Origin of the sequence: Pseudomonas sp. PDM02 (genome assembly GCF_014852285.1) — a bacterium.
GTDB lineage: Bacteria > Pseudomonadota > Gammaproteobacteria > Pseudomonadales > Pseudomonadaceae > Aquipseudomonas > Aquipseudomonas migulae.
In genome coordinates this window covers 57,672-114,586 of sequence record NZ_JACVBL010000014.1, presented here as the reverse complement: position 1 = coordinate 114,586, position 56,915 = coordinate 57,672, and the positions used below count along the sequence as shown (strand labels likewise).

At 57.8% G+C, this 56,915-nt stretch carries 55 protein-coding genes (1 of these 55 only partly in view); 35 read left to right on the top strand and 20 right to left on the bottom strand.

Annotation, left to right across the window (positions count from 1 at the left end):
- Positions 1-162: 162 nt before the first annotated feature.
- Positions 163-582, top strand: a complete 420-nt coding sequence (locus IB245_RS23295) for an organic hydroperoxide resistance protein (protein WP_008033339.1) — start codon at positions 163-165, stop codon at positions 580-582.
- A gap of 51 nt (positions 583-633) precedes the next feature.
- Here the strand turns inward: IB245_RS23295 and IB245_RS23290 are convergent, their stop codons facing one another.
- Both IB245_RS23290 and solA read right to left on the bottom strand, forming a co-directional pair.
- Positions 634-969: a hypothetical protein gene (locus IB245_RS23290; protein ID WP_008033343.1), complete on the bottom strand. Its 336-nt coding sequence runs from the start codon at positions 967-969 to the stop codon at positions 634-636.
- Between the two features lie 944 nt (positions 970-1,913).
- A complete protein-coding gene (gene solA / locus IB245_RS23285; RefSeq protein ID WP_192228778.1) occupies positions 1,914-3,074 on the bottom strand; it encodes an N-methyl-L-tryptophan oxidase in 1,161 nt (386 codons plus the stop codon).
- A 295-nt stretch (positions 3,075-3,369) separates the two neighbouring features.
- Between solA and IB245_RS23280 the strand changes: the two genes are divergently transcribed.
- The gene (locus IB245_RS23280; protein ID WP_192228777.1) at positions 3,370-3,642 is read left to right on the top strand and encodes a DUF2790 domain-containing protein; all 273 of its coding nucleotides are present in this window, start codon (positions 3,370-3,372) and stop codon (positions 3,640-3,642) included.
- A gap of 48 nt (positions 3,643-3,690) precedes the next feature.
- Here IB245_RS23280 and IB245_RS23275 read toward each other — a convergent pair whose 3' ends face one another.
- The 5 genes from IB245_RS23275 to IB245_RS23255 form a co-directional block, all read right to left on the bottom strand.
- Positions 3,691-4,629, bottom strand: coding sequence for a LysR family transcriptional regulator (locus IB245_RS23275; RefSeq protein ID WP_192228776.1), 939 nt, complete (start codon positions 4,627-4,629; stop codon positions 3,691-3,693).
- Between the two features lie 66 nt (positions 4,630-4,695).
- Complete coding sequence (locus IB245_RS23270) at positions 4,696-5,646, bottom strand: aldo/keto reductase (RefSeq protein ID WP_192228775.1); 951 nt, start codon at positions 5,644-5,646, stop codon at positions 4,696-4,698.
- A 31-nt stretch (positions 5,647-5,677) separates the two neighbouring features.
- Positions 5,678-7,156 carry an efflux transporter outer membrane subunit gene (locus IB245_RS23265; protein ID WP_192228774.1) on the bottom strand — a complete coding sequence of 493 codons (1,479 nt, stop codon included), beginning with the start codon at positions 7,154-7,156 and terminating at the stop codon, positions 5,678-5,680.
- Positions 7,157-7,175: 19 nt separating this feature from the next.
- Complete coding sequence (locus tag IB245_RS23260; protein ID WP_192228773.1) at positions 7,176-8,669, bottom strand: DHA2 family efflux MFS transporter permease subunit; 1,494 nt, start codon at positions 8,667-8,669, stop codon at positions 7,176-7,178.
- Complete coding sequence (locus IB245_RS23255; RefSeq protein ID WP_192228772.1) at positions 8,669-9,805, bottom strand: HlyD family secretion protein; 1,137 nt, start codon at positions 9,803-9,805, stop codon at positions 8,669-8,671. The genes IB245_RS23260 and IB245_RS23255 overlap by 1 nt, the downstream gene beginning before the upstream one ends.
- A gap of 226 nt (positions 9,806-10,031) precedes the next feature.
- Here IB245_RS23255 and IB245_RS23250 point away from each other — a divergent pair, with 226 nt between their 5' ends.
- The 3 genes from IB245_RS23250 (at position 10,032) to IB245_RS23240 (ending at position 13,032) form a co-directional block, all read left to right on the top strand.
- Positions 10,032-10,655, top strand: coding sequence for a TetR/AcrR family transcriptional regulator (locus tag IB245_RS23250; RefSeq protein ID WP_192228771.1), 624 nt, complete (start codon positions 10,032-10,034; stop codon positions 10,653-10,655).
- 8 nt (positions 10,656-10,663) lie between these two features.
- Positions 10,664-11,182: a G/U mismatch-specific DNA glycosylase gene (mug, locus tag IB245_RS23245; RefSeq protein WP_192228843.1), complete on the top strand. Its 519-nt coding sequence runs from the start codon at positions 10,664-10,666 to the stop codon at positions 11,180-11,182.
- Positions 11,183-11,316: 134 nt separating this feature from the next.
- Positions 11,317-13,032, top strand: coding sequence for an amidase (locus IB245_RS23240; protein WP_192228770.1), 1,716 nt, complete (start codon positions 11,317-11,319; stop codon positions 13,030-13,032).
- Positions 13,033-13,044: 12 nt separating this feature from the next.
- On the opposite strand, the gene IB245_RS23235 is transcribed toward IB245_RS23240, so the two are convergent.
- A complete protein-coding gene (locus IB245_RS23235; protein ID WP_192228769.1) occupies positions 13,045-13,944 on the bottom strand; it encodes a LysR family transcriptional regulator in 900 nt (299 codons plus the stop codon).
- 228 nt (positions 13,945-14,172) lie between these two features.
- On the opposite strand from IB245_RS23235, the gene IB245_RS23230 reads away from it, so the two are divergent.
- Genes IB245_RS23230 through IB245_RS23220 form a run of 3 tightly spaced genes read left to right on the top strand, consistent with a single transcriptional unit; the run spans position 14,173 to position 16,766 of the window.
- Positions 14,173-14,871: a CoA transferase subunit A gene (locus IB245_RS23230; protein ID WP_008026716.1), complete on the top strand. Its 699-nt coding sequence runs from the start codon at positions 14,173-14,175 to the stop codon at positions 14,869-14,871.
- Positions 14,872-14,907: 36 nt separating this feature from the next.
- Positions 14,908-15,573 carry a CoA transferase subunit B gene (locus tag IB245_RS23225; RefSeq protein WP_008026717.1) on the top strand — a complete coding sequence of 222 codons (666 nt, stop codon included), beginning with the start codon at positions 14,908-14,910 and terminating at the stop codon, positions 15,571-15,573.
- 11 nt (positions 15,574-15,584) lie between these two features.
- Complete coding sequence (locus IB245_RS23220) at positions 15,585-16,766, top strand: acetyl-CoA C-acetyltransferase (RefSeq protein ID WP_192228768.1); 1,182 nt, start codon at positions 15,585-15,587, stop codon at positions 16,764-16,766.
- A gap of 98 nt (positions 16,767-16,864) precedes the next feature.
- On the opposite strand, the gene IB245_RS23215 is transcribed toward IB245_RS23220, so the two are convergent.
- Positions 16,865-17,467, bottom strand: a complete 603-nt coding sequence (locus IB245_RS23215) for an NADPH-dependent F420 reductase (RefSeq protein ID WP_192228767.1) — start codon at positions 17,465-17,467, stop codon at positions 16,865-16,867.
- Positions 17,468-17,579: 112 nt separating this feature from the next.
- Here IB245_RS23215 and IB245_RS23210 point away from each other — a divergent pair, with 112 nt between their 5' ends.
- The gene (locus IB245_RS23210; RefSeq protein WP_192228766.1) at positions 17,580-18,473 is read left to right on the top strand and encodes a LysR family transcriptional regulator; all 894 of its coding nucleotides are present in this window, start codon (positions 17,580-17,582) and stop codon (positions 18,471-18,473) included.
- A gap of 91 nt (positions 18,474-18,564) precedes the next feature.
- Here the strand turns inward: IB245_RS23210 and IB245_RS23205 are convergent, their stop codons facing one another.
- Both IB245_RS23205 and IB245_RS23200 read right to left on the bottom strand, forming a co-directional pair.
- On the bottom strand, positions 18,565-19,884 hold the full coding sequence (locus IB245_RS23205) for an Nramp family divalent metal transporter (protein WP_192228765.1): 1,320 nt from the start codon (positions 19,882-19,884) through the stop codon (positions 18,565-18,567).
- A 227-nt stretch (positions 19,885-20,111) separates the two neighbouring features.
- Positions 20,112-20,645 carry a chalcone isomerase family protein gene (locus IB245_RS23200; RefSeq protein WP_192228764.1) on the bottom strand — a complete coding sequence of 178 codons (534 nt, stop codon included), beginning with the start codon at positions 20,643-20,645 and terminating at the stop codon, positions 20,112-20,114.
- A gap of 157 nt (positions 20,646-20,802) precedes the next feature.
- On the opposite strand from IB245_RS23200, the gene IB245_RS23195 reads away from it, so the two are divergent.
- The 3 genes from IB245_RS23195 (at position 20,803) to IB245_RS23185 (ending at position 22,708) form a co-directional block, all read left to right on the top strand.
- Positions 20,803-21,594 carry a hypothetical protein gene (locus IB245_RS23195; protein WP_192228763.1) on the top strand — a complete coding sequence of 264 codons (792 nt, stop codon included), beginning with the start codon at positions 20,803-20,805 and terminating at the stop codon, positions 21,592-21,594.
- Positions 21,595-21,678: 84 nt separating this feature from the next.
- The gene (locus tag IB245_RS23190) at positions 21,679-22,353 is read left to right on the top strand and encodes a glutathione S-transferase family protein (RefSeq protein ID WP_192228762.1); all 675 of its coding nucleotides are present in this window, start codon (positions 21,679-21,681) and stop codon (positions 22,351-22,353) included.
- A 28-nt stretch (positions 22,354-22,381) separates the two neighbouring features.
- On the top strand, positions 22,382-22,708 hold the full coding sequence (locus IB245_RS23185) for a putative quinol monooxygenase (protein WP_192228761.1): 327 nt from the start codon (positions 22,382-22,384) through the stop codon (positions 22,706-22,708).
- A gap of 49 nt (positions 22,709-22,757) precedes the next feature.
- Here IB245_RS23185 and IB245_RS23180 read toward each other — a convergent pair whose 3' ends face one another.
- Positions 22,758-23,129, bottom strand: a complete 372-nt coding sequence (locus tag IB245_RS23180) for a DUF6124 family protein (protein WP_192228760.1) — start codon at positions 23,127-23,129, stop codon at positions 22,758-22,760.
- 490 nt (positions 23,130-23,619) lie between these two features.
- Here IB245_RS23180 and IB245_RS23175 point away from each other — a divergent pair, with 490 nt between their 5' ends.
- Entirely contained in the window at positions 23,620-24,180 is a 561-nt protein-coding gene (locus IB245_RS23175) for a hypothetical protein (protein ID WP_192228759.1), read from the top strand.
- Positions 24,181-24,183: 3 nt separating this feature from the next.
- Here IB245_RS23175 and IB245_RS23170 read toward each other — a convergent pair whose 3' ends face one another.
- The 3 genes from IB245_RS23170 to IB245_RS23160 all read right to left on the bottom strand — a co-directional run bounded on the left by IB245_RS23170 (position 24,184) and on the right by IB245_RS23160 (position 27,189).
- Positions 24,184-24,900 carry an alpha/beta hydrolase gene (locus tag IB245_RS23170; RefSeq protein ID WP_192228758.1) on the bottom strand — a complete coding sequence of 239 codons (717 nt, stop codon included), beginning with the start codon at positions 24,898-24,900 and terminating at the stop codon, positions 24,184-24,186.
- Between the two features lie 188 nt (positions 24,901-25,088).
- Positions 25,089-26,201: a succinylglutamate desuccinylase/aspartoacylase family protein gene (locus IB245_RS23165; protein WP_192228757.1), complete on the bottom strand. Its 1,113-nt coding sequence runs from the start codon at positions 26,199-26,201 to the stop codon at positions 25,089-25,091.
- Positions 26,202-26,409: 208 nt separating this feature from the next.
- On the bottom strand, positions 26,410-27,189 hold the full coding sequence (locus IB245_RS23160; RefSeq protein WP_192228756.1) for an ABC transporter substrate-binding protein: 780 nt from the start codon (positions 27,187-27,189) through the stop codon (positions 26,410-26,412).
- A 162-nt stretch (positions 27,190-27,351) separates the two neighbouring features.
- Between IB245_RS23160 and IB245_RS23155 the strand changes: the two genes are divergently transcribed.
- Positions 27,352-28,011, top strand: a complete 660-nt coding sequence (locus IB245_RS23155) for a type 1 glutamine amidotransferase (RefSeq protein ID WP_225609966.1) — start codon at positions 27,352-27,354, stop codon at positions 28,009-28,011.
- A gap of 142 nt (positions 28,012-28,153) precedes the next feature.
- Here the strand turns inward: IB245_RS23155 and IB245_RS23150 are convergent, their stop codons facing one another.
- On the bottom strand, positions 28,154-28,588 hold the full coding sequence (locus IB245_RS23150) for a rhodanese-like domain-containing protein (RefSeq protein ID WP_192228755.1): 435 nt from the start codon (positions 28,586-28,588) through the stop codon (positions 28,154-28,156).
- 101 nt (positions 28,589-28,689) lie between these two features.
- Here IB245_RS23150 and ftrA point away from each other — a divergent pair, with 101 nt between their 5' ends.
- Positions 28,690-29,664, top strand: coding sequence for a transcriptional regulator FtrA (ftrA, locus tag IB245_RS23145; protein ID WP_192228754.1), 975 nt, complete (start codon positions 28,690-28,692; stop codon positions 29,662-29,664).
- A gap of 121 nt (positions 29,665-29,785) precedes the next feature.
- Here ftrA and cobF read toward each other — a convergent pair whose 3' ends face one another.
- Both cobF and IB245_RS23135 read right to left on the bottom strand, forming a co-directional pair.
- Positions 29,786-30,541 (bottom strand): precorrin-6A synthase (deacetylating), encoded by a 756-nt coding sequence (cobF, locus tag IB245_RS23140; protein ID WP_192228753.1) that lies wholly within the window; start codon positions 30,539-30,541, stop codon positions 29,786-29,788.
- A complete protein-coding gene (locus tag IB245_RS23135; protein ID WP_192228752.1) occupies positions 30,541-31,113 on the bottom strand; it encodes a histidine phosphatase family protein in 573 nt (190 codons plus the stop codon). The genes cobF and IB245_RS23135 overlap by 1 nt, the downstream gene beginning before the upstream one ends.
- 542 nt (positions 31,114-31,655) lie before the next feature.
- On the opposite strand from IB245_RS23135, the gene IB245_RS23130 reads away from it, so the two are divergent.
- From IB245_RS23130 to IB245_RS23100, 7 genes are all read left to right on the top strand, one after another.
- Positions 31,656-32,672, top strand: coding sequence for an arginine N-succinyltransferase (locus IB245_RS23130; RefSeq protein ID WP_192228751.1), 1,017 nt, complete (start codon positions 31,656-31,658; stop codon positions 32,670-32,672).
- 61 nt (positions 32,673-32,733) lie between these two features.
- Entirely contained in the window at positions 32,734-33,768 is a 1,035-nt protein-coding gene (gene astA / locus IB245_RS23125) for an arginine N-succinyltransferase (RefSeq protein ID WP_008026743.1), read from the top strand.
- A 146-nt stretch (positions 33,769-33,914) separates the two neighbouring features.
- Entirely contained in the window at positions 33,915-34,784 is an 870-nt protein-coding gene (locus IB245_RS23120; RefSeq protein WP_008026744.1) for an isocitrate lyase/PEP mutase family protein, read from the top strand.
- Between the two features lie 261 nt (positions 34,785-35,045).
- Positions 35,046-35,225: a hypothetical protein gene (locus IB245_RS23115; protein ID WP_192228750.1), complete on the top strand. Its 180-nt coding sequence runs from the start codon at positions 35,046-35,048 to the stop codon at positions 35,223-35,225.
- A gap of 48 nt (positions 35,226-35,273) precedes the next feature.
- Positions 35,274-35,462 carry a hypothetical protein gene (locus IB245_RS23110; protein ID WP_192228749.1) on the top strand — a complete coding sequence of 63 codons (189 nt, stop codon included), beginning with the start codon at positions 35,274-35,276 and terminating at the stop codon, positions 35,460-35,462.
- Positions 35,463-35,581: 119 nt separating this feature from the next.
- A complete protein-coding gene (locus IB245_RS23105; protein ID WP_192228748.1) occupies positions 35,582-36,361 on the top strand; it encodes a hypothetical protein in 780 nt (259 codons plus the stop codon).
- Positions 36,358-36,996 carry a transposase gene (locus tag IB245_RS23100; protein WP_192228747.1) on the top strand — a complete coding sequence of 213 codons (639 nt, stop codon included), beginning with the start codon at positions 36,358-36,360 and terminating at the stop codon, positions 36,994-36,996. The genes IB245_RS23105 and IB245_RS23100 overlap by 4 nt, the downstream gene beginning before the upstream one ends.
- A 111-nt stretch (positions 36,997-37,107) precedes the next feature.
- Here the strand turns inward: IB245_RS23100 and IB245_RS23095 are convergent, their stop codons facing one another.
- Positions 37,108-38,181, bottom strand: a complete 1,074-nt coding sequence (locus IB245_RS23095; protein ID WP_008026745.1) for a diguanylate cyclase — start codon at positions 38,179-38,181, stop codon at positions 37,108-37,110.
- Positions 38,182-38,366: 185 nt separating this feature from the next.
- Here IB245_RS23095 and IB245_RS23090 point away from each other — a divergent pair, with 185 nt between their 5' ends.
- From IB245_RS23090 to IB245_RS23080, 3 genes are all read left to right on the top strand, one after another.
- Positions 38,367-39,821: a flavin-containing monooxygenase gene (locus tag IB245_RS23090; RefSeq protein ID WP_192228746.1), complete on the top strand. Its 1,455-nt coding sequence runs from the start codon at positions 38,367-38,369 to the stop codon at positions 39,819-39,821.
- A 22-nt stretch (positions 39,822-39,843) separates the two neighbouring features.
- On the top strand, positions 39,844-40,800 hold the full coding sequence (locus tag IB245_RS23085; protein WP_008044917.1) for an alpha/beta fold hydrolase: 957 nt from the start codon (positions 39,844-39,846) through the stop codon (positions 40,798-40,800).
- A 109-nt stretch (positions 40,801-40,909) separates the two neighbouring features.
- Positions 40,910-42,286, top strand: a complete 1,377-nt coding sequence (locus IB245_RS23080) for a VOC family protein (RefSeq protein ID WP_192228745.1) — start codon at positions 40,910-40,912, stop codon at positions 42,284-42,286.
- A 101-nt stretch (positions 42,287-42,387) separates the two neighbouring features.
- Here IB245_RS23080 and IB245_RS23075 read toward each other — a convergent pair whose 3' ends face one another.
- Positions 42,388-43,065 carry a type 1 glutamine amidotransferase domain-containing protein gene (locus tag IB245_RS23075; protein ID WP_008044915.1) on the bottom strand — a complete coding sequence of 226 codons (678 nt, stop codon included), beginning with the start codon at positions 43,063-43,065 and terminating at the stop codon, positions 42,388-42,390.
- A 410-nt stretch (positions 43,066-43,475) separates the two neighbouring features.
- On the opposite strand from IB245_RS23075, the gene IB245_RS23070 reads away from it, so the two are divergent.
- The 10 genes from IB245_RS23070 to IB245_RS23025 form a co-directional block, all read left to right on the top strand.
- Positions 43,476-43,991 carry an Hcp family type VI secretion system effector gene (locus IB245_RS23070; protein ID WP_007918282.1) on the top strand — a complete coding sequence of 172 codons (516 nt, stop codon included), beginning with the start codon at positions 43,476-43,478 and terminating at the stop codon, positions 43,989-43,991.
- A 131-nt stretch (positions 43,992-44,122) separates the two neighbouring features.
- Positions 44,123-46,165, top strand: a complete 2,043-nt coding sequence (gene tssI, locus IB245_RS23065) for a type VI secretion system tip protein VgrG (RefSeq protein ID WP_008044914.1) — start codon at positions 44,123-44,125, stop codon at positions 46,163-46,165.
- Positions 46,158-47,057: a DUF4123 domain-containing protein gene (locus tag IB245_RS23060; RefSeq protein ID WP_192228744.1), complete on the top strand. Its 900-nt coding sequence runs from the start codon at positions 46,158-46,160 to the stop codon at positions 47,055-47,057. Before tssI ends, IB245_RS23060 begins: the two co-directional genes overlap by 8 nt.
- Positions 47,054-50,416: a toxin VasX gene (locus IB245_RS23055; RefSeq protein ID WP_192228743.1), complete on the top strand. Its 3,363-nt coding sequence runs from the start codon at positions 47,054-47,056 to the stop codon at positions 50,414-50,416. The genes IB245_RS23060 and IB245_RS23055 overlap by 4 nt, the downstream gene beginning before the upstream one ends.
- Positions 50,416-51,513 (top strand): DUF6708 domain-containing protein, encoded by a 1,098-nt coding sequence (locus tag IB245_RS23050; RefSeq protein ID WP_225609965.1) that lies wholly within the window; start codon positions 50,416-50,418, stop codon positions 51,511-51,513. Before IB245_RS23055 ends, IB245_RS23050 begins: the two co-directional genes overlap by 1 nt.
- Before the next feature lie 400 nt (positions 51,514-51,913).
- Positions 51,914-53,020, top strand: a complete 1,107-nt coding sequence (locus IB245_RS23045; RefSeq protein WP_318652985.1) for a hypothetical protein — start codon at positions 51,914-51,916, stop codon at positions 53,018-53,020.
- Between the two features lie 86 nt (positions 53,021-53,106).
- The gene (locus IB245_RS23040; protein ID WP_225609964.1) at positions 53,107-53,940 is read left to right on the top strand and encodes a hypothetical protein; all 834 of its coding nucleotides are present in this window, start codon (positions 53,107-53,109) and stop codon (positions 53,938-53,940) included.
- A gap of 135 nt (positions 53,941-54,075) precedes the next feature.
- Positions 54,076-55,029 (top strand): DUF6708 domain-containing protein, encoded by a 954-nt coding sequence (locus tag IB245_RS23035; RefSeq protein WP_192228741.1) that lies wholly within the window; start codon positions 54,076-54,078, stop codon positions 55,027-55,029.
- 18 nt (positions 55,030-55,047) lie between these two features.
- Positions 55,048-56,007, top strand: a complete 960-nt coding sequence (locus tag IB245_RS23030; RefSeq protein ID WP_192228740.1) for a DUF6708 domain-containing protein — start codon at positions 55,048-55,050, stop codon at positions 56,005-56,007.
- Between the two features lie 40 nt (positions 56,008-56,047).
- Positions 56,048-56,915, top strand: the 5' portion of a protein-coding gene (locus tag IB245_RS23025) for a hypothetical protein (RefSeq protein ID WP_192228739.1). Its footprint extends 68 nt past the window's final position; only the first 868 of its 936 coding nucleotides appear in the window; its start codon is at positions 56,048-56,050; its stop codon lies off the right edge, out of view.

Here is a 56,915-nt window from a genome sequence, read left to right as displayed (position 1 = left end):
AGTGTGTATTTTTGCGGGGTGATCTTACACGGCGATACACAAGCGCCGGTTCAGGACACATCCGCATTACATGGAAGTGGAAAAGTGGGCCACATCGGAAATTCAGATGTTTTCCGATGAACAGCGATTTAGAAGCGCCCACCAACCTCAGCAGGAACCGCCATGATCAATCAAATCGACACCGTGCTTTACACCGGCAAGACCCACACAACCGGAGGCCGCAATGGCGAGTCGCGAAGCGACGATGGCCGTCTGGACGTCAAGCTTAGCGCCATAGGTTCTTCCGGCAGCGGCACCAACCCTGAACAACTGCTGGGCGCTGGTTGGTCGGCCTGCTTCATCGGTGCCATGGGCAAGGCAGCCATCGCGTTGAAAGTGACCTTGCCGACTGACGTGTCTGTCGACACCGAAATAGACCTGGGCAAGACCGAAAACGCCTTTTTCCTGCAAGCGCGCCTCAACGTCAGCCTTCCCGGCCTGGACCCTGCCGTCGCACGGTCGGTGGTGGATGCCGCGCATCAGACCTGCCCGTATTCGAAGGCGACCCGTGGCAACATCGATGTCGTGATCAACCTGATCTGACCGGGACGACAAGCGTGGCCTGCCATTGCGGCAGGCTGCGCTGGCGATCGCTTACTGAACGTTTTTCAGCTTGATCACATCACCGGAAACCTTGGTGGTGTAACCGCTCAGGACCCACGCCCAGAACCAGTTTTCCTGCACTTGGGTGTTGATCAGTGCATCGCCGCCCTTGGCCTTGATCGCCGCGTCTTGCGCGCGAACAAAACGGCTGTTCTGGCGAATCGGGATGACGCCGAACAGCATCAGGCCCGTGGCGCTCGCTTCACTGTGGCCAACCACCGTGTATTGGCTTGCATCGTATTGCTGAGTCTTCATCGGGGCGCCGGTGCAACCCGCCAGAACCAGGCCGAACAGGGTAACGGCAACAACTTTGCTGAGGTGATTCACTGAATGACTCCTTGGGTAAACGCCCGGGATCCGTCTCTCGGGCGGCGCACACTCTACCGGAAATGATGGCCAATTAGTATCAATTCGCCCACCTCGGCAAGCCTTGCGCCTACGATCGCGGGGATGTCCGGGATGATGGAATCACCCTAAACCTGTAGGAGCCCGGCTTGCCGGCGATGGCGATTTCATGGACGCCTTCGCCGGCAAGCCTGGCTCCTACGGATCGCGGGGATGTCCGGGATTGGGGATTCACACCAAGCCGGCTCCTACGAATCGCGGGGATGCCCGGGATTGGGGCTTCACGCCAAACCTGTAGGAGCCTGGCTTGCTGGCGATGGCGATTTTACGGACGCCTTCGCCGGCAAGCCGGCTCCTACGGATTGGGGGATGTCCGAGATTGGGGGCTCACACAAAACCTGTAGGAGCCGGCTTGCCGGCGATGGCGATTTCACGGACGCCTTCGCCGGCAAGCCTGGCTCCTACGGATCGCGGGGATGTCCGGGATTGGGGATTCACACCAAACCTGTAGGAGCCAGGCTTGCCGGCGATGGCGATTTTACGGACGCCTTCGCCGGCAAGCCGGCTCCTACGGATCGCGGGGTGGCGGGGATTGGGGGCTCACACAAAACCTGTAGGAGCCGGCTTGCTGGCGATGGCGATTTCACGGACGCCTTCGCCGGCAAGCCTGGCTCCTACGGATCGCGGGGTGGCGGGGATTGGGGGCTCACCCAAAACCTGTAGGAGCCGGCTTGCTGGCGATGGCGATTTCACGGACGTCTTCGCCGGCAAGCCTGGCTCCTACGGATCGCGGGGTGGCGGGGTGGCGGGGATTGGGGACTCACACAAAACCTGTAGGAGCCGGCTTGCTGGCGATGGCGATTTCACGGACGCCTTCGCCGGCAAGCCTGGCTCCTACGGATCGCGGGGTGGCCGGGATCGGCAAGTCAGGCAAACCGCTTCAACGAAAACGCCGACAGGTCCAGGTCACTGCTGCCACGCACGCACCACTGCGCAACCGCCTCGCCCAACGCTGCGGAATGCTTGAAACCATGTCCCGAACAGGCTGACACCACCAGGGTGTTTTTCAGTGACGGATGCTCGTCGATGATGAAGTGCGAATCCGGCGTGACGGTGTACGCGCACACCGCCGACTTGGCCACACGCGAAGTCACGCCCGCGATCCGGCCGCGCACCTGACGTTCGAACATGTCGTTTTCTTCAGCGGCGCTGACGGTGCGGTCCAGCGTGTCTGGCGAGGATTCTTCAATGTATTGCTCCGTCGCGACTTTCACGCTGCCCTCGCCCGGTAACGGCGGGAAGCCGTAAAAGGACTGCGCCGGGCCGTGGCTGAAAATGAACGTCGGTGACACCTCGGCGAACCGCGCGTGCTCCTCCTGTTCAAACCAGAACAGTTTCTGCCGACACACCCGCAACAAGCGGTCAAACGGCTGTCCCAACAAATCCCGGGACCACATGCCGGCACTGACCACGACTTTGTCGGCGCGGATCGTGCGCTGGTCGGTGGTGAGGGTGACGCCCTGCTCGTCCGAGCGGATGTGCGTGACGGTTTCGCCCTTGAACAACGTGGCGCCGTGTTCCTCGGCGAGCTGCAATTGCACCGCGATGCAGCGTTCCGGCCGGACGTAACCGCCACTCGGTTCGAAGTAGCCGACGGCAGTGTCCAGCACCTGGGAAAATTGCGGGAATCGCTGGCGAATCTGTTTGGCGGACAACACGTCATGCTCGATGCCGTAAGTGTTCGCCAGTTGAAGGGTGCGGTTCGTGAAGTCGTTGGCATCGTTGGCGTCATAGCCGGGGCTGGAGCTCAACACCAGCACGCCGCACTGCTCGAACAGCGACTCGCCGGACAGTGCTTCGAGTTCACGCCAGATCCGATGCGAGTTGCGGACAATGGGCACGTACGCCGCACCTTCGCCGACCGAGAGCCGAGTGATGCGCGTGTCCCCATGGCTGGAGCCCTGCGTGTGGGGAGGATGGTGGCGGTCAACGCCGATGACCCTGACCCCGGATTTCGCCAGTTGATACACCGTCGCGGCGCCCATCGCGCCGAGTCCGAGCACTGCTACTTCACACCGATGTTCCATATCGTCACCGTCCCGAAAAGGACCATTTGAGTCTGAAAGCCGCTGAAAACTCAAGAGCGAAAACAGGGCACTATCAAGCGAAGTGTCGGGGAGAAATCAGCCGGCCTGAGCCTGCCGATTCAGGATTCAGGATTCAGGATTCATGTGAAATCCGACAACAGTGTTTGTCCGGTCGACCAATATATGGCCAAGCCATAAACACCTAGCATCGACTCTACCCAGCGAGCCATTGAAGTTGTCAGCAACTTGCTCGCCAGGCAACAACCCCGAAATAGTCGATGCCAAGGTGAATACCATGAACGTTTTAAAAGCAGCGCTGTTCCTTGCTCTTGGAAGTTTAACCGCACAGGCCTTTGCAGACGAAAGTCACGCCAATGCAGAAGCCGGCCAGCTACCCGTTGAAAGTTACACCTACGGAATGAAGCTCGATATTCAGAAGATCATTACGGTGTCGGACATTGCAAACGAATGCGCACCGGTGCCGGCCCAAATGACGTATGAAGACTCTCACGGTCAACGGCATATCCTGCAATATCAAGTCATGGGCACAGGCTGCTCGAACGGTTGAGTCGCGTGCGGACGATGGAGGGTCGACACTCCATGCATGCCGCATCTGTCAGGGTTTTGCTGGCGAACCGACAATGTCCTCATCGGAGGCCAACAGACCCGGAATGTAGTCTTTCAGAAACTCCACCCATGTCTTGATCTTCGCATCCACGAACTTTCGTGACGGGTAGATGGCAAACAAGTTGAATTCCTCGAAATGATAATCCGGCAACACCCGCACTAACGTGCCCGCTCTCAGTCCGTCCACGGCAGACGCAATAGGTTGAATACCGATCCCCATTCCATTCTTTATCGCGACCGTCATCGCATCGGCGGTGTTCACGTGAAAGGGAGAGACCGGAACGTTCACCGTCTCCACGCCGTCCGGCCCCTCGAATGCCCAGTTTTCAACCGGCATGACCGTATTCACAATCCGCAGACAATCATGTGCGCCAAGCGACCCTGGAGAATCAGGGTGTCCGCGTTTCTTCAAGTACGCCGGCGAAGCGCAGAGGATGCTGTAAGTGATGCCCAGCCTTTGAGCGACAAACCCGGAATCGGGCAAGTCCCGCGCTAACACGATCGACATGTCATACCCCTCCTCCAGCAAATCGGGCAGCCGATTGGTCAGGGTCAGATCAAACATCACCGAGGGGTGAGTCTCTCGGTACTTGGCAATCGCATCGATCACGTAATGGTTGCCGATGGCCGACATCGCGTGAATCTTCAGCCGGCCCACCGGCGTGATGTGAGCGGTTCCTGCTTCCTCATCGGCTTCACGCACCTCTTCAAGAATTTTCTCGCAGCGCTGCAAGTAGCGCACACCGGCTTCGGTCAATGCCAGGCGTCGAGTGGTCCGGTTGATCAGACGTGTTTGAAGCCGGGCTTCCAGACTGGTCACCGCTTTGGAAACGTTGGTCGTGGTGGTGTCCAGCATCTGCGCCGCCGCCGTAAAACTGCCGGTTTGGGCGACAGCCACGAAAAAACGCATGGTCTGGAAAATGTCCATCGCTAGGCCTCAAGGGTCTGGATAAAAAAGGGCGGCCTTACAGAAAGCCGCCCCTCTCGAATCGGATTACTTCTTGCGCGCAATAAACCCGGGAACACCGGTTTCCACCACCGAGTTGAACCGTACCCGAGTGGTGATCTCTTCCTTGATTTCAAGCATCGCCCGGTGTGGCAGCGTAGACAGATCGAAGTTTTCCCGGATGTGGCTCGGTGTCGCCGACGTGGTCAGAAACGCCACGCCCCGCTGCACCGACCAGGCCAGTGCCACTTGCGCCGGGGTCTTCTGCACGCGCCGGGCGATCCCGGTAATCACCGAATCCTCCAGCACGTTGGGCTCCATGCCATGGCCGAGTGGTGCAAACGCCAGGACGATAATTCCATGTTGCTGACAAAACTCAAGCAGTTCCCATTCCGGCAAATATGGATGGGACTCGATCTGCACGACGGCGGGTTTGATCCGCGCCTCGGCGACAATCGCCTGCAACGCCGGCAACGTGATGTCCGACAAGCCGATGGACTTGCACCGCCCCTCATCCACCAGGCGCTCAAGTGCCCTCCATGTCTCGATCAACGTGACCCCTGAATCGTAGATGACGTTGCCTTGCTCGTCCCTCGGGTCCTGGTTTTCACCGGGTTGAAAGGCAAACGGCGTATGGATCAGGTAGCAGTCGATATAGTCCACTTGCAGCCGTCGGCAACTGGCCTCGAACGCCGGTTGAACCCGCTCGGGGCGATGGTTGGTGTTCCACAGCTTGGTGGTGATGAACAGGTCTTCGCGGCGGATTGATCCGCTCGCCATCACCTCTTGAAGGGCAATGCCGACCTGTTCTTCATTTCGATAACGTTCTGCACAATCGAAATGACGAAAGCCCGCGTGCAGGGCCTCCTTGACCGCTTGCGTGGTGACCGCAATATCTCGAAACAGCGTGCCGAACCCAACCGCCGGCATTTCACCCGCGCCATGGTTGAGCGCAAAACGCTGATCGCGAAGTGCATCGTGAAAGGCTTCGTAAGGCATCTCTTTACTCCAATTGTCGGGGCCGCAGCCGCTATTGATACGCAGGGTTCTGTGCTTCACGTGTGGCCACCCGTTGCTCGAAGGCGCCGACGGAATTACCGCCGAGCGCGACGTACAGGCGCACCGTGTCGAGGTATTGCGCCGTCTTGATCCGGATTCGGCCCAGCAACGCCTGCTGATACGCGCGCTCCGCTTCCAGCACCTGGAGAATGCTGTTCTCGCCTTGCGCGTAGGCTTGCTGGTTCAAGCGCAAACTGGTTTCGGCCGCGCGCAATGCGTCTTCCTGGGCGAGGTTTTCCTCGGCGTCATGGTTGATGGCTTGCAGCGTGTCGGCGACCTGGCCGAACGAACTGATCACGGTTTGCTGGTAACCGGCGAGTGTCGCGTTGTAGCCGTCGATGGCCGCCTGACGTTCAGCCTTGAGCGTTCCGCCATCAAAGATCGGCCCCGCCAGCCCTGCCGCAAAGCCCCAGAGTGCGGCGCCGCCATTGCCCGAAGCGGCCTGTGCCAGCGACGCGGACAACGTGACATGGGGATAGAGGTTCGCGGTCGCGACGCCGACGGCAGCGCTGGCCATGTGCAGTTCTGCTTCTGCCTGGCGCACATCCGGCCGGTCGTGGGCCATTTCAGAAGGCAAGCTGACAGGCACGTTGGCCGGCAATACAAACTCGGCCAGGTCGAAGTCCGGCGCGATCCAGTCGCCCGGGCCTTTGCCCGTCAGAATCGAGAGTGCGTGGCGAGCCGAGTCGCGCTGCTGAGCCAGAGGCGGCAACAACGTGCGGTCCTGAGCAAGCCGGGTCTCGGCCAGCGAAACATCGATCTGCGTGGTGCTGCCATTGGCGTGGGCCATGCGCACGAGGTCGAGGTTTTTCGCGTCGTTGGCCAGCAGTTTTTCGACGGCTTGCATCTGCGCATTCGCCGACGCCACCAGCAACGCCTGACTGGCGACATTCCCGGTCAGGGTCAGGTACGCCGCTTCGTAGCGATGTTTTTGCAGATCGGCAAACGCTTCCTGTTGCTCCACCAAGCGCTTGTTGCCGCCGAACGCGTCCAGGTCAAAACCGACCCGTGGCCCGATCGCATAGAAGTTGGAGACGGCCGGCTCTTTGGCGTTATGAACCCGTTGACGGCCCGCCTGGGCGCCAAAATCGACTTGCGGGTACAACGCACCTTCCGCCGCCGTTACCGAGGACGCCGCCTGGCGAATGGTTGCATCCGCCGCCACCAGTTCAAGGTTGCCCGCAATGGCCCGACGTACCACCGTGTCGAGCTTCTGCGAACGGAACGCCGTCCACCAGTCACCGCGGACCTTTTGGCCCAGATCAATTTGCTTGTTGCCACGCTGACCAAGACGCTGTTCGGCCTGTTGATCGTAGTGCTGCGACTGGCTCGGCGCAGGCATCTGGTAGTCGGGGCCGACGGTACAGGCGGTCAGGAACACCAGCACTGCCGCCGCGCCGAACGTGGTTTTGAACGTCTGTCTGTTGATTGCGAGCGCATGGGATTTCATTTGGCACACTCCACGAAAACTAGTTGGCCGCAGCCGGCTTGCGAAGGAAGACCACCAGTGGACTCACCACCAGCATCACCACCAGCAAAATCTTGAATTGACCGATCAGCGCGATAAAAGCCGCCTGGCCCGTGATCATTTCGTTGAGCCCTTCCAGGGCTTGCAGGGACGTCGGCACGGAAAGCGCAGCGGCGCGATAAGGCGTCAGGTTGCTGACCAGCGCCGTGTGCATCGCTTGCGTGTTGTTGAAGAAAAACAACTGCACAATCGCAACGCCCAAGGTGCTGCCGTACACCCGTGACAGGTTGAACAAACCGGTGCCTTCGGGGCGCAACGCGGGGTCGAGCGTGCTGAACGCAACCTTGGTCAGCGACGGCATCAACACGCCGATGCCAATGCCCTGAACCGCACCGGCCACTGCCACCGGCCACTCGTCCATCAACGGCGAATAGCTGAGCATCAGCCAGTTGGCATAGACCACCAGGGCGACGCCTGCCGCCACGAACCCGCGGCGGTCGAAGCGCTCGGGAACACGCCCCATCAGCAGGAACGCGCCGACCAGTCCGACGCCACGCGGGATCGTCAGGAACCCCGTGGTGTCCGGCGGGTAGCCGAGAATTTCGTCGAGCATCGGCGAGGTCAGCGCCATGGTCGACAACAGCACGAAACCCACGGCGAAAAAGATGACCGTCGACAGCACAAAATTGCGGTCGTCGAACAAACGCTTGTTGAGAAAATGTACCTTCGCCGTCAGCACATGCACCGCGAACAGATAGAACCCCAGTGCACTGCCCAGCGCTTCGAGGCAGATCTCGGTCGAGGCAAACCAGTCCAGGCGTTCACCACGGTCAAGCAGCATTTGCAGGCTGATCAAACCCAGCGTGAAAGTGCCAAAGCCAAAGAAGTCGAATGACGGCCGCTGTTCGGCCTTCTTCTCCTTCAGCAAAAGCGCCATCACCAGGAAGATGTAGGCCGACAACGGCAGGCTGATGTAGAAGATCGGCCGCCAGTCGAAGTGTTCGCCGACCCAGCCACCGATGCTCGGCCCGCTGACGATGCCGAACAGCACGATGGCGGTCCACGTCGCGCCAAACTTCGCACGCTTCTCGAGGGGCAGGGTCTCCATCGAAATCGCCATCGACAGCGGTGCAAGCACGCCACTCGCGAGCCCCTGGATGATCCGCGCGCCGACGAATTCCAGCGGCGTCGTGGCCAGCGTCGCAAGCAGCAAGCCAAGGGCAAAAAAGGCCAGCGCGGTCAGATAAACACGCTTCAAGCCATAACGCCCGGCGAGCCATTGCGCGACCGGCAGGGTGATGGCGCTCGCGGCAAGGTACGAGGTGAAGATCCAGCCCGCCTGGTCGTCGGTCATCGACAGGCTGCCCTGAATCAACCTGAGCACCGCGTTCGGAACAGGCAGGTTCGCCGACTGCATGTACGTCGCCAGCAGCGCCGCGAACCGCAGCGCATGCGCGCCCTCTCCCGCCGGGATTCCACTCTGTTGGCTGTTCATCAGGCGCCACCCGCAGTCAACAATGCTTTGAGCGGATGCCACCACGGCGTGCGATAGCCAGTATCAACCTTGACCGTGGCGCTGGTGCCCGAGAACAGCGCCAGGGCAGGATCTGCCTCATCGAGTTCAAGGCGTACCGGAACGCGCTGCACCACTTTGACCCAGTTGCCGGTCGCGTTTTCTGGCGGCAGCAGGGCGAAGTCCGAGCCGGCCCCCGGGCTCATGCTGGTGACGTGGGCCTTGAATACGTGATCGGGATAGGTATCGATGCTGATGGTCGCGGCCTGCCCGGGGCGCATATGGGTGACCTGCGTCTCGCGGAAGTTGGCCTCGACCCAGATCTCGCGAGCGGACAGCAGCGCAAAGGCCGGCGCGCCGTTGCTGACGAAGTTGCCCACCTGCAAGTCGTCAACCTTGGCGACAATGCCATCGTCCGGCGCGTACACCGTCGCATACCCGAGGTAGAGCTGCGCCTCGTCCAGTTGAGCCCTGGCCTCGCGCACCGTCGGGTGACTGTCCGCGTCGATGTTCGGGTTGCCGCTGAGCGCGACGACGGTGCTGGCGATCTGTTGTTCGATCGACGCAATGCGCTGCCGTGCCACTTTCAGGTCGGTGTCCGCCCGCTCGTAAACGGCCCGCGAGACAAACTCGGAGGCGACCAGCGCTTTCTTGCGGGCGAACTCTTTCTGGTCGAAATCCGCCGACTCTCTGGCGGACTGCAACTCGGCCTGCTGCTGCCGGTAACTGGCCTTGAGCCCATCGATGCGCAGCCGCGCGACGCTCAACTGTGCTTCTGCACGGTTGACCGCGATCTGAAACGGCTCCGGGTTGATGCGGAACAGCACCTGGCCTTTGCGCACAGGCTGATTGTCCTGGACCGCAATCTCGACGACCTGTCCGGAAACACGTGCGTTGATCGAGGCCTTGGCCACCCGGGCGTAGGCGTTGTCGGTCGAAACAAAGGGCTCGCCCGCCTGATAGCGTGCGTAGCCAAACGCGGCGAAAAGCAGCGGCACACCGACCATCAGCAGGGGCCGCATTTTCGCTTTGAACGGTTTTTTCACGGGCGCGTCAGCCGGGTTCTGACCGGGATGCCCGAGGGTCTGTGTCGCTGAGAGATCGAACTGTTTAGTCATGATCGAATACACCTTAAACCGGGAAATCGGGCTAACACCCACTGGAACAGCGCCTTACCGTGTGCGGTCGGGAGGATCGCTCCGCCGCACCTGTTTCGTAGCCGCAATACCCCGATCGAGCTCCGCTACAACAAACCCGCAAGCAAGGAATTTCTGGTTCCTTAATTTTGTGCGATGGTGTAAGAATATAGCCACGCCACCCCCAGACTCAAGGATTTTGTACGACATGGCACAAAATAAAACTACCGAGGGCAAAGGACGCGGCCGTCCTCGCGCCTATGACCCGCAGACCGCCTTGCAACAAGCGCTCGGTGTGTTTTGGAACACCGGCTATTCCGGTGCGTCTCTGGACAGCATCGCCAGCGCAGCCGGGATGAACCGGCCGAGCCTGTACGCCGCATTCGGTGACAAGCACGCGCTCTATATCAAAGCGCTTGAGCAGTATTGGGAGTTCGCCGCCGCCGCCATGCACGAGGCGCTGACGAGCGAAGAGCTGACGTTGCGCCAGGCATTGATGCAGTTTTACGAGGGGCAGTTATCGATCTACTTCTCGGGTGACGGCCAACCCCGTGGTTGCTTTGCGATTGGCACGGCGACCACCGAAGCGGTCGAAGATCCGGAAATTCGCGATGCACTGTCGGATCGACTCAGCCGACTGGATGCCGACCTCGAAGCGCGTCTGCGCGTGGCCATTGATAAAGGAGAGCTCAAGGACGATGTCGATGCTGCGGCCCTCGCCGTGCTCGCCTCCTCCCTGCTGCACAGCATTTCCATCCGTGCGCGGGCGGGCAAATCCCGGGCGGAACTGACCGGGCTGGCACGCAATGCGGTCAATGTGATCTGCGGTTGAGCGACGTCATGACGGGCAACAGACTCGAAGACAGGCTGGCCAAGCATCTGGCGGTGGTTTTTTGCGGCATTAACCCCGGCATGATGGCCGCCGCCCAAGGGCACCATTTTGCGGGCCGCAGCAATCGCTTCTGGCGCACCCTTCATCTGGCCGGTTTTACGCCGCAGGAAGTTCGCCCGGAAGATGACCGGACAATCGTGCAGTATCACTGTGGTTTAACGGCCGTGGTTGAGCGGCCAACGGCGCGCGCGGATCAGTTGTCGGTGGATGAATTCATCGCCGCCGCTGCGCAGTTCGAACAGAAGATCGCGCACTATGCGCCACGTTGTGTGGCTTTTCTCGGCAAGGCCGCCTATGGCGCGTTGTCCGGCCAGCGCAACGTGACCTGGGGGCTTCAGTCGCAAACGTTCGGTAACGCCTCGGTCTGGGTCTTGCCCAACCCCAGTGGCCGCAATCGCGCTTTCACCCTGGATCAACTGGTTGACGCGTATCGACAACTCTATCTGGCCCAACTTGGTGTTAAATAGCACGCTGTCGCGTAATGCAGTGCAACGAGAACGGATATGAGAACCCATTTTGAGAAAAGTGATGCCCCTGAGCCAACGCTCCCGCGTGATGGAAACATTCAACCCGTCACCCCTCAGCAGCCGGTGGTAAGCGCATGATCGAAGTCACTGAAGTGTCCATTGCCGAACTGCGCGCGGCGCTCGAATCCGGGCAGACCACCGCCGTCGAACTGGTGCAGGCTTACCTGGCCCGGATCGATGCCTACGATGGCCCGGACACCGCCACCGCGCTCAACGCCGTGGTGGTGCGCAATCCCGAGGCGCTCAATGAAGCGCGGGCGTCCGATGCCCGTCGGGCCAAAGGTCAAACGCTGGGGCCGCTCGATGGCATTCCCTATACCGCCAAAGACAGTTATCTGGTCAAAGGGCTGACCGCCGCCTCTGGCAGCCCCGCTTTCGCCCACCTGATTGCCTATCGCGATGCGTTCACCATCGAACGGCTTCGCGCCACGGGTGCGATCTGCCTGGGCAAAACCAACATGCCGCCGATGGCGAACGGCGGCATGCAGCGCGGGGTCTACGGCCGTGCCGAAAGCCCGTACAACGCTGACTACCTCACCGCCCCTTTCGCCTCGGGTTCGTCGAATGGCGCCGGGACGGCGACCGCCGCCAGTTTCGCGGCCTTCGGTCTCGCGGAAGAAACCTGGTCGAGCGGTCGCGGTCCGGCCTCGAACAACGGTTTGTGCGCCTACACGCCGTCGCGCGGGGTGATCTCGGTGCGCGGCAACTGGCCGCTGACGCCGACCATGGACGTCGTCGTGCCCTTCGCCAGAACCATGGCCGACCTGCTTGAAGTGCTCGACGTGGTGGTGGCGGAAGATCCCGACACCCGTGGCGATCTGTGGCGGCTGCAACCCTGGGTGCCGATTCCGAGCGTCGCCTCGGTGCGCCCGGCGTCCTATGCCGAACTTGCGGCGAACACCGATGCACTCGCCGGCAAACGCCTCGGCGTTCCGCGCATGTACATCAACGCCGATCCCGACGCGGGCACGAGCGACGCACCGGGCATCGGTGGGCCGACGGGGCAGCGCATCAACACGCGTCCATCGGTGATCGGGCTCTGGGAAGAGGCCCGCAAGGCACTTGAAGCTGCGGGTGCCGAAGTGATTGAAGTCGACTTCCCGCTGGTCTCCAATTGCGAGGGTGATCGTCCGGGTGCGCCGACGGTGTTTACCCGAGGCCTGGTGTCGAAAGAGTTCCTGCATCATGAGTTGTGGGACCTGACGGCCTGGGCATTCGACGATTTCCTGCAGGCCAACGGCGACCCGAAATTGAACCGTCTGGTCGATGTCGACGGGCCGCTGATTTTCCCGCACGACCCGGGAACCCTGCCCAACCGCGAGGGCGACCTGGTCGCCGGCATGGACGAATACGTGCGGATGGCCGAGCGTGGCATCACGCCGTGGGATCAGATATCCACTGTGCCTGATGGCTTGCGCGGGCTGGAAAAAACCCGTCGAATCGACCTGGAAGACTGGATGGATCGGCTGGGGCTCGATGCGGTGCTGTTCCCGACAGTGGCCGACGTTGCGCCGGCGAATGCCGATGTCGACCCGGCCTCTGCGGACATCGCCTGGAGCAACGGCATCTGGGTGGCCAACGGCAACCTCGCCATCCGGCATTTGGGTGTGCCAACGGTCACCGTGCCGATGGGCGTGATGCCGGACATCGGCATGCCCGTCGGCCTGACGTTTGCCGGCCGCGCCTACGACGATTCGACGCTGCTGCGCTTCGCCTCGGCATTCGAGTCGACGGGAACCAAGCGCCTGATCCCGCCTCGAACCCCACCGTTGTCGGCCGCTAAAAAGTAGAACCGAGCGGTTTCACAGGGCAAGGCGTTGGTCGAAGTTTTCTTCCTTGAGAATATCGAACAACGCCTGCGCCGCCGTCGACAACTCCACCCCAGGCTTGGTCAACACCCCGATCGCCCGTTCCACCACCGGGTCACGCAGGGTAATGCACCGCGCGCCCAACTCGCGCATCTGCCCGGCACACAACGCCGGCACCGCGCTCACCCCCAGGCCGCTGGCGACCATTCTCCCGACTGTCGCCAACTGATGGCTTTCAAACTCCACCGGCAACTTCATCCCCCGCGCTTGCAGGTGCTCCTCCAGCATCACCCGCACCGTCGACGGTCGCTGCAAGGTAATGAAAGGCTCTTCAAGCAACGTCTGCCAATCAATGTCTTCGCGTTCTGAAAAAGGTGAATCGAACGGCACCACCGCCACAAACCGGTCCCGGTACAACGGCGTGAATTGCAGCGACGAACTTTGCGTCGGTTCAAACGCTACGCCCAACTCGACCTGCCGATCGCGCACCATTTCCAGCACCTGCTCGTTGATCACGTCATTCACCGTGACGTTGACCTTGGGATAGCGTGCGCGAAACGTCTTGAGGATCGGCGGCAGCAGGTTGCCGGCAAACGACGGCATCGCCGCCAGCGTCACGCGCCCGCGCTGCAGAGTAAAACGCTGGCGCAATTCGTCCTCGACATTGTCCCAGTCCGCGATCAATCGGCGGGCCAACGGCACAAGGGATTCACCCTCGGGCGTCAGCGCCACGTTACGCGTGTTGCGGGTAAACAGCCGCCCGCCCAGGCCCTCCTCCAGCGCCTTGATGGTCAGGCTCAGCGCCGATTGCGACAGGTGCAATCGTTCGCAGGCGACGGCAAAGCTCAGACTCTGGGCCACGGCCAGAAAGGCGCGGATCTGCTTGACTGTCATAGGCTAACTGCTCCAGTAATGAGCGCAGGTGCTTTCTGTAGGAGCATGGCTTGCCCGCGATGGCGTCCTGGAGATCGTCATCGCGGGCAAGCCATGCTCCTACAGGATTTATTGGTGAGTTTTATCTATCAATCAACCTTAAAAATCAACTTAACAAATAAATCCTCCAGCGCGACACTCCATCCCATACGGCTAGCCAGCCGCCCACAAAGAATAAAAGAGGTGCATATGGCAGGTTTCGACAAGCGCGTGAGTTCCTACGAGGAAGCTCTGGCAGGTCTTGAAGACGGCATGACCGTAATCGCTGGCGGCTTCGGCCTGTGCGGCATTCCGGAAAACCTGATCGCCGAGATCAAGCGCAAAGGCACCCGTGACCTGACCGTGGTTTCCAACAACTGCGGCGTCGACGGTTTCGGTCTTGGCGTGTTGCTGGAAGACCGGCAGATCAAAAAAGTAGTGGCCTCCTACGTTGGCGAAAACAAGCTGTTCGAAGACCAACTGTTGAAAGGCGAAATCGAAGTCGTCCTGACGCCTCAAGGCACCCTCGCCGAAAAAATGCGCGCAGGCGGCGCCGGCATCCCGGCATTCTTCACGGCTACTGGCGTCGGCACCCCGGTCGCCGAAGGCAAGGAAGTGCGCGAGTTCCACGGTCGCAAGTACCTGATGGAAGAATCCATCACCGGTGACTTCGCCATCGTCAAAGGCTGGAAAGCCGACCATTTCGGCAACGTCATCTACCGCCACACCGCCCAGAACTTCAACCCGCTGGCCGCCACCGCCGGCAAGATCACCGTGGTCGAAGTCGAAGAAATCGTCGAACCCGGCGAGCTGGACCCGGCGCAGATCCACACCCCTGGCATCTACGTCGACCGGGTCATTTGCGGCACGTTCGAGAAGCGCATCGAACAGCGCACCGTGCGTAAGTGATCCCCTGCCCCCGGACCGAATGAAGGAATAACAACAATGGCACTTTCCCGCGAACAAATGGCTCAACGCGTCGCCCGCGAAATGCAGGACGGCTTCTATGTGAACCTGGGCATCGGCATTCCGACCCTCGTCGCCAACTACATTCCCGAAGGCATGGAAGTCATGCTGCAGTCGGAAAACGGCCTGCTCGGCATGGGTCCTTTTCCTACTGAAGAAACCATCGATGCCGACATGATCAATGCCGGCAAGCAAACCGTGACCGCGCGTACCGGCGCGTCGATCTTTTCCTCCGCCGAGTCCTTCGCGATGATTCGCGGGGGTCATGTCGACCTGACCGTGCTGGGCGCCTTTGAAGTCGATGTGCAAGGCAACATCGCCTCGTGGATGATCCCCGGCAAGCTGGTCAAGGGCATGGGCGGCGCGATGGACCTGGTGGCCGGCGCAGACAACATCATCGTCATCATGACCCACGCATCCAAGGACGGTGAGTCCAAGCTGCTGTCCCAATGCAGCCTGCCGCTCACCGGTGCCGGTTGCATCAAGCGCGTACTGACTGACCTGGCGTATCTTGAAATCGAAAACGGCGCGTTCATTCTCAAGGAGCGTGCGCCGGGCGTCAGCGTCGAAGAGATCGTCGCCAAGACTGCCGGTAAACTGATCGTGCCGGACCACGTTCCGGAAATGCAGTTCGCTGCCCAGTGAGGAATCATTCCATGCAAGAAGTCGTCATTGTCGCCGCCACCCGTACTGCCATCGGCAGCTTCCAGGGCTCGCTGGCCAATGTGTCCGCCGTAGACCTCGGTGCTGCGGTGATCCGTCAGTTGCTGACGCAAACCGGCCTGAACCCGGCGGAAGTCGATGAAGTGATCATGGGCCAGGTGTTGACCGCCGGCGCCGGGCAAAACCCTGCGCGTCAGTCCGCGATCAAGGCGGGCCTGCCGTTCACCGTGCCGGCCATGACCCTGAACAAGGTCTGCGGCTCGGGCCTCAAGGCCCTGCACCTGGCCACCCAGGCGATTCGCTGCGGCGACGCCGACGTGATCATTGCCGGCGGCCAGGAAAACATGAGCCTGTCCAACTACGTCATGCCCGGTGCGCGAACCGGTCTGCGCATGGGGCACGCGCAAATCGTCGACACCATGATCAGCGACGGACTGTGGGATGCGTTCAACGATTACCACATGGGCATCACCGCCGAGAACCTGGCTGAAAAGTACAGCCTGACTCGTGAGCAACAGGACGCCTTCGCTGCGGCCTCGCAGCAGAAAGCCACGGCCGCCATCGAAGCCGGGCGTTTTGCCGATGAGATCACGCCGATCCTGATTCCGCAGCGCAAGGGCGATCCGCTGTCCTTCGCCACCGATGAACAGCCACGCGCCGGCACCACCGCCGAAGCCCTGGGCAAACTGAAACCGGCCTTCAAGAAGGACGGTTCGGTGACCGCCGGTAACGCCTCGTCGCTGAACGACGGCGCCGCCGCCGTGATCCTGATGAGCGCGGACAAAGCCAAGGCCCTGGGCCTGCCGGTGCTGGCAAAAATCGCGGCTTACGCCAACGCAGGCGTGGACCCGGCGATCATGGGCATCGGCCCGGTCTCGGCCACTCGCCGTTGCCTGAACAAAGCCGGCTGGTCCATCGACCAACTGGACCTGATCGAAGCCAACGAAGCCTTCGCCGCGCAATCCCTGGCGGTGGCCAAGGACCTGGAATGGGACTTGAACAAGGTCAACGTCAACGGCGGCGCCATCGCCCTCGGTCACCCGATCGGTGCGTCGGGCTGCCGTGTGCTGGTGACTTTGCTGCATGAAATGATCAAGCGCGACGCCAAGAAAGGCCTCGCCACCCTGTGCATCGGTGGTGGTCAGGGCGTGGCACTGGCGATCGAACGGGCTTAACGCGTTCAACGGACGGCGCGGGGACCCACGAAGATCCGCGCCATCCGGCAACAACCCCGGTGTGACAAACGTCGCACCGGGTTCCGGCGAACCGTGTTTCAGGCGAACTTCACGAGGTTCAACACTGGCAACGGCCCACCCGGAAACTGCGCCAACCGCGCGCCGACACTCAACTCCCCAAGATCAATCCCGAAGAAGCCCAAGCGTTCGGTCAACGCAACCACCTGAGCTTTCGCCTCGGCATCATCGCCCGACACAAACAGCACCCGCCGACCGCCCTCCGCCGCCGGATCACTCTCCAGCAAGCGCGCCGCCAGGTGATTGAACGCCTTCACCACTCTCGCCCCCGGCACCCATTCAGCGAACACTTCGCTGGACATACGGCCCTGCAAATCCACAGCCTTGAACAACGGCGCCTCAATCGAGTTATTGGCGTCGATCACGATCCGCCCGCCGAAGTCCGGCAGACCAGCGAGTGCTGTCGGCAACTTCGACCAGTTGACCGCCACCAGAACGATTGGCTGGGCGGCCGCTTCTTCACGGGTGCCGGCGCGTGCCGTCGGGCCGAGCTCCGATACCAGCGATGCCAGCGTTTCAGGTCCACGACTGTTGGCGATGACTACTTCGATGCCCTGACGGGACAAGGCTCTGGCAAACGCTGAACCAATGGCGCCAGCGCCGATGATGCCGATAGTACTCATGGTGATTCACTCCAAGGGGTTGTCGTTGGCGTGAATACTGCGCTTGTCATTAGCCCTTGATTAGCGGGTAATGACTTGAATGATTTTCAAGCATTCATAGCAGGTGCCAGACATGGAAACCCTCGCCAACCTCGAATCTTTTGTACGCAGCGCTGAAACGGGCAGTTTTTCCGCCGCGGCACGTTTGCTGGCGCTGACACCCGCCGCGGTCAGCCGCAACGTGGCGATGCTGGAACGCAATATGGGTGTGCGGTTGTTCCAGCGTTCGACCCGCAAGCTGTCGCTCACTGAAGCCGGTGAGGGTTTTCTGGCCAGCATCGGCGGCAACCTGGAGGCGTTGCAAGCGGCGATCAGTGCCGTGAGCAGCGATCGCGGGGAGCCGGCCGGTGTGCTCAAGGTCAGCCTGGCGCCGACGTTTGGCATCGGTCATGTGCTGCCGTTGTTGCCGCAGTTCCTGGCGCGTTATCCGCTGATTCGCCCGGAATGGCACTTCGAAAATCGCCAGGTGGATTTGATTGCTGAAGGCTATGACGCGGCCATCGGCGGCGGCTTCGAACTCACGCCAGGGGTCATCTCACGGACATTGGCGGCGGCGGATATCGTCGCGGTGGCCTCACCGGCCTACCTGGCAGGACGCACGCTGCCGCGTACGCCGGCCGACCTGATCGGACACACCGGCATTGTGATGCGCGGCATTCGCACCGGGCGGATTCGTCAGTGGGTGATGCACGATCGAGCGGGCCATGAAGAGAGCGCCGGTCTGAACGAAAACATCGTGCTCAACGATCCTGCCGCCATGCGTGAGGCCGCGCTTCTGGGCCTGGGGGTGACGCTGCTGGTATTGCCGGATGTGGCAGCGAACATCGAGCGCGGGGAACTGGTGCGCCTGCTGCCGGACTGGCACGCCGATGCGGGGCCGATCTCGTTGTATTACCCGAGCCGGACGCTGATGCCGGCCAAGACCCGGGTGTTTATCGATTTTGTGGTTGAGGCGTTTCAGCAGTAGACCGCGTCATCGTTCATCGCCAGCAAGCCGGCTCCTACAAGGACATGGTGAACCTGTAGGAGCCGGCTTGCTGGCGATGGCGGCCGAAAAATCACCCAAAAAACTGCAGAATCAACCAACTATTCGCCCCACTGATCACCGCAAACAACCCCCACGCCAACACCCGCGTCGGCAATCGATTCACAAACGGCCCCATCAACTTGTGATCGTTGGTCATGCGAATCAACGGATACAACGCAAACGGCAACTGCAAACTCAGCACCACCTGACTCAACACCAGCAGCTTGCCAATCGCGTTATCCCCCATCAGCCACACACCGATAAACGCCGGGATCAACGCCAGCCCCCGGGTAATCAAGCGCCGTTGCCAGCAGGGAATCCGCAGGTTGAGGTAACCCTCCATGATCACTTGCCCGGCGATGGTGCCGGTGAACGTCGAACTCTGACCGGACGCCAGCAACGCGACGCCGAACAGCACGCTGGCCAACGCGCCGCCCACCAGCGGGTCGAGCAAGTGATAGGCGTCCTGAATGTCCACCACATCGGTGTGTCCGGTCTTGTGGAAGGCCGCGGCCGCGAGGATCAGGATCGCCGCGTTCACCAGCAGCGCCAGCGCCAGGGAACCGATGGTGTCGATGCGCGCCAGTTTCACCGCGTCCTGTTTGCTGGCCAGGTCCTTGCCGATCATCCGGGTCTGTACGATCGAGGTGTGCAGGTACAAGTTATGCGGCATGACCGTGGCCCCGAGAATCCCGATGGCCAGGTACAGCGGCGCCGCATCGCCGATGGCCGACAGTGACGGCGTGAAACCCCGTGCGACGTCCGGCCAGTAAGGCTTGATCAACAACAATTCAACGAAGAAACACACACCGATGGTGCTCACCAGCACCAGCATGATCGCTTCCAGTCGGCGGAAGCCACGGTTCTGCAGGGCCAGCACCAGCAGCGTATCGAACGCTGTGAGGGCGATGCCGACGCTCAGCGAACAGCCCAACAGCAGATGGAACGCCAGCGCACAGCCGAGCACTTCGGCGAGGTCGGTGGCGATGATCGAGATCTCCGCCAGCACCCATTGGGTCCGAGCGGTCCGCGTGCTGTAGCGCTCGCGGGACAACTGCGCCAGATCGCGCCCGGTGGCAATGCCCAGGCGCGAGCACAAACACTGCACCACCATCCCCGCCAGACTGGCAAGCAACACCACAAACAACAGGCTGTAACCAAACCGCGAACCGGCCTCGATGGCGGTGGCCCAGTTGCCCGGGTCCATGTAGCCGATGGACACCAGCAAGCCCGGGCCGGCGAAACGCAGGGCACGCTTGAAAAATGACGCGCGAGGGTCAACGGCAACGCTGCCCGCCACTTCCGGCGGACAAAACGGCGCAGTGGCGACTTTGGGCAAACTGAATTTCACGCAAACATTCCAGAAAACAGGCGGGAGGGCGCAGCTTAGACGTTTCGCGCTTTTCGGTGTACCGACAAAACGCAAAGATCGCCGCTGCGGCCTTTGCTTTTGTAGGAGCAAGCTTGCTCGCGATAAACGATGACGCGGAACGTCTGGACCACCGAGGTGCTGCCATCGCGAGCAATCGAGCGTCGACCGGCTGCTCCTACAAAGGCAAAAGCAACGGCGGGTGATGTTCAGGGCTTGGCAATGCCCAGCAACTGTTCCCGCAACCCGGGATTGCTCGTGCGCGGGTCGAGCCAGATATCAAAAAACGCCCGGGCGAACACCGGGTCCGTCACCTCGTACTGCAACTGCGGGCCGACAAAAAAGCGCGCGCCCTGCCCCGGCAAGTAAACCCCGATGAGTCGGGTCCCGGCCTGCACATCGACAAACGCCTGCTGCATCTGCGCCTGCCATGCCGCGAGTTGCCCGGCACTCACCGATGCGCCCGACAGTCGTTTGATTTCTTCGACGCTGGCCTGGACCAGATCGTCCCGGGAAATCCTGCGCTGATAAATCAGCTCCAGGGCGAACGGCTGGTCGCTCGCAAATGGCTGCGCGGCACTCCACAGACGAGCGTTGTAGATATCGAAACCGAACATCCGGAACTCACCGGTGCCAATGATTTGAGCACCGGGTAAAGACTCCTGCCAATTGGCCAACGCGTGGTTGCCCAGCAATACCAACAGCCACAGGGTATGACGCAGAGGTGATCGTGGTCGGGTCATGATCGGCTCGATTCAACGCGTATGGGTTCTGTTACTTATACGCATAAAGTGTTGCTGTACAAGCTTTCAACTTTGTATACAAAAACAGCCAATCCTTAGAGCAATCTACTTGTCGCAATGCTAACGTTGCCGCTTCACTCAGGTCGGAGGCGCCTACGTGCTGCTGCTCAAACTGCTGGTCATTCCCGGGTTTCTCTTACTGATCTCCCTCGCGGGCAAACGCTGGGGCCCGAGTGTCGCCGGTTGGCTTTCGGGGTTGCCGGTGGTGGTCGGGCCGATTCTGTTTTTCCTCGCTATCGAACAAGGCGAAGTGTTTGCCGCGCAATCGGCGACCGCCGCGTTATCCGCGATGTTCGCGATGATTGCCTTCTGCATAACCTACGCCCAGGTCGCCCAACGCACGGGATGGCCTTGGGCGCTGACGGTTTCGCTGCTGGTCTGGGCGACAGCGGCGGTGGTGCTGTCGGTGATTCCACCGTCCCTGGTGTTCTCGGTGATCGCCGCCGCGACCGCGCTGCTGGCGGCGCCTTACCTGTTTCCCAAGGTGCAGCCGATCGTCTCCGGCCCGGCACCGAAGTCCGACAAATTGCTGCTGCGCATGATTGCCGGCGCCCTTCTCACTCTCGCGGTCACCTGGCTCGCCAGCACCGTCGGCGAGCGCTGGAGCGGCCTGCTCGCGGTGTTCCCGGTGCTGGGCAGCGTGATGGCGGTGTTTTCCCAGCAAACCCGTGGCCCGGCGTTTACCGCCGCCTTGTTACGCGCCACGGCCACCGGCATGTATTCATTCAGCGCGTTCTGCCTGGTCCTGGCGCTGACCTTGCCGGGCATGGGCCTGAAGGCTTTTGGCCTGGGCGTCGCGGTGTCGGTCGCCATGCTCGGCGTCACCCGGCGCCTGTTGGCCAAACCGGTGGCAACGCCCGCAACCCGTTCAACTATTTCGAACGAGTAGAACAACAACCCCGTACGTCAATCGAACGGGTTTCGCCCACTATCAGCCTCAGTTCCTGACCAACCACTGACTGAGGCCTACACCATGAAATTCTTTTTCCACCCTTCGCCAAACCCGATGAAAGTCGCCCTGCTGCTTGAAGAACTGCAAACACCGTACGAATTGATCGGCGTCGACACCTTCAAGGGCGAGCAACACCAGCCAACCTTTCTGGCGATCAATCCGAACGCCAAAGTGCCAGCGCTGGTCGATGGAGACGCCACCGTGTTCGACTCCCAGGCGATCCTGTTGCACCTCGCGCAAAAACATCAGCGCTTCCTGCCGACCTCCGTTGCCGGCCAGGCCGAGCTGCTGTCGTGGCTGATGTTCATCGCCACCGGCCTGTCGCCATTTTCCGGCCAGGCGGTGCACTTCCTGCACCACGCACCGGAAGACCTGGCCTACGCAAAAAACCGTTACCTCAAGGAAGTCGAGCGTCATTACCGCGTGCTCGATCAGCGCCTGGCCGACCATCAATACCTGGCCGGCGACACCTACAGCATCGCCGACATGGCGCTGTGGGGCTGGGCCAACTACGCGCCGTACATCCTCGGCGAAAACGGTTTGGCGGCGTACCCGAACGTCAAGCGCCTGTTCGACGAAATCAGCGCTCGCCCGGCAGCCGTACGTGCTCACGGCCTCAAAGAGAAGCTGGTACTGAAAGCGGAATTCGACGAAGAAACCCGTCGCAATCTGTTCCCGCAAAACCAGGCGCAGTAATCCATTCCCCGCATGCGAAGGTGATGAAATGAGTGATCAAGTCGCGTTTATCGTTTACCTGCCAGCCAAACCGGAACGCTTCGCCGAAACAAAGCAGCGCCTGCTGGACGTGGTGCACCAGATGTCGGCCGAGCCGGACTTCGTGAACACCTGGGTCCACCAGTTGCAGGACGAGCCGAACACTCTGGTGCTCTACGAAACCTGGAACTGCAGCAAGGAAGACTTCATCACGCGTCACCTGAGCAAGCCGTATCGCCAGGACTATGAAAAGCTGTTGCCGGAGCTGTTGGCCAGCGACCGTCGGATCGAGTTTCTGGACGTGATCGAGAGCTACCCGGTGCGCCGCGACGTGTAACAGCGTAATCCCCGTGGTGAGGGCCAGCCTCTCACCACGGGCATCCCTATTACTCGGCGGCGTCGAGTTTATCCAGCGCCTGGTTCACCGCCAGCTCCCCAAGCATGATGACTTGCGCAATGCCCAACAGCGAATTGCGACGGGTCCCCTCCATATGATCCGCCAGGTCCATGGCCATGACATTGGCCGATGCCAGCGACTCGCACGCATGGCTGAGCAGGGTCTGGACATCGAGTTCCGGGTTGACGCTGAACATGCTGTCGAGTTGCCTTGGCGTGGCGTTGATCAGGGCAATGTGCGCGGCAGGATTGGCGTAGAAGTCGAGGGCGAGTTTGATGGTCTCTTCGAGCTTTTCTTGGTCAGCGCTTTGGGCTGAAGCGGACAGGTCCGGGCTGGGGGGATTGGGTGTTGGTTTGGGCATAGATGGAGCTCCGATGCTACTTAGAAGGAGCCATCAACCTCTCGCTACCAAACGGAGGGTGGCGGCCATACGAAGGTTGGTAGACCGGGCATCGGAACCGGCGCCCCCGAAGGAGCCCTGCGCATGGCCACCATAAAACGCAGCCCTGAGAAAGGGCCGAACAAGGTGACGCTATGCGTCGATGCTGAGGGTCTACCAAACCCGATCACTGTGTTTTCAGCGACCGGAAAACAATAGAACCCACCCCAAAAGCGCACAAGCCGGCGGATTCTTACGTACCTGTAGGCAACGACGCAAGGTGTTGTAGCTTTCATGAAGTAACGCTGAGCGCGGTTAAACAAGCCTTCGTAAATACGTTGATTCGCCGTAAACGCGAGGTTCAAAAGCTTTTCGCTCACCAAAACCCGACCACCCGTTAGCCCACACTGGAATGCTCCACGACCTCCATGGGATGATCGCCCCCACCGCGAGACCACCCTGGAGATTTTGAATGTCACTGTTGAGTAAAAAAGCCGTTGTCCTGCTGCTGGCAGCAGTTGCCAGCCTGGGGGCTTTGAATGCACAGGCGGCTAAAGAGACAGCGCCCGCGCAGAACGTCTCGATGCTGGGCGGAAAATTCAAATTCAACCTGCCCAAGGGCTTCGTTGCCAACCCGCTGCCGGCGGACGCGACCGGTGCGAGTGGCACCATGTACACCAACGCAACCACGAAAACCGTAGTGATTGCCGCTGAAAACACCATTCCTGGTGGCGTCAACGCCAAGGACAACGACGGTGAGTTCCTCGATACCACGGCGTCCGACTTCGCCACTCAACAAGCCAAGGCACTGCCGGATTTCACCAAGCTCAGTGAGAAAAGCCTGACCCAGAAAGGCACCGGCCTCGGTCTGCGGGAGATCGACAGCATCGCCACCCAGGGCGGCGGCAAGACCCTCGATACCACGCTGATGGCCGCCTCGGGCACGCGCATGGCGCTGGTAAAGGTGATTTCCCGCCTCAGCGACAATGCCGGCCACGAAGCGCTGGTTAAACAGATCGTCAGCGGCAAGTAAGGCTCAGGGGTTGAGGTGCTGCAACCAGGCGCTCAAATCCTGCATTTCGGCGGCACTGATGTTGTGGCCAACGCCTGGATATGCATGAAATTCAGGCTTGAGTGACAGGCTCTGCAACAGGTTGTTCGCCTCGGTGCCGTCGTTGAAGGGAAGGCGTTTGTCCGCTGTGCCATGCCCGATGAAAATCGCCAGTTTCTGAAGTTTTTCATCGGATTTGAGTTCGGACTTGAGCACCGGCAAGATTCGCCCGCTCAACGCCGCGATCCCGCCCACGGCTTCGGGATGACGCAACGCGACCTCGTAAGACATGATCGCGCCCTGGCTGAAGCCCACCAGGAAAACCTTGTTCGGTACTGTGTGATATTTCTTCGCAGCCTGTGCGACGAAATCCAGCAACACCGGGCCGCTGGCCTTCAGGTCATCCGTCTCGCCGTTGTAGGCACCTTCTCCCTTCTTGCGAAACCACTGATAACTGCCCTCCTCCATGACCATCGGCGCGCGCACCGACAGGTAGTTGTAGTGGGCAGGCAATTCATCCTTGATGCCGAACAAGTCCTGTTCGTTACTGCCGTAGCCGTGGAGGAAAATCACCAGGGGTTGATTGACCGATTCGGGGTTGGCCTGCTCCAGGTATTTGAGCGGCAGATCGGTGTGCAGCGGGGTTTCAGCGTGGACGGCGGCGGACGCCAGGAGTGTCAGCAGAGCGAGAACCTTCAACATAAACCTTCCTTCACAGAGCGCAGGATTCGGGGTTGAGCCTAACACTGTGAAGCCAGCCGGGATATTTTCGGTGCTGCTGATGCCGCCATCGCCGGCAAGCCGGTCTCGCTCCCACAGTTGAAATGCATTCCCCATGTGGGAGCGAGCCTGCTCGCGATGAAGGCATCAGCGACACCAAAGCATCCCGGTCAATCGTTAATCAACTTCCCAACGCGGATCGGCTCGCGCCCCGCAACTTTCGCCTGCCACGTCCCCGGTTGCGTATACCGCCCACGGTCGATGGCAAACAACACACCACTGGTACCGGCGCACACGGTGGTCACCCGGTCGCTCAACGGGTCAACCACTTCAAACAGTGCATCGCCCTTCTCGACCCATTCACCGGCCTCGCGCAGGAAACTGACCACGCCATGATGCGGCGCAAACAGGTATTCCGTGCCTTCAAACGGCATACCTTCACAGCATTCACTCGGTGCCGCCGGCCAAGTGCCTTTGATAAAACCCTGTTCGGCAAGGAAGCCGAGAATGGCCTCGCAATTGGCCTGAGCCTGATCGACCCGGGTATCGCCCATGCTGCCCAGCTCCAGCGTTGTCGCCAGGTTGGCCGGTGGAATCGCCGCCTCGGGGAATGCCCTGGCCAGGCGCAACCATGGCGAAGAACAGGACTCATCGAAAGAACTGCCGCCGGAATCCTCACACAGCAGCGCAACGCCCGCCTTCAGTCGAGCCGCCAGGGACTTCCATTGCGACCAGTGTTGCGGCAGCGCATAAATATGAATCGCCGCTTCGAAATCGCAATGCAGATCGAGGGTGATGTCGGCATCGCAGGCATGGCGCAGCAGCAAGCGATGCATGGCTTCCAGCTGCGACTTCGGTGCAGGCAAACCGTCGAGAACCTGGCCCATGGCCTGACGAATCAACGCGATGTTGGCCTGGGCATCGGCGCCCAACTGATCACCGATCAGCTCACCGACCGGCGCGCTCAGTTCAACGAACGAGCGGTTGAAATTCTTGCCGCTGCCAAGTTCGAAACGGCCCATGTGGCTGCCTTGCAGGTGCTGGTCCAGGCCGATGGGATTGGCCACTGGAACCAACTCGATCACGCCTTGCAACTGACCTTGGGCTTCGAGTTCGGCCAGGCGTTTTTTCAGCTCCCACGCCGTGCGCATGCCCGGCAGTTCGTCCGCGTGCAGGCTGGCCTGGATGTAGACCTTGCGCGAGCCCGTGCCGTAACGAAATACGCTGAGGGTGCGTTCGGAGCCCAGGTGGCTCCAGGGCAATGGGTGGTCGATGCGTTGCATAAAAACTCCTGAACATCAGAACATCAGAACACTGAGATCCCCTGTGGGAGCGAGCCTGCTCGCGATAGCGGTGTGTCAGCCAATGTTTTGTTTCCTGACACTCCGCTATCGCGAGCAGGCTCGCTCCCACAAGGTTCTAGTTTCATTAAAGAGAACATAAAAAAAGTGGCAACCGCCTTCACGGTTGCCACTTTCTTATACGGCTGGATTACTCGCCGTAAACATCAAAATTGAAGTACTTGTCCTGCACTTGCTTGTACTTGCCGTTGGCACGGATTTCAGTGATGGCGGTGTTGAATTTGTCCGCCAGCTCTTGATCACCCTTGCGCACAGCGATGCCGGCGCCGCCGCCGAAGTACTTGGCGTCTTCGTAGGTTGGACCCACAAAAGCGAAGCCCTTGCCCGCGTCGGTTTTCAGGAAACCGTCGTCGAGGTTGACCGAGTCGGCCAGCATCGCGTCGAGGCGACCGGAGACCATGTCCAGGTTGGCTTCCTGCTGCGAGCCGTAACGCACCAGGACAATACCGGCCGGTTGCAGCACTTCAGTGGCGAAGCGGTCGTGAGTACTGGCGCGCAGTACACCGACTTTCTTGCCCTTGAGCTCGGTCAGCGGGTCTTTGACGTCGGTGCCTTCCTTCATCACGAAGCGCGCCGGGGTGTGGTAGTACTTGATGGTGAAATCGACGTTTTTCTTGCGGTCGTCGGTGATGGTCATGGACGACAGGATCGCGTCGATTTTCTTGACCTTCAGGGCCGGGATCAGGCCGTCGAACTCTTGCTCGACCCAAGTACATTTCAGTTTCGCCTGCTCGCACAGCGCGTCGCCGATATCGACGTCGAAACCGGTGAGTTTGCCGTCAGGGGTTTTCATCGAGAATGGCGGGTAACCGGCTTCGATACCGATGCGGATCGGCTTGGCGTCATCGGCCACAGCGGTCAGGGACAACATCGACAGTGCCAGGGCACCGAACATCACTAGCTTCTTCATTTATAACTCCTGTGGGCGGAGGCTTTTATTGGCAGCGTTCGATTGGTAGCGTTCGGTCAGCGCTTTTTTGTTGGAGAAAACCGAAGTGGCGGGCAGTCTAGAGCGGCTTCAGGCGCGTAAATTGTGCATATGCGACAAATACTTATAGAAAAGGCGAGCTGAATGAACGATGAGATTCGCACGTTGAACCTGATCCAGCACCACCCCGCCGAAGGACCGGGTGCAATTGCCGACTGGGCTGCCTCCCGGGGATTGTCGCTGAACGTCTACCGCGCCGACCTCGGTCAATTGCCGCCAGTCAGCGCGGAACCGGCGGTTTTATTGGGCGGGCCCTATGAGTCCAACGCCGGCCCCGCATGGCTGGAGGCTGAACGCCAGTGGCTCGCGCGCAGCCTGGAACAGGGCGCGGCGGTGTTTGCGATTTGTCTGGGGGCGCAGCTGTTGGCGCTGAGTCTGGGCGGGAATGTGCGGCGAATGGATCGGACCGAAACCGGCTGGACGCCAGTGCGCTTTGCCGATGGCCAGGTATTGAAGGTGCTGGAATGGCACGAAGACGCCATCGACTTGCCGCCCGGCGCGCAGCTACTGGCCAGCAGTGATCAGTGCGAGCAGCAGATGTATCGCGCAGGGCCTGCTCGGGTGGGTTTGCAGTTTCATCCGGAGTGGAATGCCGAATCGGTGGCAACGCTCAATGCGCACTTTGCCGAGGAATCGCCGCTGCCACGGGGAGCACCGGACAGCGCCGCCCATGCCGCCGTTTTTGAATGGTTGCAGGTGACGCTGGATGAGTGGTGGGCGGTAGCGGGCAAAGCGGGCAATTAGCCAACGATCGCATGAATACCTAAATCTGTAGGAGCCGGCTTGCTGGCGATAGCGACCGTTCAGGCGATGAACATGTCGACTGACCCACCGCGATCGTCGGAACGCCGCCCGCAGCAAGCCGGCTCCTACAAAAGCATTTACATCAGCATTCGCAGCCGATTGCGGTTGTGGCTGGCCGTTGCACCTCAGTACTCAACTCAAACCCTTCATCCAGCCACCCGGTCACTCCGCCGATCATTTCCTTGACCGGGTAGCCCAGCGCCGCCAGTTTCACCGCGGCCTTGTTGGCACCATTGCAATGTGGCCCGGCGCAATACACCACGAACAGCGTGGATTTCGCCCAGGTTGCCACCCCTTCAGCAGTCAGCAGTCGTCCCGGAAAATTGATCGCGCCCGGCACATGACCACGCTCGAACGCCAGCGGACCGCGAACGTCCATTAGCACAAAATCCACTTCACCTGCCTGCTGGCTGCCGTGGACGTCGGAACAATCGGTCTCGAAGGTCAGACGGTTGCTGAAATGCGTCAGGGCAATGGCCGATGGGGCGGCGGGAATGTTGCGGACCAGGCTGGTCATGAGCGGTACTCCAACGTTTGGGTGGGTGTGAGAAGACTTTATCCGCCGTGCGCTTGCGGCTAAAGTGGCGCACAAGACACCTACCGGGAATTTTCCGCCAAATGCAACCCAACCCTGGATTAGTCGCGATTCTGGCCTACGACGGCCTCTGCACCTTCGAATTCGGCATCGCCGTGGAGATCTTCGGCCTGGCGCGCCCGGAGTTCGATTTCCCGTGGTACGAACACCGGATCGTCGCCGTGGATCAGGGCCCGATGCGCGCCATGGGCGGCATTCAAGTGTTGGCCGATGGCGGCATGGAACTGCTCGGCGACGCCCGAACCATCATCATTCCCGGTTGGCGTGATCGCAACGCTGCGGTGCCTGAAGCGTTGATCACCGCCCTGCGCCAGGCCCATGCGCGGGGCGCACGGTTGCTGTCGATCTGCTCGGGCGTGTTCGTCCTGGCGGCGACCGGTTTGCTCGACGGTCACGGTGCCACCACGCATTGGCGCTACACCTCGGAACTGGCGGCGCGTTTCCCGAACATCCTGGTGGACCCTGACGTGCTCTACGTCGACTCGGGCCAACTGATCACTTCGGCGGGCAGTGCTGCTGGTATCGATGCGTGCCTGCATTTGGTGGCACGGGATTTCGGCACTCAGGTGGCCAACTCGGTGGCACGACGGCTGGTGATGTCGCCGCAACGCACCGGCGGCCAGGCGCAGTTCATTCCGACGCCGGTCAGTCCTACGCCGCGCAGTGATCTTTCCCGCGTGATGCAGTGGGTTCGGGAGCGTTTGCATGAACCGCTGGAGGTCCGCGACCTGGCCAGCGAGGCGGCCATGAGTGAGCGGACATTCCTGCGTCGGTTTACCGAAGCCACGGGCATGCCGCCCAAAGCGTGGTTGCAGCATGAACGCCTGGCGCGGGCCCGTGAATTGCTGGAGAGCACGAGCAGAAACACCGACCAGATCGCCGAGCAGTGTGGTTATCGCTCGGTGGAAAGTTTCCGGGTGGCGTTTCGCAACGTGGTCGGCGTGCCGCCGTCGGTGTATCGGGAGCGGTTTGGGCGGGAGATTGAAGCGAAGATTTGAGGTGTGTTTGAGGGCCCCTTCGCGGGCAAGTCGGATCGCCGCACCGCTCGCTCCTACAAGGTATACGTGATCTTTGTAGGAGCGAGCGGTGCGGCGATCCGACTTGCCCGCGAAGGCGGTTTCATGGCTTACGCAAAAGGTACGTATCCATAATCCACCCATTAGCCAGCCGCGCCGCCTTGCGCACTCGCTCGATCTCGTCCGCCACGTCCTTGAGCTTGCCGCTGATGAGGATTTCATCCGGTGTCCCCAGGTAAGCCCCCCAGTAAATCTCTGTCTCCTGATCCGCCACCTGATGGTAGGAATCTTCCGCATCGAGCATCACCACCAGGCTGTCGGCATCGCTCACCTGCCCTGCCGCCAGCCGCCGGCCCGTCGTGATTTCGAATGAGCGCCCAATCCGGTTCAGGGGCACTTTATGCTGGGCTGCCAACGCCTGAACGCTGGTGATACCGGGGATCACGTCGAACTCGAAGACGCAGCGGCCGGACGCCAGAATCGCCTGCAAGATCCGAATGGTGCTGTCGTACAACGCCGGATCACCCCACACCAGAAATCCGCCACACTGGCCGTCGGACACTTCCTCATTGATCAGCCGTTCGAAGGTCATCTGCTTGGCAAGGTTCAGGTCTTCCACACTGGCCTTGTAGTCCACCTCTCCGCGCTCGCGCTCCGGGCTGTGGGCTTCAACGAAACGGTAGGTGTGATCAGTGATGTAGCGCTGGCAAATCTCACGGCGCAGGTCGATCAGTTTGTCTTTGCTCTGGCCCTTGTCCATGAGGAAAAACACATCGACGAGGTTCAGAGCCTTCACGGCCTGCATCGTGATGTAGTCGGGGTTGCCGGCACCGATGCCGATGACCATCAGTTTTTTCATCAACAGGCTCCCTCAAGGTCTGTGCCCAACACACGTAAGCGCCAGCGACCATTGAAGCGCAATTCGATGGCTGACAGCGGTTCGACATCGATCAGATTGAACGCGGGACTTTGCAGCACATGGGTCAGCGCTGCGCGAATGACAAAAGGGTGGGTGATGGCAACGCTGTGCCCCGGTGTTGCCTCCAGGGTTTTCAGCCAGGCGGCCACCCGCTCGCCGAGTTGCGCTACCGACTCGCCACCGTGAGGCGCCGAATGCGGATCATCGAGCCAGCTCTGCAATGTCTCGGGTTCGGATTGCTGCAGGTCGTCGATCCGCAAGCCATTCCAGCGTCCGAAATCACACTCCCTCAGCGCCTCGACAATCTCCACGTCATCGGCGAACAACCCGGCGGTTTGCCGGGTCCGCAATTCCGGACCGCAGAACAGGCGCGATGCCTTCTTGAGTCGGGAACCAAACGAACCTCTTGCCGATTGCCAATCCATCTCCACCGGCTCATCCGTAGGAAAACGCGCCAATTTCTGTGCGACGGTTCGAGCGTGGCACATCAGGGTCAAACGGGTCGCCTGCACGAAGGATCACTCGGTAAAAGGAAAGGAAAATGGCGTCACGCCGCCAACAATCACGCAATTGTGCCGTAAGAAACACGATTGGGGGCGTTTCGTTTTACCCCTTGCCAACGCTTGTAGCCCTTAAAAAACGCTATCTCCGACACCCCTGTCAGCGAGGACCTACAAGGCTGAGCGACTTTGGTGTAGCCCCCGACATACGGGCATTTCGTCCCATTTTAGGGCCAGAAATGGCCGAGTAAAAATTCACTAGACATGGGGCGATCGTTCCATAAATACTGCCGTAACGGCTAATCTAAACAACACCTTCATCCAGCAGGAGCCCGGATGCCCGCTTCCAGCAACATGCAACACCGCCTCCGCACCCAGAACCCGACCGACAGTGTCAGCATGACGCTGCCTGCGGCAAGCAGCGACTGACTGGATAAGAAAAAGAGTGGCGCCTGGCAAACAGCATCAAGCGACCGCCGATTCAATGCGTGGAAACCGACAGTGATAGTCAGGTTCGTGCCAACCGCCGAACCCTTTGATACAGGAGTGCATCCATGCTGGTCTTACGCCCAGTGGAGTTAACCGACCTGCCCCAGTTGCAGCGACTGGCGCAAGAAAGCCTGGTCGGCGTGACGTCCCTGCCGGACGACACCGAACGCTTGCGCGAGCGGATTCTCGACTCCTGCGCCTCGTTCGATAAAAACGTGCAACAGCATGGCCCGGAAAACTACTTCTTCGTGCTGGAGGACCTGACCACCCGGCGCCTCGCGGGGTGTTCGGAAATCCTCGCCACTGCCGGTTTCGGCGAACCCTTCTACAGCCTGCGCAACCGGCATTTCACCAGCGCCTCGCGAGAACTGAACATCGAGCACGGCGTGCCGGCGTTGTCGTTGTGCCACGACCTCAGTGGCCACACTTTGCTGCGCGGGTTTCACATCGATGCGGCACTGGTGCGCACACCGTCCTCGGAATTGCTGTCACGGGCGCGCCTGATGTTCATCGCCGCGCACCTGCCGCGCTTTGCCGAAGCGGTCATCACCGAAATCGTCGGCTTCAGCGATGAAGAAGGACGGTCGCCGTTCTGGGATGCGCTGGGCAAACACTTCTTCGACCTGCCCTACACCGAGGCCGAGCGCCTTTGCGGGCTGGAGAGCCGGACATTTCTTGCCGAACTGATGCCGCAATATCCGATCTACGTGCCGATGCTGCCCCAGGCCGCGCGGGACTGCATCGGCCGTATTCACCCCGATGGCCAGGAGGCCTTCGATATCCTTGAGCGCGAGGGGTTCGAGACCAACAGCTACATCGACCTGTTCGACGGCGGCCCGACCCTGTATGCACGTCTGGCCAACATCCGCTCTATCGCGCAAAGCCAGAATGGCACCGCCACACAGGGCTCGACCATCGATGCCCGAGGACGCTACCTGGTGAGCAACGATTCACTGCGAAACTATCGCGCCATCGTCGCCGATCTGGACTACACCGCCGGGCAACCCGTGGTCCTCAGCGCCGAGATGTGCGAGGCACTGAATGTCACCGACGGCAGCCCGATCCGGGTGATCGCGCTGTGAGCATCCTCGCGTCCAGTGCCCAACGACAGCGCTCGAGCCTGCGCGTAGAAGGAGCTGCATCATGATTGTCCGTCCGGTCCAGATCACCGACCTGCCCGCCCTGTTGGCGCTGGTCCGGCAGGCCGGTCCCGGGTTTACCACCCTGCCCGCCAGCGAGGACCGCCTGGCGCACCGGGTGCGCTGGGCGCAACGGACTTTCGCGGAACAGGTTGAACGCGCCGATGCCGACTACCTGTTCGTGCTCGAAGACGACGATCAGCAAGTGGTGGGTGTCAGCGCCCTGACAGGGGCCGTTGGCCTGCGTGAGCCCTGGTACAACTATCGAGTGGGACTGACAGTCAGTGCGTCACCGGATCTGGGCATCCGGCGGCAAATCCCGACACTGTTCCTGAACAACGAAATGACCGGGCAATCGGAGATTTGCTCCCTGTTCCTGCGTCACGATCAACGCCACGGCAGTAACGGTCGATTGTTGTCGTTGGCGCGCTTGCTGTTTGCTGCCGAGTTTGCGCACCTGTTCGGCGAGAAGCTCATCGCCGAACTGCGTGGCAGCGCCGACGAGCAAGGCTGCTCGCCATTCTGGGACAGCCTGGGCCGGCACTTTTTCAAGATGGATTTCAACCATGCCGATCACTTGTCGGGGCTGGGCAGCAAATCGTTCATTGCCGAACTGATGCCACGTCAACCGCTGTATACCTGCCTGCTCACCGAACAGGCCCAGGCCGTGATCGGCAAGGCTCACCCGAATACCGAACCGGCATTGAAAATCCTCACCGCCGAAGGTTTCACACACAAGGGTTACATCGACATCTTCGACGCCGGCCCGGTCATCGAAGCACCGCTGTCGAAAATCCGCACGGTGCGCGACAGCCAGGCGCTATCGCTGGTCATCGGCACGCCAGACGACCAGGCGCCGGTCTGGCTGATCCACAACCGCCGACTGGAAAACTGCCGCATCACCGCCGCCCCCGCCAGGCGGGTGGGCAACAGCCTGATCGTCGACCGGCTCACCGCCAAACGCTTGCAACTGCAACCCGGCAACTCGGTACGCGCGGTGCCGCTGCTCAATCAACAGCAGCAGGCTGCGGCGGCTTGAAGCAACCTCACGCCTCTCAATGGCGGTTTCGATCAGGCCCGCTCTGCAAATTCGTCATCATTCTTCCCCCCTTAGCGTGATAGCCTTTTGTTTTTTCGGCGTTGACACTTTTGCTCAAGCCCTTCCATTCCATTGGTGGAACTCATATGTCCAGGCTTTCACATCAAGATTTGCGCCGTAACTTCCGTGAACTGTTCGCTTCCAAAACCTGCTATCACACCGCGTCGGTTTTCGACCCGATGTCGGCACGCATTGCCGCGGACCTGGGTTTTGAAGTGGGGATCCTGGGTGGTTCTGTCGCGTCGCTACAAGTGCTGGGCGCACCCGACTTCGCCCTGATCACCCTCAGTGAATTCGCCGAGCAGGCCACTCGCATCGGCCGTGTCGCCCAATTGCCGGTAATCGCCGACGCCGACCATGGCTACGGCAACGCCCTCAACGTAATGCGCACCATCGTCGAACTCGAACGTGCCGGCATTGCTGCCCTGACCATCGAAGACACCCTGCTGCCGGCGCAATTCGGCCGCAAGTCCACCGACCTGATCGGTGTCGCGGAAGGTGTCGGCAAGATCCGCGCAGCGCTGGAAGCCCGGGTCGACTCGGAAATGGCCATCATCGCCCGCACCCACGCGGGCATCCTGCCAGTACAGGAAATCATCAGCCGCACCCAGCAGTACCAGAAGGCCGGTGCGGACGGGATTTGCATGGTAGGCGTGCGCGACTTCGACCACCTCGAACAGATCGCCGAACACCTGAGCGTGCCACTGATGCTGGTCACTTACGGCAACCCGCTGCTGCGCGACGACAAACGTCTGGCAGAGCTGGGCGTGCGGGTCACCATCGACGGTCATGGCGCTTACTTTGCGGCGATCAAGGCGACTTACGACAGCCTGCGCGAGCAGCGGCAGATCCTCACCCAGACCTCGGACTTGAGCGCTACGGAACTGACGCATACCTATACGCAGCCTGAGGAATACATCCGTTGGGCAGAAGAGTTTATGAGCGTCAAGGAATGAGTCCTTTCTGATTTCGGCTCCTGAAGCGACTTGTGATTCGGCCGGTAGACGCAATGTTACCGGCAGGATTGCAAGGGGTCTGGAACCATATGGCTGTTATCTGTTTCCGCCAAGAAATACACACCCAAAAACAAACATCAATATTTAATAACAACTCCAGAGTTGATATTAACCATCGCCCCCTCTAATCTAAAAACCGTTAAATAACAACAATATTTAACCCTAATCGCTCACTCAATCTATAATAACAAGGAAGTACTTATGAAAAACACCACTAACAACTGGCAAAATGCTCCTCTGTTACGCGCTGGAGCCAAAGTTATCACTACACCGACAAAAACCGACCATGCGACCAACTGTCCCGGCTATGATGGGCTTCGCTTTAACATAGGTAACATTCATGAAATCAAGGCATTCTGGAACATGCCTACCAAGGATTAATAGCTAATAGCGATTTCCGGGTTTGCAGCCAGACAGAACGAGGTCGTAATGAAAAAAACAAACAACAACTGGTCCAGAACACCGCTCTTTCATGCGGAAAAAAACATCATTCCTGCATCAACCAGAAAACACCACGACATGAACTGCTGGTTAAACACACCTCGACTCAACGTCGGCAATCTCCAGGCAATCAAGCAATACTGGCAGTTTATCGAGACTGCTGAATTCGCTCAGTAACACTGCCTTTCATCAGTAATGGCAGACGTCAGCGGCCACAGCACACAGCCTCTGACGCCTGCTTACAACCGCCTCCGCTGCGCCTGATCAAAAAACATAAAAAACAAAGGCGAACTCATATGATAAAAAACCTGCTCAATTCCGATTTGCAACCCTCCCAAATTATCACCAATATCAAAAAACTGAATATGACTGCCGAAGTAAAAAAACTGGCCGACCAAATATTTCAGCAAACAGCCAGCACTTCCGAGGTATCTTACCGCGCCGCGGTCATGAAGCAGACAAACACCCACACCCGCACATTAACATTACACTGCAACCAGAATGGCAATATCAGCCTAAAAGCACCTGACAATGCAACGGCATCTGAACAACTCTATTCCGTACCCGGCAACAGTATTTTGTTTGCAATCAATGCAGAAGCTTTTTCCATTCAACTTTACGGCATTGAAGGTGAACATCTGATTCTCGGAGAACACGTTATTGTAGATGCCAGCAATCCGTTGTTCATCGACGGTACGAAAACCCTATTTGACAGCAATCCGAACGGCACTGGACATTGCGCATTTATCGGCAGTCTTAACTTTCCTGACAGGAGTGCCGACATTCACGTATTCGATCGTACGTCATTGCAAAAAATTGCCTGGTTCCCCCATGACGACAGCGCCGCCCGCTACCTGGTCAGCCTGGAATTGCTGCAAGCAGCCAAAGATCCCGGGGCCGGCAAAGTGGCCGAAGAACTGATTTATCACTATCACCCCGCCGTCGCATGGAAAGCGTTCCAGATGATTCATGGGGTAAATCCCGTTAAAGCGCTGGGTTATGCGCCTCTTTTAAGAAACCTGCAAAACACTCGACTCAATGACTTACTGGATCAACACGTGGGTGAGATAGCATGAAATTGGCCACCTTTGTTGAACGCATGGACACGTACGACCTCCATCAAGATAAATCACCCATCATTGCGGACCTGCGCGAACTTGCCACCAACAGAACATTGCTGAGCGAGCATCTTTACAACACCCTTCAACGTGACGGGTACAGCACCAAAAACAGCTTGTATAACGCCTACGCCTTTGTGCTGCATTACTCGGATGCCTACACCGTCCGCCTCGGTTTTTGGGCTCCGGTGTCGAGCAAGGACGAAAGCGAAACGTTCATCTACCACCTGAACCACACCCACGATTTCGAGATTTATGCGGTGGGCTACAGCGGCGATGGCTACACCACCGTCAAGCGCAACATCCTCGATCAGACGCAATTAAGCACTGGTATTCGCCCTCCCTTGGGTGAAGAAACAACTTTTAAACTCGCCCAAGGCCAAGTGCTGCACATGCAACCCTATTACGAAGTGCATCGACAACTGCCTCCCCGGGAAATGTCTGCTTCACTAAGCCTGATCATTCATGCGCCGCCAACGACCAGTGCCCAGGCCTGGTGTTTTGACGAGGACTACTTGCCCACATATCCCGGCATCGCAACGCAAGAAACAGCATTCTACGAACACACGTTGTCATTACTGGGGGCGGAGTAGCCTGAACAGAAGGCAGGCAGGGTGACATCCCGATATGAAAACATTTGTCACCCTGCCCGCGTGTCAATCAGTCGCCGCATCACGGCTCCTACAAGGGATTTGTGCAGGCTTTCAAACCGGGTCGAATAGTTCGTGACGAGGTTCGCCCTCGCCGCTACAAATGACCCGATTGCGACCGGTGGTCTTGGCCTGGTAGAGCGCCTGATCGGCGTCGTTGAGCCAGAGTGTCGCGTCTGTGTGCGCCTGGGTGAAAGCGGCCAGGCCGATGCTCAGGCTGACTTTCAGCGCCGGGCTCTGTTCGTAACTGAGGGTGGCGAAACGATCCCGCAGAGCATCCATGGCCGCCGCGGCGCTGCCAAGCGCAAGGTCCGGGAGAATCACACAGAACTCGTCACCGCCGTAGCGGCCGGCCACGTCAGTCGCCCGAAGGTTCTGTTTGAGCACCTTGCTCAACTGCCGCAAGACGATATCGCCGGCGACATGCCCGTAGGTGTCGTTGATGGCTTTGAAGTGATCGACGTCGATCAACGCAATAGCCCCACCCCGATTCTGTCGTTTACAGCGCTGGAATTCGACTTCCAACTGGTCCTTCCAGGCACCATGGTTGAGCAGGCCGGTGAGGCTATCGGTGCGACTCAGGGCGAGCAATTCGCGCTTTTGCCGGCCAAGCGTGGTAGCCTGGCGAAAGCAGATCCAGCCCAGCGCCAACGGATACAGGCACAGCAAGGGTAAACAGGCGTACAGCTGCAGCTGACTGGTTTCAGGAATGAAGGCCGGCGCAAACAGAAAGTATCCGACGCAAACGCCCAGAAGTTGCGCAACCGTGCCCACCAGCAGGAATCGCAAACCGCCAATGGCCACATTGTTCATCGCCATCATGGCAATGGTGGTTGCGCTGGGCAGCGGATTGAATTGCATGGCGGCGACCCAGAAGCCGCCGAGAAAGGCGTCGACCAGCAGGTTGCGGTGTTCGGCGTGGTAGGGAACCTTCGCCCGACGCGCCCATTGGTAGGCCACGTGTGGCCAGAAGATTCCGTTGAAGAGCATCATCGCCCAGACCCACAATGGCGGATCAAGCGGGTACATCGCGGCGGCCACACACACCAGTCCCGCGGCTAGCCCCAGACTTCGCGATGCATAGAGCCTCCTGGCCAGTGAAAGTCCTTTTCCTCCCGTTTTTCCCATAAGGCCTCTGTACCGCTGAACGGAACCTGATCACACCTGGGGTTGCGGGTGTGCTCGAAGTCTAACAGGGCAACGTCAAATAGCCATCACCGGCCAGCAGTCTGAATACCGCGGTATAGACAGGAGGCGGGCCCCGAATGTTTGGCTATACCTGAAGAGACAAATAACGAGAAAAAAGGAGGCCCATGCAGACTTTCCAAGTGTTGATCATCGGCAGCGGTTTCGGCGGCCAGTGCGCGGCGATCAATTTGCTCAAGGCCGGCATCGATGATTTTCGTCTGTTGGAACGTCGGGACTTCTTCGGCGGCACCTGGTGCCAGAACACTTACCCCGGCGCCGCCGTCGATGTGCCCTCGCCGCTGTATTCGCTGTCCTTTGCGCCCTATCGCTGGACGCAAATGTTCGCCGAACAAGCCGAATTGCACCGCTACACGCAGCACGTGGTGGAGCAATTCGGCCTGCGCGACAGGGTGGAACTGAAGGCGAACGTCGAACGCATCGAATGGGACGACGACGCCAAACGCTGGGCGGTGCACACCGCGAGCAAAGGCACGTTCTACGCGCAGTTCCTGATCAACGCCACAGGGCCGCTGAGCCAGCCCGTCGTCCCACGCTTCGAGGGCCAGGAGCGCTTTCAGGGCAAGACTTTTCATACCAACCATTGGGATCACGCCTACGACTATCGGCATAAACGCGTCGCCATCGTTGGCAGTGGCGCCAGCGCGGCCCAGGTGATCCCGGCGATTGCTCCGGACGTCGCGCATTTGCATGTATTCCAGCGCACACCGCACTGGGTGCTGCCACGGGGCGACCGCACTTTTGGGCCTTTCCAGCGCTGGTTGCTCGGCCTCAAACCCGCCTACAAGCTGCTGCGCTGGATGATCTACTGGCAATTCGAAACCCGGGTGATTGCCTTCAAATATTCGAAACCGGCCATCCGCATGGTCCAGCAACACGCCCTGCGCTTCCTCAAGCGACAAGTGCCCGACCCTGAACTCAGACGAAAACTGACACCGGACTACGCCATCGGCTGCAAGCGGGTCATTGTTTCAAGCACCCTGTACCCGGCACTCGGCCGCGACAATGTGACCTTGCACAGCCGCGAGCAAGGCATTGCCGCCATCGACGAAACCGGCATCGTCATGCAGGACGGGCAGCACATCGACGTGGATCTGATCGTCTGGTCCACCGGTTACGACGCCACTGACGGAGTCATTTCCTACCCGGTCAGCGGAAAAAACGGCAAGCAACTCAGGGATTTCTGGGCGACCTACCCTCGCGCCTACCTCGGCACCAGCCTGCCGGACTTCCCCAACCTGTTTATCGTCACCGGCCCCAACACCGGCATCGGCCACACGTCGGCGCTGTTCATCATCGAATCGCAGATGAATTACATCCTCGACTGCATTCGCACGTTAAAAGAACAGGGTTTGCGCAGCATCGAAGTACGCCCCGAGGCAGAACGTACCTACACTGAAATGATCCACCGGGAGATGGAACGCACTGTATGGAAGTCAGGAGGCTGCCACAGTTGGTATCAAAGCAAGAGCGGTCATGTAATCGCCATGTTTCCGGGGTTCAGTTTCAGCTACCACCGATTGACCCGGGCACTGAAACCCGCCGATCACATGCTGTCCTGATCAGAGAGAAGGGAGACGCCTGATGCTTTTGTTGGTTGTCGCTATCGCAGTTTTCGCGGCCTGGAGCTGGTTGAGCTACCCGGCCATCGGTTATTGGCTCTATGACTTGAACATGGCGGCCGAAGCCAAGCTGTATCGGCTACACAAAATCGTCGTGCCCATCGCCGAAATGACCGTCTCGACCTGGCAAGGCGGGCCTTATGAAGCGTCAAGCAGTGTGCTGATGCTCCACGGCTACAGCGCCGACAAGAACATCTGGCTGCGTTTTGCTCGGCACTTTGTCGGCACCTACCGGGTGATCATCCCCGACATCGCGGGGCATGGCGAAACCGGCTTCAAGGCCGGCGGCGGTTATGACATTCCCTTGCAGGCCAAACGAATGATCCAGTTGCTCGACGTCTGCGGCGTCGAGAAGGTCCACGTGATCGGCAACTCGATGGGCGGCTACATGGCAGCCTGGCTCGCGGCCACCTACCCGGAGCGCATCGCGTCGGTCGCGCTGATCGACCCGGCCGGTGTCACCGCCCCCGAAATCAGTGACCTGGAACGCCACCTGGCCCAGGGGCACAACCCGTTCCTGGTTCACTCCCGAGAAGAATTCCGGCGCTTCTACGCCATGACCATGGCCGAACCACCGTGGGTGCCCGGCGTGGTGCTGGACGCCATCGCCCAGCGTTATGAACAGTCCCGGGATGAGTTGGCAGAAATCTTCAGCGACTTTCGCGCCAGCCCGCCGATGGAGCCAAAACTGCCCGACATCAAGTGCCCGGCGCTACTGTTGTGGGGGCGCAAGGACCGCTTGATCGATGTCAGCAGCGTGGCGATCTGGAGCAAAGGCATCGAGGATCTGCGTGTAGAAATCTGGGACGGCATCGGCCATATGCCGATGGTCGAAGAGCCAGGGAGCACGGCGCGGTTATATCGGGAGTTTTTGGCATCCCAACGCTCGGAAAGCCCTCAGGACCAGAGGATGCATTGAGCAAGCAGTCCTTGGAAGAATGAAGTCCGTAAGATTCTTCGTTTGTCGGCGGCGCTGAAGGCTGCGATCTTTTCCGCATCCTTTACGTCACCGCGCCAGGAATTTTTTCATGAGCCACCCGAGCTTTGTCAGCCCTGACCTGATCCGCCAACGCTTCTCCAAAGCGATGTCCGACATGTACCGCGAAGAAGTGCCGCTGTACGGCGCGCTGATGGAACTGGTGGAACAGACCAACCGCCATGTACTGGAGAGCGACCCGCAGATCGCCCGGCAGTTGAACAGCACCGGTGAAATCCAGCGTCTGGACCTGGAGCGTCATGGCGCCATCCGCGTCGGCACCGCCGCTGAACTGGCCACCCTCGCCCGGCTGTTTGCGGTGATAGGCATGCAACCGGTCGGCTATTACGACCTGACCCCGGCCGGCGTGCCGGTGCATTCCACGGCGTTCCGCGCGGTGCATGAAGCCTCACTGCAGGTCAGCCCGTTTCGAGTGTTCACCTCGTTGCTGCGTCTGGAATTGATCGAAGACCTTGAGCTGCGCGCCTTTGCGCAATCGGTGCTGAATAAGCGCTCGATCTTCACGCCAAACGCATTGAACCTCATTGATCGTGCCGAAACCGAAGGTGGCCTCACCGAGCCCGAGGCCCAGGACTTCGTCGAGCAAGCGCTGGAAACCTTCCGCTGGCACCACAGCGCGACGGTCACCGCCGAGCAGTACCAGAAACTCAGCGCTCAGCATCGCCTGATCGCCGACGTGGTGGCGTTCAAGGGGCCGCACATCAACCACCTGACGCCGCGCACGCTGGACATCGACATCGTGCAGGCGCAAATGCCGGCCCACGGCATTACCCCTAAAGCGGTGATCGAAGGCCCGCCCCGCCGGCAGTGCCCGATCCTGTTGCGTCAGACCAGTTTCAAGGCGCTGGACGAGCCTGTTGCCTTTACCGATCAGGCCGAAAGTCGCGGCAGCCACAGCGCTCGTTTCGGTGAAATCGAGCAGCGCGGCGCGGCGCTCACGCCTAAAGGACGAGCGCTGTATGACCGTTTGCTCAATGCTGCTCGCGACGAACTCGGGGACTTCCCCAACGAAGGCAACGCCGCACGCTATAACGCGCTGATGACGCAGCATTTCAGCGAATTCCCTGACACCGTCGAGGGCATGCGCCTACAGGAACTGGCGTACTTCCGCTATTTCGTCACGGAGAAAGGCGTCGGAGCGCCGGCGCTTAAATCCTCGTCTCTGGAAGATCTGCTCAGCGGTGGCTATTTGCGGGTTGAACCGCTGGTTTACGAAGATTTCCTGCCGGTCAGCGCGGCGGGGATTTTCCAGTCGAACCTGGGGGATGCCGCGCAAACCCACTACGGCGAGCATTCGAACCGACAAGCATTCGAGCAAGCCCTGGGACGATCGACCATCGATGAGTTGGGGTTGTATGCCGAGACGCAACGGCGTTCGATCGAGGAATGCTTCGCAACGCTCCGTTAATCCCCCCTTGTAGGAGCCGGCTTGCCGGCGATGGGGCCCTTGGATTTGTATTGCTCTTCAGGGCCTTATCGCCGGCAAGCCGGCTCCTACAAGGTTCGTGGTTATTTCAGCTTCGTCAGCAGCGCTTCAGCCGCCGCCTCGGACGACGCCGGATTCTGCCCGGTCAGCAGCAGACCATCGGTCACCACATAACTCGCCCAGTCATCCCCCTTGGAATAAATCCCGCCCTTCTCCTGGAGCATGTCCTCCACCAGAAACGGCACCACATTGGTCAGTTGCACCGCCTCCTCCTCGGAGTTGGTGAAGCCAGTCACACGCTTGCCTTTGACCAGCGGTTGGCCATCCGCGCCCTTGACGTGACGCAACACGCCCGGCGCATGGCAGACCAAAGCGACCGGCTTGCCCGCCTTGTAAAACGCCTCGATCAATGCGATCGAAACCTTGTCTTCAGTCAGATCCCACAACGGGCCATGCCCGCCCGGATAGAAAACCGCATCGTAATCTTCGGCTCGCACGCTGCCGAGCAACGCGGTGGACGCCAATGCGGACTGGGCTGCGGAATCCTTGCGAAAACGCTCCGTCGCAGCGGTCTGCGCATCGGGCTCATCGCTTTTGGGGTCCAGTGGTGGCTGGCCTCCCTTGGGCGACGCCAGCGTCAGCTGAGCGCCGGCGTCTTTGAAAGCGAAATACGGTGCCGCGAATTCCTCCAGCCAGAAGCCGGTTTTCTTACCGGTATTGCCCAATTGATCGTGGGACGTCAAAACCATCAGGATTTTCATGTCGCGCTCCTTGAATGTGGGAAATGTACGGTTATCTCAGCGCAGTTTTGACCACCCGGCTGCGCAGTTCGTTGCACTTGTTACACGGGCTCTCCCCGATGATGGCCAACCGCCTTGATGCGCAAGAAGTTGCGCAATCGACCGAGCAAATCCTCCGGTTTCACTGCACAACATCCGGCTAATCAGGGCCTCCAGCCGAGTGCGCAAGAAGTTGCGCAGTGCTGCGCAAGTTCTTGCGCACATTACGCATAGATCCTTGCGCGGGGTTTCAAAAACAGTCGAAAAACAATCTCAAAGCTTTGTTTTATATGGCTTTTATCGTTTATGGCACGGACCTTGATAACAGTCATGCACCCACCGGGCGATACCGCCTCCCGGGCACCTTTATTTATTCAGCAAGGAGAGCATCCATGGCAACACCAGCGTACATGTCCGTCACTGGCGAAAAACAAGGCCTGATCACTGCCGGCGCCTTCACTGCCGACTCCGTTGGCAACACCTACCAGGAAGGTCACGAAGACCAGGTCATGGTTCAGGCGTTCACCCACGACGTGATCATCCCGCGTGACCCGCAATCCGGCCAACCGACCGGTCAGCGCGTACACAAGCCAGTCGTGATCACCAAGGTCTACGACAAGGCTTCGCCTCTGCTGCAAGCGGCTCTGACCTCCGGCGAGCGCATGAGCGAAATCGTTATCCAGTGGTACCGTACTTCGGCTCAAGGTACTCAAGAGCACTACTACACCACCAAACTGGAAGACGCGATCATCGTCGCCATCAACAACAAAATGCACAACTGCCAGGATCCAGGCAACTCGCACTTCACCCACCTGGAAGAAGTGCAGTTCACCTACCGCAAAATCACCTGGACCCACGAAGTATCCGGTACTTCGGGTTCCGATGACTGGCGTGCTCCAGTCGTTTAATTACGGCTGATCGTTACAAGCATCGGCCAGCTCTGCTGGTCGATGTTGTTTACGCCCCTCCAGAATTTCGCGTGCGTTGATCCGCTTTGCGGTTGTCGACGAACGCCGCTCCACAGCACGAGGAACAAGGGATGTTCGCGCCGGCCAATCAGACTCACTTTGCCCTGACCATCGAAGGTCTTTCCAGCGACTTCCAGGTTTTATCCCTGCAAGGTCGGGAAGCCATCAGCCAGCCGTTTGTGTTTGAGGTGGAACTGGTCAGTGAAAAGCCGTCCCTGGACCTCGAAAGCCTGCTGCACAAACCGGCCTTTTTGCAGCTCTCGCCCGACGGCAGCGGCATCCATGGCCAGATCTATCGCGCCGCCCAGGGTGATTCCGGCAAACGCCTGACCCGCTACGCGGTGACCCTGCGCCCGCAACTGTCCTACCTCGCGCACCGCATCAACCAGCGCATCTTCCAGAACCTCACCGTGCCGAAAATCATCGGCCTGGTCCTCGAAGAGCACGGCATCCAGAGCAATGCCTACCAATTCAAAGTCGGGGCGATTTATCCCGAGCGCATCTACTGCGTTCAGTACGATGAATCGGACCTGCAATTCGTCCAGCGCCTGTGCGAGGAAGAAGGTATCCACTACCACTTCGAGCACAGCGCCACGGCCCACAAACTGGTGTTCGGCGATGACCAGACGGTGTTCCCGAAACTCGCGCCCGTGGCCTATCAGCAAGACTCCGGCATGGTCGCCAGCGACCCGGTGATCAAACGCTTCGACCTGCGCCTGGAAACCCGCACCAGCCGCATCACCCGCCGCGACTACGACTTCGAAAAACCGCGCATCAACCTCGAAAGCGAACACCGTGGCGACGCCCTGCCCGACCTCGAAGACTACGACTACCCTGGTCGCTTCATCGACCGCGAACGCGGCAAGCACCTGGCCAAACGTGCCCTCGAACGTCACCGCAGCGACTTCCAGCTGGCCGAAGGCAAAAGCGATCAGCCGTTGCTGGTCAGTGGCCATTTCCTGGCCCTGACCCAACACCCGAAAGCTAAATGGAACGACCTGTGGCTGCTTACCGAAGTCCTGCACGAAGGCAAACAGCCGCAAGTGCTGGAAGAGTCGGTTACCAGCAGCACGACCAACCTGAAAGACGACTTCCATCAGGGTTATCGCAACCGCTTCCAGGCCACCCCGTGGGACGTGCCGAACCGCCCGCCGCTGACGCAGAAGAAACCGCGCATTCTCGGCAGCCAGAGCGCCGTGGTCACCGGGCCCAAAGGTGAAGAAATCCACTGCGATCAGTACGGCCGCGTCAAAGTGCAATTCCACTGGGACCGCGAAGGTCAGGCCGACGACAAGACCAGCTGCTGGCTGCGCGTCTCCTCCGCCTGGGCCGGTGCTCACTACGGCGGCATCGCCATCCCGCGAATCGGCATGGAAGTGCTCGTCACGTTCCTCGAAGGCGACCCCGACCAACCGCTGATCAGCGGCTGCCTGTACCACAAGGAAAACGTCGTCCCGTACGCCCTGCCGGCGAACAAGACCCGCACCACCTTCAAAACCCTGAGTTCGCCGGGTGGCGCAGGCTTCAACGAACTGCGCATCGAAGACAAGAAAGGCCAGGAACAGATCTTCCTCCACGCCCAGCGCGACTGGGACGAAAACGTCGAACACGACCAGAAGATCCGCGTCGGAAACGAACGCCACGACACCGTGGAGAAGAACAGCTACAGCGAATTCAAGGCCGAAGAACACCACACCGTTTATGAAGACCGCAAAGTCGAAGCCCGCGCCAACGACCACCTGACCGTGGGCGTGAACCAGCACATCAAGATCGGCACCGGGCAATTCATCGACGCGGGCCAGGAAATCCACCTGAGCAGCGGCATGAAAATCGTACTCGAAGCCGGCAGCGAACTGACCCTGATCGGCGGCGGCAGCTTCATCAAGATCGATGCAGGCGGCGTCACCATGAGCGGGCCGGCGATCAACATGAACTCCGGTGGCGGACCGGGCAGCGGGACGGGGGCTGCGCCGATATTGCCGGGGCCGTTGAAGCAGGCGGATGCGGATAAGGCCGGGCAATTGCTGGTGCCCGCGCAGCGCCAAGCGTTGATGCAGAAGAAGCCGATCTGCGCGATTTGCGAGAAGGCCAAACTGGAGGCGCAAAATGCTTAAGTCCGACTGGACGCTGGAAAACGGGTTGCCCCAAGGCCTGCCGTGGAATGGCACCGTCGGATTGTTGCTGGATGGCGTCAGCGTCGAGAAACTGCCCCAGCACCTTTATCAATGGTCGGATGACCCGGTGTTCGAGCCGCTCTACCTCGGCACTCAGTGGGCGGAACTAGGCGACGTCTCGCCGTGCCTGGTTCAGATAAATGCGCAGAGCAATCCCATCCTCGCGAAGTTTCTCGCCGAGCCCCGCCAGGAGTGGGGCTACCTGGTGTTCAGCGATCAAACCTGGACACAAATGGTCGAGCACTTCCGCTGGCTGACCAGCGTCATGCACCCTCAGGGTGAAGAAGTCCTGCTGCGCGTCGCCGACCCTGCCGTGGCCCACGCATTGCTCGGTCACGCCGAGAGCATCAAGGACCCTACCCTGTTCGGCCCCTGCTCGCAGATCGTCACCGCCGACGCGGCATTGGGTTGCTGGCACATCAACCAGCGACCGGGCAAAGCCCCCGAGCCGAACCACAGCAAACGCTATCGCTTGAGCGACGAGCAACTCAGCCAACTGGATGAAGTGAATTTCCGCAGCATCGTCCTGCGTCTCGACCAGCACATGCACGAATACTTCCCGTCCTATCAGGCACAATCGATGCCGCTGCACCGCTGGGAACACCTGCACGCACTGGCCTCGACCTCCTACGATCGCGGCTTCAACACCGAACTCGACATCACCCTCTACGCCAACATTCACGGGTTCCTCGGCGAGCGAGCGCTGGAGGAGCATCCGGACCTGGATGCGATACTCAAGACTCCGTCGGAACAAACGCCCGCTCAGAGACTCGAACGGGTCGCTGATATTGCCCAGGAACGGGCCGAAACCCTGCACAGGAATCAAGGATGACCACGCCAACATCGGCCGGCAAAAGCCCGAATAACGTTGCAAAAAGCCAGGACGACGGCAAGTGCTCCCTGGGTGGCTGCCCCCTGATGAAGGCCAAGATCCAGCTCATCCCGCTGCGTTATGGCCTCGTCGAACGGCTCGACCCATCCAGTGCACTGGCGATGCCATACAAGACCACTTCACGTCCTCTGGGCATTCGCTTGATCCGCGATGGCTGGCTCTACGTCATCGTCGACAAAAAACCTCAAGCCGTCATGCACGAATACCGCATCCAGAACGGCATCGTGACCCAACTGCTGTGGGAAAAAGGCGAGATCACCGCCAACAAACGCGAAAGCAACGTAGGCGAAGCCGTGCTGGTCTTCCCGCGTTCGAGCAAGCTCTACGTCAACTACTCCGAAGTGCAATGGACCGCCGCCAAATGCGCGCAGGTCATCAAGCACAAGTCCGAGCGTGAATACTTCATGCAGGCAGTAGACCTGACCAAGGCTGATCCGGAGAAAGGCGCGACTAATCTGCTGACGCCGAGTCAGGCGGAGAAGTGGATTGCGGAGGTTGCGGAGCAGCCGAGCAAATCACCGGCAGCTGCAGGGGCTAAACCCGAGGAAAGCAAAGACTATCTCTGGGAACAAGCGTCGCACTTCAAGAAAACTCAGCTGGGTGCGCTGAAAAAACAAGTAAAAGCGGAAAACGAGCGTGATCACCTGTACCTGGTTGTGCAAGACGATTTAGGTGTTCTGCGCGACCTTGCCGAGCATCAGGATTTGGTCACTGGCTGGATCAGTGACTGGAGTGACGCTGAGGCCAATCAAAAGAAGTATGTGTTTGGTTGCTACATCGAATCGTTGTACACCGTAACCGGTGAAACCATTCTGAATGCCGCCCAAGGCGACCCGCGTTTTGCCAAACTCAAGGACGAAACAAGCGAAGACCAGCGGCAATCGATCGTCGACTACGTCAACGTTAAAAATCAAACGCAGTATTCGGGGGTAGGTACACATCGTGGGGCTATTGCGGCTTCGAAGTCACGGATGCGTTCGAGTCTTCGATCGCTATATTCCAAATACGAAGATCTGATCGAGACCATCGAAGACAATGCTCATGAAGCGCTCAATGGCGCAAAAATGGGACAAGAAGGTATCAACGACCTGATTGACCGACCGGCTATGGAAGCCTTTCTTAAACAACAGCGAGCACAATTAAGCCGTTGGAATAAACGGCTGGATCTGATAACTGAAGATCGAACAAAAATAGTATGCGAAAAGCGTTTCTATAAATCTGCTTGGTATTTTGATCCAAAATTTGGAACCCAACTTGAGTCGGCTCTTGCTACTGAATACGCGTGCATGAGAGATATATGCCGCACCGACAAGGCTACCGAAGCGATTGCAGACCTAATAGAAAAAGAGCCAGGTTTTACAGTTCCAACCTTCTTTACTGCAAGCTTGACTGACCAGAAGGATCTGTTTGCTAAAATTGGCTCATTAATAAAATCGGCTCGAGATATACCCCTTTCAGCAAAGGACTTCCAAGGACTGCAAAAAATTAGCCGAGAGTTCGTAACGCTCCTGACCCAAGATCTCTCGGCATCAATTAATCTAAGCAACGATGGTATAACTTTCGATCAAGCACGAAACACCGCTTACGAACCTGCCAAACAACTCCGCTTGGCGAATGCTCTAGAAGAAGCTATAGAAGGACTACGCAGCGGCCAAGCGATAGACCCAGCTAAAGTTCTGCGAAATATTCCCGGCTCAGCATGGATCGACGTGCTAAGAACATTTGGCAAAAAAGGTATTACTCTTGAGTTTGCTTCTGCAAGCCAGCTTCATGCGTTCGAAGCTGACATGGCAAAACTAACCGAACTCCGCCAGCAGATGTCCTCGCTCAAAAACAAGATCAGGGAGACATTGGCTAACGAGCGAAAAGGTCGAACCCCCAAGGGAAGCTATCGAGCTTTGGTCGCACAGCGTAAATCTGTTCAGCAATCCGTCGCCCCGCTAGAGAAAAAAATCGCACCTGCAATGATTGCTGTTGGCGAGGGTCCGAGTAAAGCAAGTATAAAAATCAAAGGTCTAACCAGCGCCCAAGAAGCAGAATTCCACCGAATGGCCGAAGATCACCGTTTAAACACAGGTGACAAGGTAAGAGGATTAGGAAAAGATATATTTCAATCTGCGGGAGGCGACATATTCGCATCAGCTGTATTTGTCGTGCAATTAATTAGCTTCGTCACTGTTTATTCAGAGTTAAGAAGAAAACCCAGCTGGGATAAAACTGATTACATTGCATTTGGCAATGCTTTCTTCTCTGCAAGCGGAGGAGGCTTTGCGGCTGCACAGGGGATATCAGCCACTACTCTAAACGTAATCAAAAACAACTATTCAAGTGCCGCTGGCAAGGTTCAGCTAGCCGCGCGCATGGGAAAGCTCACGGGGGGGCTGGGGCTAGCCGCTTACGGGCTCGGTATGGCGGCGGCAGCCACAAGTCTGTATGGGGAAAAAGGCTCTGTCGCTCGTTGGACAGAAGCCTTGAGGTCGGGAGATAGTGCAAAGCTGGCTGGTGCCAGCATGACAATTGCGGGCGACTCTGGACAGTTCGTCGTTAACGGTTGGGCAGTTGCACGAACAGGGCAATATATGTTTGAGGCAGCCACAAATGTTAGCCAAGCAAGAGCTGTCGCTTGGGTCACAGCAGGCGGCAGACTTCTGAGCGTTGCCGCGAGAGCCAATTTAATAGGGTTAGGCTTGACGGTATTACAGCTAGGTGGTGAGTGGATTTATAACCGAAATAATAAATCGAAGCTTGATAACTGGCTTCAGCAGGGCGCGTGGGGAAAGAAGAACCAAAATCGCGGATTCCAAGAAGATCGCATGCAATTGGCAGAGATCACTTCAACCCCTAAGGTCGGTCTGAGACAAATAAACAACAGACCTATTGCCGTGATTAGCATTCCAAATATCACGATTCGAGAGCTGGATGATGTTGGATTCGGCCTTACCGCGTATTGGTCAAGCAATCTCCAGCGCAATGACTGGGAGCCTTGGACTGAGCCTTTACTATATCAACTCAATTTACTGAGCCCGCCAGACGCGCCACTCCAATTGGGGTTGGAAATTTTTGCACATGAGGCCAACGCCCAGCATGGTCTTGCCATAAAGTTGCGATACCATCCACTCCCCGGAGCCCAAAAACACCAGGAAATAATGTTTGAAACCAAGACACTTAACGTTGGAAGCGGGAAGGAATTCTCAACAACTGGATTTCTCAGCGCACGAAATACAACCGCTCAAGCAATCATTGTGACCACCGACACGCTGACTGTGCTCGAATCATCAAAACAAGCCGGGCAAACCTAATGTCTTCAATAAATGAGCAATCCAGCGACGATCTCAATCTCAAAAAAATACGGCCCGTCGCTGGTGAGAAGCGTAGATTCGCGACAGGTGAAGCATTATTCCTCTCTCCGCTTCCGGTACCAACGGGCAACGCTCCCATGGATTTGGGGGGAAGCTTTGTTGAGGTGAATGACGCATTCCTTGACGTAGGCAGTAGTAATTTCGGCAAGGCTTTCCAAGCTAGGGCAATGATTGGGCTCGGTATGATGTTCATATTCTCATGCCTGATTGTTCTGCCTTTGCTTGCAGGATCTACTACTTGGGGGAATCCTTTTTCCGAGTCCTTTTGGGACAGGGCAGCAGGCATGTTCCATTTCGGTGTGACCTTTAGCATTTGGGGGGGAGGAATAGCTGCGCTCCTGAGTACTTACGTTATCTTGAGCACTACCAGAGCGAAGTCCCGCACCCGTCCAATTCGATTCAACCGCCAACGCCGTGAAGTCTGCTTCTTCCCCGAAGGTTCTGACGTTCCCGTCATTCAACCATGGGAAGAGACAGTATCTTGGCTCTCAATCAGTACAGGGGTTACTGGAGTGGGAGTAGCAAGCACCTATACCTTTGGTATGGCGTTCGACGATTCCGGAGCTGACGTAGTGCACTTTGTGAGACAAGGTGTAATCACTCCTACTCATGGTTTGGGCAAATGGGAAGCCATACGTGTCTACATGGAAAAAGGTCCAGAGTTCTGCCCTGGCAAAGCACCCTACGAGGGTCGTCACACCTTCGATAAAGAACGACAAGACATGCATGAGGAATACCAGCACAACGAGCGTTCCGCTTTAGGCGTTGGCTGGTGGTACCTGACACACCTGATCACCTGGTGGCGTTTTCCGTACTGGGTAGCGGAATGGGACCATCGTTTCAGCATGAAATCTCTACCTGAATCCATTGCTGAGTGGTCAAAGTCTCTACCGTCTGAGCAGTGGGCCAAGCCGAGTCAAGCTCTGAAAGAGCAAAGCGCCAAGATCGAGAAGGCTTTTGCTCAGGGACAAGATTTCATGACTTACTTCAAGGCAAATCTAAACGCAAATAAGACAGAAGAATCGATAAATAACTGAATGGAAACGATCAGCCACGTCCTTGAAGCATAAATACGACTGACTACCTCATGCCGGAGACTTTAAAAATGAATCCGGCACAGAGGTTGCCTACTGAGCACCTCGACCTATACCTACTGGTATATCACTTCAAGGCAATTACATAGAGACACCAAAGACGTTTATTTGGACTTCGCTGTCGGCGCGCAAACTTCTAGTTCATGGCTCGTGCAGGCATCGGCTCGGTAATGTTCATCACCCTTTTCTTCCTTTTTGTATCAGGTTTTGGCTCGTGACTGAGAAGAGACGCTCAGCCTTTCTGGACCAGCTGGATAGATTTTTTTATAAACTTCTCCTTGGGCACTCATAAGCCATGACTATCTAATCACATCCACCAAATCTCAAACCTCCGGTTAATCTGATGCCAGCATCTGACAATGACACAATCGAAGAAATCAATATAAAACTTCAACGCCCGACAGCCGGAGAAGTACGTAAATTTGCGACGGGTGAGGCCGTATTTCTGGCTCCACTCCCCGTCCCTACTGGCGACACCCCTATGGACTTAGACGGAAGCTTCATAGAAATCAATGAATCTTTTCTCGACATTGGAAGCAGTAATTTCAACAAGGCATTTCAAACACAAGCTATGATTGGACTCGTCATGGCTTTTATAATTACATGCGTTGTGATCGGCCCCCTTATCATTGGCCTAACAGCTTTTGGGGATCCTTATGGCCGAAGCTTTACAGATAATTTTTTAGAGTTTTTCTTTCCAGGATTGGAATTTGCTATGTGGGGGGCATTGGGTTTCTCAGCTATGGGGATTTACGTAATTCTCAGCAGTACTTTTAATAAAACTCGTAGCCGTCCAATCCGCTTCCATCGACAACGACGTGAGGTTTGCTTCTTTCCCAACGGGTCCGACGACCCCGTCATCCAGCCATGGGAAGAACTGGTCGCCTGGCTCTCAGTCAGTACCGAATCAACAGGCGAAAGCATCATCAGCACTTACACCTTTGGCATGGCCTTCGACGACCCCAAGTCCGACAAAGTCCATTTTGTAAACCAAGGCGTTGCAACACCCCTCCATGGCTTGGGCAAATGGGAAGCCATACGCGTCTACATGGAAAAAGGTCCGGAATTCTGCCCTGGCCAAGCCCCCTACGAAGGCCGTCACACCTTCGATAAAGAACGACAAGACATGCATGAGGAATACCAGCACAACGAGCGTTCCGCTTTAGGCGTTGGCTGGTGGTACCTGACACACCTGATCACCTGGTGGCGTTTTCCGTACTGGGTAGCGGAATGGGATCATCGCTTCAGCATGAAATCTCTACCTGAATCTATTGCTGAGTGGTCCAACCCCTTACCGTCTGAGCAATGGGTCAAACCGAGCTCAGCTTTGAATGAGCAAAGCGCGAAGATTGAAAGAGCCTTTGCTCAAGGACAGGATTTCATGACGTACTTCAAGGCCAACCTCAGCAAAACCGAGGCAAAAGAATCTGCGGATAGTTCGGCATTATGAGCGTAGAGATCGAACAGCCCCGCGGTCTCGCACATGCAACTAGCCGGATAGTTCTAAGTGCAGATCAGCCCACAGGCAAGGCTCCTATGGAGCTTTTCATTACGGATGAACACACTGAGCAATACCTATCACTTCAGGTTGGAGGGGACTCTGACCGAGGAATGTTGACCGGTATTCTTGGCGGTATTTGCTCAAGTCTTTGTCTTGTCATGGGGTTGTGGATGGCGCTTCAAGGCCGATGGGAAGCCGTAATATGGCCAGTGGTGTTTGGCGTTCCGCTTTTCCTTGCCCCGTTCCTATGGGAGACACTTCGACCACTTCCTCTACCGATACTTTTCAACCGCAGGACTCGCGAGGTCTATTTTGATCATGAAGGGGCGTTGTTTCACTGTCCATGGGATGGTATCCAAGCCGTTGCATGTGAATTTCAAATAGTCGGCCCCTACACTGCTGGTATGAAAAACGCATCTTTAGAAATTATGGTTCATCGGTATCAAAACCCTGAAAACGCGCTTATGGTGAGCCTAGGATCTCCGGCAGGAAAAACACTGGACATGCAGAAAGGATTCTGGGAATACATTCGTTCCTACATGAATAATGGTCCATGGTTCGATAAAAATGGAAATCATAGTGATTCAGACAACTTTGTAAAAACGCAACTCTCTGCGAACATCGATCAATCCCAGCTCCTTGGACACTGGCGCCAAACTATCGCAGAAAAAAAAGCTGCGGCAGACGGGGAAAATTACTTAAGTGGTATAGACGCACTTATGTTTCTTGGCCACTTAATGTTTTACCCATCAAACCTAATACAGAACTTTACTTATAAAATCGCAAAAAGGAGATCGCGCAATCGCTGGCCGAACATAGTGCTTGAGCGACTAAGGCATAACGGCCCTGCGACCAGACTGACAGATTAGGAAAATACAGATATTGTTCTGTGTAAGGCGTAAAAGGGCAATTTATTTACTACAACCTCATGAAAACAGGTCGTTCTATCTTTTTCAAGATATGCATTCGGAATGCACATCCCTACCAAAAAACAAAGGAGTCACATGGTACTGGATGATCTTATAAGACAGTCGAATGCAAAATATGGAGCGCCGCCTACGGTAATTCTCAGGGCTGAGAAACCAACAGGCAAGGCCCCTATAGAGCTATTCATTACCGATGAACACACTGAAAATTATCTCACCCTGAAAATGAGCGGCGACGCTGAACGGGGTGCAATGACAGGTTTGCTTGCAGGTATCGCGTCTCCGCTTGGTCTGCTTCTGTCACTATGGATGGCGATGGAAGCTGAATGGGCGCTGGCAGCTTTGTCTCTCGCCATTGCGATCCCGATGTTTTTAATTCCTTTCTTATATGAAGTCTGTCGACCTCTTCCTCTACCCATTCTATTCAATCGCCGCACTCGTGAGGTCTACGTTGAAAATGAAGGTGAGCTATTTCACTCCCCTTGGGATGAAATTCAAGCGATGGCATGCGAGTTTCAAATTATCGGCCCATATACTGGTAGCATTGGAAATACGTCTTTAGAAATAATGCTTCATCGCTTTTTCGCCCCTGACTATTCATTAATGATTAGCCTAGGCTCACCAATAGGTCAAACCCTCGACATGCAGAAGGGATTCTGGGAGTACATCCGTTCCTACATGAATAATGGGCCATGGTTCGATAAAAACGGGAACCATAGTGAATCAGATAGTTTTGTTAGAACGCAGCTTTCGGCAAACCTCAATCAATCGCAATTTCTTGGACACTGGCGCCAAACCATCGCGAACAAAAAAACCACAGCAGGCGGAAAAAATTACTTAAGCGGCATAGATTCACTTATGTTTATCGGCCACCTAATGTTTTACCCATCAAATTTAATACACAACTTCACTTACAACATGGCGCAGCGGAGATCACGCAATCGCTGGCCACACATCGTACTTGAGCGGCTAAAACACAATGGACCTACGACCAGATTGATCGATTTGGAAAATACAGATGCTATTCCATAGAAGGAGCAAAGAAATAGCATGACTTTACAAGATATCATTCAAGAAGCGCGTACCAAGTATGGCGAAGCGTCCAGTGTTGTTCTGACCGCAAATGAGCCCACCGGGCAAGCTCCGATGGAGCTCTTTATTACGGATGAGCACACAGAAAACTATTTATCACTAAAAACCAGCGCCGATACTGATCGTGGACTGATCACCGGGCTGATGGCCCTAGGAGCTGTTCCTTGTCTACTCATGGCTATTTGGTTTTTTTCTACAGGAAAAACTGAAGGCGGAGTAAACGGTCTTTTAGTTGGCCTGCCAATGCTTCTGATTCCATTTCTCTGGGAAATTCTCCGCCCACTCCCTCTACCGGTATTATTTAATCGGCGCACTAAAGAGATTTATTTCGACAACAATGGCGAACTATTTCACTCACCATGGAGTGTAGCCCAAGCGGTTGCTTGCGAGTTTCAGATTATCGCCCCTTATACTGCAGGTATAAACAATGCATCTCTTGAAGTGGTCGTCCAGCAATTTGATAAGCCTCAGAACATACTCATGGTTAGTCTTGGCAGCCCCACAGGAAAAACACTGGACATGCAAAAAGGATTTTGGGAATACATCCGATCCTACATGAACAACGGACCTTGGTTTGATAAAACCGGCGCTCACAGCCAGTCTGACGCCTTCGTTAAAAGCCAGTTAGAAGCAAACCTAAAGCAATCTGACTTTCTAAAACACACTCGCCAGACTATTGCTGAGAAAAAATCCACCTCCGCAGGAAAAAACTACCTGAGCGGCATTGATTTTGTAATGCTTTCAGCAAACTTATTCTTTTATCCTTCAAGCTTCATTCAAGATTTCACCTACAACATCGCTAAACGTAGGCCCCGTAATCGCTGGCCGAAAATCGTACTTGAGCGCTTGCAGTCGGATGGGCCATCTACGAAACTGACCGACATTGAAAATATGGCACGCTTAGCTATTCACCACTAGAAGGTATGACCTTGCCACCAATTGAAATCAAGGAACTCGTATGGTTGTGAAGAATCTGGCCCATCAAGCCCGGACCAAGTACGGGGAGGTGCCTCATGCCAGCTTAAAATGGAATGAAACTACCGGCGAAGCACCGATGGAGTTGTTCATCACCGATGAGCATACTGAGAATTTTTTGTCGTTAAAAACCGGAGGAGATACAGACCGAGGTCTCCTCACGGGCGTAATGGCGTTCGGATCAATTCCCTGCTTGCTTATAGCCCTGTGGCTACTCGCAAATGGTAATTACGCAGGTGCCGGCAATGCTCTGATTGTCGCAACTCCACTGGTTCTGATCCCATTTTTTTGGGAGATTTTTCGCAGATTACCGTTACCTATAATGTTCAACAGACGCACCCGCGAAGTATATTTTGACAACAATGGGGAACTGTTTCATGCCCCCTGGGATGGCCTGGAAGCACTAACGTGCGAATTTCAGATAGTCGGACCTTATACCGCTGGAATGAAAAATGCCTCTTTGGAAATCATGGTGCAGCGATTCGGCGACCCAGAAAATGCATTGATGATTAGCCTTGGTTCTCCAATAGGAAAAACTCTTGAAATGCAAAAGGGCTTTTGGGAGTACATCCGCGCTTACATGAATAACGGGCCTTGGTTTGACAAAAATGGCAACTCAAGTGAATCAGATACATTCGTAAAAGATTTACTAGCATCGAACCTCAAACAGTCGGAATTCTTTGGTCACACCCTACAAGTCATTACAGAAAAAAAAGATGCTGCCGATGGAAAAAACTATTTAAGTGGCATTGATGTCGCAATGTTCTTTGGAAACTTGTTTTTCCACCCCCTGAACCTAGTTCAAGATTTCACGTACAAAACAGCTAAACGTCGCTCGCGTAATCGTTGGT

Excerpts from the sequence above, each read along its gene's own strand:
- IB245_RS23295 (WP_008033339.1), top strand. The coding sequence starts at position 163 with ATGATCAATCAAATCGACACCGTGCTTTACACCGGCAAGACCCACACA.
- solA (WP_192228778.1), bottom strand. The coding sequence starts at position 3,074 with ATGGAACATCGGTGTGAAGTAGCAGTGCTCGGACTCGGCGCGATGGGC.
- IB245_RS23280 (WP_192228777.1), top strand. The coding sequence starts at position 3,370 with ATGAACGTTTTAAAAGCAGCGCTGTTCCTTGCTCTTGGAAGTTTAACC.
- IB245_RS23275 (WP_192228776.1), bottom strand. The coding sequence starts at position 4,629 with ATGGACATTTTCCAGACCATGCGTTTTTTCGTGGCTGTCGCCCAAACC.
- IB245_RS23270 (WP_192228775.1), bottom strand. The coding sequence starts at position 5,646 with ATGCCTTACGAAGCCTTTCACGATGCACTTCGCGATCAGCGTTTTGCG.
- IB245_RS23265 (WP_192228774.1), bottom strand. The coding sequence starts at position 7,156 with ATGAAATCCCATGCGCTCGCAATCAACAGACAGACGTTCAAAACCACG.
- IB245_RS23260 (WP_192228773.1), bottom strand. The coding sequence starts at position 8,669 with ATGAACAGCCAACAGAGTGGAATCCCGGCGGGAGAGGGCGCGCATGCG.
- IB245_RS23255 (WP_192228772.1), bottom strand. The coding sequence starts at position 9,805 with ATGACTAAACAGTTCGATCTCTCAGCGACACAGACCCTCGGGCATCCC.
- IB245_RS23250 (WP_192228771.1), top strand. The coding sequence starts at position 10,032 with ATGGCACAAAATAAAACTACCGAGGGCAAAGGACGCGGCCGTCCTCGC.
- mug (WP_192228843.1), top strand. The coding sequence starts at position 10,664 with ATGACGGGCAACAGACTCGAAGACAGGCTGGCCAAGCATCTGGCGGTG.
- IB245_RS23240 (WP_192228770.1), top strand. The coding sequence starts at position 11,317 with ATGATCGAAGTCACTGAAGTGTCCATTGCCGAACTGCGCGCGGCGCTC.
- IB245_RS23235 (WP_192228769.1), bottom strand. The coding sequence starts at position 13,944 with ATGACAGTCAAGCAGATCCGCGCCTTTCTGGCCGTGGCCCAGAGTCTG.
- IB245_RS23230 (WP_008026716.1), top strand. The coding sequence starts at position 14,173 with ATGGCAGGTTTCGACAAGCGCGTGAGTTCCTACGAGGAAGCTCTGGCA.
- IB245_RS23225 (WP_008026717.1), top strand. The coding sequence starts at position 14,908 with ATGGCACTTTCCCGCGAACAAATGGCTCAACGCGTCGCCCGCGAAATG.
- IB245_RS23220 (WP_192228768.1), top strand. The coding sequence starts at position 15,585 with ATGCAAGAAGTCGTCATTGTCGCCGCCACCCGTACTGCCATCGGCAGC.
- IB245_RS23215 (WP_192228767.1), bottom strand. The coding sequence starts at position 17,467 with ATGAGTACTATCGGCATCATCGGCGCTGGCGCCATTGGTTCAGCGTTT.
- IB245_RS23210 (WP_192228766.1), top strand. The coding sequence starts at position 17,580 with ATGGAAACCCTCGCCAACCTCGAATCTTTTGTACGCAGCGCTGAAACG.
- IB245_RS23200 (WP_192228764.1), bottom strand. The coding sequence starts at position 20,645 with ATGACCCGACCACGATCACCTCTGCGTCATACCCTGTGGCTGTTGGTA.
- IB245_RS23190 (WP_192228762.1), top strand. The coding sequence starts at position 21,679 with ATGAAATTCTTTTTCCACCCTTCGCCAAACCCGATGAAAGTCGCCCTG.
- IB245_RS23185 (WP_192228761.1), top strand. The coding sequence starts at position 22,382 with ATGAGTGATCAAGTCGCGTTTATCGTTTACCTGCCAGCCAAACCGGAA.
- IB245_RS23180 (WP_192228760.1), bottom strand. The coding sequence starts at position 23,129 with ATGCCCAAACCAACACCCAATCCCCCCAGCCCGGACCTGTCCGCTTCA.
- IB245_RS23175 (WP_192228759.1), top strand. The coding sequence starts at position 23,620 with ATGTCACTGTTGAGTAAAAAAGCCGTTGTCCTGCTGCTGGCAGCAGTT.
- IB245_RS23170 (WP_192228758.1), bottom strand. The coding sequence starts at position 24,900 with ATGTTGAAGGTTCTCGCTCTGCTGACACTCCTGGCGTCCGCCGCCGTC.
- IB245_RS23165 (WP_192228757.1), bottom strand. The coding sequence starts at position 26,201 with ATGCAACGCATCGACCACCCATTGCCCTGGAGCCACCTGGGCTCCGAA.
- IB245_RS23160 (WP_192228756.1), bottom strand. The coding sequence starts at position 27,189 with ATGAAGAAGCTAGTGATGTTCGGTGCCCTGGCACTGTCGATGTTGTCC.
- IB245_RS23155 (WP_225609966.1), top strand. The coding sequence starts at position 27,352 with ATGAACGATGAGATTCGCACGTTGAACCTGATCCAGCACCACCCCGCC.
- IB245_RS23150 (WP_192228755.1), bottom strand. The coding sequence starts at position 28,588 with ATGACCAGCCTGGTCCGCAACATTCCCGCCGCCCCATCGGCCATTGCC.
- ftrA (WP_192228754.1), top strand. The coding sequence starts at position 28,690 with ATGCAACCCAACCCTGGATTAGTCGCGATTCTGGCCTACGACGGCCTC.
- cobF (WP_192228753.1), bottom strand. The coding sequence starts at position 30,541 with ATGAAAAAACTGATGGTCATCGGCATCGGTGCCGGCAACCCCGACTAC.
- IB245_RS23130 (WP_192228751.1), top strand. The coding sequence starts at position 31,656 with ATGCTGGTCTTACGCCCAGTGGAGTTAACCGACCTGCCCCAGTTGCAG.
- astA (WP_008026743.1), top strand. The coding sequence starts at position 32,734 with ATGATTGTCCGTCCGGTCCAGATCACCGACCTGCCCGCCCTGTTGGCG.
- IB245_RS23120 (WP_008026744.1), top strand. The coding sequence starts at position 33,915 with ATGTCCAGGCTTTCACATCAAGATTTGCGCCGTAACTTCCGTGAACTG.
- IB245_RS23115 (WP_192228750.1), top strand. The coding sequence starts at position 35,046 with ATGAAAAACACCACTAACAACTGGCAAAATGCTCCTCTGTTACGCGCT.
- IB245_RS23110 (WP_192228749.1), top strand. The coding sequence starts at position 35,274 with ATGAAAAAAACAAACAACAACTGGTCCAGAACACCGCTCTTTCATGCG.
- IB245_RS23105 (WP_192228748.1), top strand. The coding sequence starts at position 35,582 with ATGATAAAAAACCTGCTCAATTCCGATTTGCAACCCTCCCAAATTATC.
- IB245_RS23100 (WP_192228747.1), top strand. The coding sequence starts at position 36,358 with ATGAAATTGGCCACCTTTGTTGAACGCATGGACACGTACGACCTCCAT.
- IB245_RS23095 (WP_008026745.1), bottom strand. The coding sequence starts at position 38,181 with ATGGGAAAAACGGGAGGAAAAGGACTTTCACTGGCCAGGAGGCTCTAT.
- IB245_RS23090 (WP_192228746.1), top strand. The coding sequence starts at position 38,367 with ATGCAGACTTTCCAAGTGTTGATCATCGGCAGCGGTTTCGGCGGCCAG.
- IB245_RS23085 (WP_008044917.1), top strand. The coding sequence starts at position 39,844 with ATGCTTTTGTTGGTTGTCGCTATCGCAGTTTTCGCGGCCTGGAGCTGG.
- IB245_RS23080 (WP_192228745.1), top strand. The coding sequence starts at position 40,910 with ATGAGCCACCCGAGCTTTGTCAGCCCTGACCTGATCCGCCAACGCTTC.
- IB245_RS23075 (WP_008044915.1), bottom strand. The coding sequence starts at position 43,065 with ATGAAAATCCTGATGGTTTTGACGTCCCACGATCAATTGGGCAATACC.
- IB245_RS23070 (WP_007918282.1), top strand. The coding sequence starts at position 43,476 with ATGGCAACACCAGCGTACATGTCCGTCACTGGCGAAAAACAAGGCCTG.
- tssI (WP_008044914.1), top strand. The coding sequence starts at position 44,123 with ATGTTCGCGCCGGCCAATCAGACTCACTTTGCCCTGACCATCGAAGGT.
- IB245_RS23060 (WP_192228744.1), top strand. The coding sequence starts at position 46,158 with ATGCTTAAGTCCGACTGGACGCTGGAAAACGGGTTGCCCCAAGGCCTG.
- IB245_RS23055 (WP_192228743.1), top strand. The coding sequence starts at position 47,054 with ATGACCACGCCAACATCGGCCGGCAAAAGCCCGAATAACGTTGCAAAA.
- IB245_RS23050 (WP_225609965.1), top strand. The coding sequence starts at position 50,416 with ATGTCTTCAATAAATGAGCAATCCAGCGACGATCTCAATCTCAAAAAA.
- IB245_RS23045 (WP_318652985.1), top strand. The coding sequence starts at position 51,914 with ATGCCAGCATCTGACAATGACACAATCGAAGAAATCAATATAAAACTT.
- IB245_RS23040 (WP_225609964.1), top strand. The coding sequence starts at position 53,107 with ATGGAGCTTTTCATTACGGATGAACACACTGAGCAATACCTATCACTT.
- IB245_RS23035 (WP_192228741.1), top strand. The coding sequence starts at position 54,076 with ATGGTACTGGATGATCTTATAAGACAGTCGAATGCAAAATATGGAGCG.
- IB245_RS23030 (WP_192228740.1), top strand. The coding sequence starts at position 55,048 with ATGACTTTACAAGATATCATTCAAGAAGCGCGTACCAAGTATGGCGAA.